This window comes from Peribacillus butanolivorans (genome assembly GCF_001273755.1).
Taxonomy (GTDB): Bacteria; Bacillota; Bacilli; order Bacillales; family DSM-1321; genus Peribacillus; species Peribacillus butanolivorans.
On record NZ_LGYA01000001.1, the window covers coordinates 2,814,772 to 2,872,442 of the forward strand.

Consider the following 57,671-nt stretch of genomic DNA (forward strand, 5'->3'; position numbering starts at 1 on the left):
AAACACCACTTTCAGCATTGTATTTAGGTCAACTAGCACTCGAAGCCGGGTTTCCTCCTGGTGTTCTTAATGTTATACCAGGATTTGGTGAAACAGCAGGCTCACCACTAGTAGACCATCCGGATGTGGATAAAATTGCTTTTACAGGTTCTACCTCAGTAGGTAAAATGATTATGCGCCAAGCTTCAGGTACAGTGAAAAAGATTTCACTAGAACTGGGTGGGAAATCACCAAATATCATTTTACCAGATGCTGATATGACTAAAGCGATTCCCGGTGCTTTATCGGGCATTATGTTTAATCAAGGACAAGTTTGCTGTGCTGGCTCTCGCCTTTATATTCAGAAGAAGTCCTATGATAATGTGGTAGCTGATTTAGTTTCCCACGCAAAAAACATTAAACAAGGGGCTGGCCTTGATCCATCTACACAGATAGGGCCATTGGTATCTAATGAGCAACTAGAACGTGTGGGTAGTTATATTGAACAAGGAAAATCAGAAGGTGCAGAAGTGGTTACAGGCGGTAGTTATGGACAAGGCGATGGCTATTTTGTAGCACCTACAATATTTGCTGGTGTCAATGATGAAATGACTATTGCTAAAGAAGAAATCTTCGGACCTGTTGTAGCTGCCATGCCGTTTGACGATTTAGACGATGTGATTCGCCGTGCAAATAACACCGAATATGGATTAGCAGCAGGTTTATGGACACAAGATGTGAAAAAAGCCCATTATGTGGCCAATGAATTAAAAGCAGGTACAGTTTGGGTAAACTGCTATAACGCTTTTGATGCCGCTTCTCCTTTTGGAGGGTACAAACAAAGTGGAATTGGTCGAGAAATGGGAAGCTATGCGTTAGATAACTATACTGAAGTTAAAAGTGTATGGATTAACTTAAACTAATAAAACTTTATAAACCACTTAAAACAGGGGCATCTTTGTCCCTGTTTGCTTATATATTTTATTTAATTTACACGCAAATAAACTTAATTTGTAATTTATCCCTTCTATATTATTAAGAGATAGGTAGGATTTGCAGAATCCCTAAAACCAACACTTAATACTAACAGATTTTATCTAAATGGAAGAATAAGGAGAGGTATTAAATGGAAAAGACAGCTTTAATTCTTGTTGACGTTCAGAATGATTATTTTCCAAATGGTCGGATGGAGCTATTTGAACCTAATAGAGCAGCAAATAACGCCCGAAAGTTGCTATATTTTTTCCGCAACCAAAACATGCCAATATTTCATATTCAGCATATATTCAATGATCACAACGCTCCATTTTTTGCTCCAGGAACAGAAGGAATCACGATTAACGAGGCTGTTGCACCACTTGAAGGAGAAACTATCATTCAGAAGAATTATCCGAATAGCTTCCGAGAGACTTCCCTCCTTAATCAACTTCGTCAAGCTGGCACCGAGCATGTTGTCATATGTGGCATGATGAGCCACATGTGTATCGACGCAACTGCCCGTGCCGCCGTAGACTATGGGTTCACGTGCACCGTCATTGAAGATGCCTGCACATCTCCTGACCTATCTTTTCGCGGACGCAACATACAAGCCACTGATGTCCATGACGTATTTATGGCAGCGCTTGGAAGCCTCTACGCTACAATTGAAACAGCAAATGCTTATTTAGAAAAAGCAAAAGTAAAGTAAAAATAAGAGTGATCTAGACTTGATTTAGGTTGGGCTATAAAAATGCCTTTCCAGTATGGTTTAAAGTTTGTTGATTTATCTGGCATTTTTCCAAATCAACAAACTTTCCATTTCTCTCTGACACATTCCTATTGTAATAGCCCGATAAAAGATTACGAAACCAGAATAAATCTTTCAATTTCCAGAATTTTCACTCCATCTTCATTCCAAATTGCCCTCCCTTTTTTTGTGTGATCATTCATCGGAAACAAAAGTCGTTTTCTTAGACTGAAGAAGGGAGTATCGCTGCATTATTACGATATCTCCCTTTTACTAACCGGGGCTATTCTTTATTCTTGGGTGGTACTTGCCCTCATTCGCTTGTCTAATTCTTCAAGCACAATCGGCCAAGCCTGTTCGTGCTGATTTCTCGACTCCTCATCTGGAAAGCCTGCATGAGTAAGACGCAAATGCGTACCGTTTGTGTAAGATTCTAGTTCAATCGTAACAACCGTTTCAGCTCCTTTTGTTCCCTCAGCCCCGGTAACCCACGTTAATTCGATGAGTCTATTGGGTTCAAGCCTAAGAAATCGGCCGTAATGAGGATGACGCTTCGCCTTTCTTTCCGTCTCGAATTCGTAGATTGTCTCAAAGAAGAAAACCGAGTTGACTTCTCCATTCATTAACACCGATCCTGGAGATGCAAACCAGAGGTCAAACTGTTTAGTCCACGCTAGGAATAGAGCATCAGGCAATGAATCAATTATACGGTCCACCGTTAGAGAAAAAGGTCTTGATGAAAGATCTGGTATTGAAATTGGCATTGCCATCAATTTGTCTTTGATACCAGAGCGTAAATTGATACCGAATTCAAGAAAAGCCTTCATACATAAGATCATATCAACCCAGCCTTGCGTCTGTTGTCCGTAACATTTTATTCCTTGTACATTTCCTTCCCAGCCATCCTCACTCACCTTTACCAAGGTTGAGGTTGCGTCTAACCACTCTAGCTTGAATTCTACATTAGTTTCCACTCCACTAGCCGACCACAGAAATGTTATATGGTGCTCTTCTTCGCCTACGTTCTTAACCGTAATAGGCAACTCTGCACCAACATCGTCCCATCTCCAAGTAATAGTTTTATTGCTTTCAATGCGACTAGTCCCGCTAGATATAAAGTATTGAGACATTATTTCAGGATCAACAATTGCTTCAAAAACCTTGTCAATTGACTTAGAGATTTTTCTTTCAACTTCAACTTTTAGTTTCATCTACTAATTCTCCTGTTATAATCATGTATTTGTATCCCATTGGTAATATACCTTAACGCAGTTTTTTTCTTCTTATATAAATATTTCTTTTTTTCTTATGATATCCCTTTAATTTTTTCCTTGTTTAGTTACGAGGCAACCACTATAGTTTGACTCCCGATTTGTTATTTTATAATGGGTTTTCTCCCCCTTCATTATTAAAGGGGGCTAGTTATTTTCCAACTAAGGACCATTATCCGTTAACATAAAAAAGTATACTAGTATAGTACATCAGCTGACGACACACTCCATAAAGGTTTCAAATTAAAACTCTGAAAGAATTAACTAGCACTGGCCCAATAGACAGAAAAAAGAGACCTTTCTTTTACGAAAAGTCTCTTTGGATTACCCTTTAACCATTCTGTTCGATTTGGATTTTATTTCTGATAGCTTTTTCTTTTTCTACTTTTTGTTGTCTAAGGTTACCCGCCACTAAAATCCCAATCACGACTATTGCTTCAAATCCGTATTTTACGAATGGATTAGCAAAGTAGTTGTGCATGAAAGGTTCAGCTACGATCATCTTAGCAGCTGTCCAGCCTAGTATCCCGGCTCCAATTACTATGATGAATGGGTAGCGTTCAATCAGTTTCAGGATCAAAGTGCTTCCATACATCACTACTGGAATCGACACAAGCAAACCAATCACTACTAATGTGAAATTTCCATGTGACGCGCCAGCAACAGCTAGAACATTATCCAATCCCATTAAAGCATCTGCAATAATAATAGTTTTAATAGCAGCCCACATTGAGTCAGCGGGTTTCACATCATGTTCTTCCTCATCAATAAGAAGCTTATAAGCAATCCATACCAGCAGTAATCCTCCAATTAAATGCAGGCCAGGCACCTTTAAGATAACAACAACCAACAGCGTTGCAATAATCCTGATAACAATTGCCCCGACTGCTCCCCAAATGATCACCTTTTTTTGCTGATCTTTTGGAAGCTTTCTTGCAGCCAATCCAATAAGGATCGCATTATCTCCAGCAAGAACCAAATCTATCATAATGATTGCTAAAAGACCTGAAATAAATTCACCTGTTAAAAAATCCAACACATCTTCCTCCTTTTAAACAAAAATAAAGAGACCTCTGCCATAAATGGCAAAGGTCTCGCTAAGCACTAATTGATTAGGCCAATAAAGCCGGTGGAGAAATTCCACGTAATGACGACTTTATTTCAGGTTACACCTGACGCTACTCCCCTTCACGGGATAAGTATTATGAAATTTTTCCCTAAAATCTAAGTATCTTGCATTATAGAAAACTTAAAGAAATCTTATTGCAACTCTATTATACCAAAAATATGAATAAAATAAAGTAAAAATTAATGAATAATTTTCTGGACTTTCCTAGGAAATAATTGTTTCTCTTGGTCTATCTTCTGGCTTGGTATATTCATCATATTTCCACTTAGTTTTTCTTTGTAAAGAGCTATTAAAAATTCTACATCATACAAATACGATAAGGAAACTATTAGAGAAAACTTGATATCTTGCAACTGAGCCTGGGTTACATAACCTTATTGTTCCTAAGCATCACTTCTAAGTGGTAGCATAATTCGTCAACAAGAGCAGTGAACTTGTTCAAATCCTTCCCCCATAAATGTTGATTACCTAGAAGGGTCTCAACCAATTGTTTAAGTGAAATTTCTTCTGCCTCATAACGAAGCCATTGTTCTTTAAAAAATTCAATTGTTTTTACATCATCTTTTACAACATACTCTTCACCACCAAAGCTTTCCCCTACATAATTCCCTTTTACTTTCTGTACCTTATAAAATCGGATCAGACCAGCAAATGCTCGTACAACGCAGACAGGCAGTCTATCTTTCTTCTCAAAATAATCTTCTAAAGTCGGCAGAAGACGAACCTTAAACTTCGATACACTATTCAATGATATGTCGGCCAGACGATGATGAACAAAAGGATTCATAAAACGCTCCATAACGCTTTCTCCATATATTATCATCTCATTACGATCAAATGGTAATGAAGGAATTATTTCCTCCTTGATTGCTTGACGCAGAAATCGATTAAAATCAGGGTGATCGATTACCTGTTTCACTTCTTCCAATCCAGATAATATACCCAGAGGAGCCATTAACGTATGTGAACCATTTAGAATACGTACCTTCCTCATTTGATAAGGAACTAAATCCTTTACCCAATGCACGTTTAAGCCTGATTGTTTCAAAGGAAGACGCTGGTCAAAAGAAGGGTCACCTTCTATAGCCCATAAATGATACGGCTCAGCTGTATTTAATAATGAATCCTCATATTCCCACGATGCAAACAATTCTTCCGCCTCTTTAGCAGGAAACCCTGTTACAATACGATCTACAAGGGAGTTAAGGAACAGATTATTTTGGTCTACCCAATCCATAAATGACTTCGGTAATTCCCAGTCCCTACTGTGCTGAAGGACACATTGCTTCAACATATCACCATTTCTCTCCAAAAGCTCACATGGTAGCATGATGAGACCTTTTTCTGTTTCTCCGTTAAAATATAAATATCGCTGATATAAAAATGCTGTTAGTCTCCCCGGAAAAGATTCAATCGGTACTCCCTCTTCCCAAGGAATCGGCTGGTATTTGAGCCCAGCCTCTGTCGTGTTAGAGACTACAAATTCCAATGTAGGGTTTTGGGACAACGCCAAAAACTCGTCCCATTCTTCATACGGATCAATTGCCTTTGAAAAAACGGAGATAATCTCTTTATTATCTACTTTCTCCCCATTCTGAAATCCCCGTATCATCAACGTATATAATCCATCTTGTTGCTTCAATTTCTCTATTTTTCCTTTTCCAGTGGGGCGAGGCTGGGTAACGACAATACTTCCTTGGAAATGCCCTTGTTTATTACATTCAGAAATCATCCAGTCAAAGAAGCCACGCAGAAAATTCCCCTCTCCAATTTGCAGCACTTTTACTGGGTAATCCTGCATCATATGTCCAATTTGAACAGCTCCTGTTTCTTTACTTAGGCTCTTCACATGACTTTGATTTTTATTCATGGTTACTAAACTCCCTTTCATAACAGAAAATTTCTCTCTACAGAAGATGAACAGAGCAACCACATCACGCGGTTGCTTTTATTAGACATGAAACCATCGTTTAAATTTCAACAATAGCCTTAATGACTTTAGCATCTGGAGTTAACCATCCTTCAAACTGTTGGATCATTTCATCCAAATGCGTACGGTGTGAAATATACAAACTTAAATCCACTCCACCATTTTTCACCGTATTCACAACATAATCAAAATCTTCTCGAGTAGCATTACGGCTTCCCATTAGGGTAAGTTCTTTACTATGGAAGTCAGGGTCATTAAAGGAAATTTCAGACTTCACTAAACCTACATAGATCAGTCTTCCTCCGTGAGCAGGGTATTTAAACGCCTCCATCATCGACTTCGCATTACCAGTTGCGTCAAATACAACGGTAGGCATTTCTCCATTTGTCAACTCGGCTAATTTCTCTAATGGTTGATCCAAAACGTTCAACGAATAATCTGCCTTTGCCCATTTACTAGCAAACGCAAGGCGCTCATTGTTTACATCCATTGCAATTACTTTCGCTCCTTGTTCTTTAGCAAATGCCATAACTCCTAATCCTATTGGACCTGCACCAATAACAAGTGCAAACTCCCCTTCTTGAATCGCAGCACGTCTAACCGCGTGAGCCCCTATACTTAAAGGCTCTATCATAGCTGATTGATCTAGGGTAAGCCCTTCAGTTTTCACTAAATGATCATAAGGAACCGTTATCCATTCACGCATTCCCCCTTCTATATGTACACCCAACACTTTCATACTCGTACAGCAGTTCGTTTTTCTGCTTTTACAAGCAATACATTTTCCACACTCCATATATGGAATGATCGAGACTTGATCACCAACTTTAAGTCCCGATGCATTCTCAGGGATGGATTCAATATGTCCAGATAGTTCATGACCAAGTATCCGTGGATAGCTAAAAAATGGTTGATTACCTCCGTAGGCATGAATGTCCGTTCCACATATTCCAATGCGCCTCACACGAATTAAAGCTTCTCCTGAGTTTGGAACAGGTTGTTCAGCCTCTATCATTTTAAATTGATAAGGTTGCTCACAGACTATACTTTTCACAAAATAACACTCCTTTTTTTATATTTTAAATCTACTAAAAAGATGAGAAAATTACCTATTTTAAAGAATGACTCCCTCTTTAAAAATGCTTATCTCCCTATAGCCGAATTGTTCATTATTGGTTTTCTTTTCACCAGATGCAAGCTCAAGAATGTAACGGAATAAATCATGCTTTAATTCATCTATGTTTTGACCTTCAATTAACTGTCCCGCATTATAATCAATCCAATGCTTTTTGCGTTTGGCTAAATCTGAGTTTGTCGCTATTTTCACAGTAGGCACCGGGCCGCCAAATGGTGTTCCTCTTCCTGTGGTAAATAGAACGATATGAGCCCCTGATGCTGCCAAAGCCGTAACCGATATCAAGTCATTACCAGGAGCATTGACCAAATTCAGTCCATGTTTTACTACTCGTTTGCCATATGGATTGACATCTACAACCGTAGCATGACCGCCTTTTTGCGTACATCCGAGTGATTTTTCCTCCAGTGTACTAATACCACCTTCTTTATTTCCAGGTGAAGGATTTTCATAAATTTCCTGGTCATGCCGAATAAAATATTGTTTAAAATCATTAATAAGATGAACGATTTTATTAAATGTTTCTTCATCCTTTGCCCGGTTCATTAATATAGTTTCCGCTCCAAACATCTCTGGAACCTCTGTCAAAATCGTTGTCCCACCATTTTCAACAATAAGATCGGATACCGCTCCAACTAGTGGATTGGCGGTAATACCTGAAAAACCATCAGACCCTCCACACTTTAATCCTATTTTCAACTTTGAAACCGGTATCGGCTGGCGTTCAAATTGTTCCGCATATCCCACTAATTCTTCCAATAAACGTAAGCCGCTCTCTAATTCGTCATTAACCTCTTGGGCTTTGAGAAATTTAATACGATTCGGGGGAAACTCGCCAATGACTTCTTTAAATACTTCAATTTGATTATTTTCACATCCTAATCCCACAACCAATACTCCGGCTGCATTCGGGTGTTGAGCCAAGGATGCCAATAGCTTCTGTGTATTAGTCAAGTCATCCCCTAATTGAGAACAACCGTAGGGATGAGGAAAGTGATGAATTCCATCAATTTGTCGCTCTTTAAACTGCTCATTACCCATTTTAGCAAGCACTTCACATGTTTTATTAATGCAACCAACCGTATTGATGATCCAGATTTCATTACGGATTCCCGCATCCCCGTTTTCACGTATATATCCTTGGAATGTATGTTTTGAGTCTTCGACTTCTGTATTTTGAATGCTTGGTTGATAGGAATATTCCAATATCCCCTGCAAACCGGATCCTAGGTTATGAGTATGAACCCACTCCCCAGCATACAGATCTTTTTTGGCTTTCCCAATCGAGTAGCCAAACTTAAGAACATCTGCCCCCTGCTTTACCGGGTTTACTAATATCTTATGTCCTTTCGGAATATCATCACGAGCCCATATATTGATAATTTCATTTTCTCCCGATTGAATTTGAAGGCTCTCCCCTTTTCGGATCTCATGTAAGGAAATAACCACATCATCTTTTGAATGCAATTGAACAATCTTATTCATTTTGTCCCCTCCTATTTTGAGTGTTGGCGTACAAACCTAAACGGTAATTACTATAAGAAAACCCTTTCATTTTCAAGCATGAATTTATTTCCTTATGAATCTATTATTATTTTAACATCAAGAATTGAAATATAAATTGCATTTTTTGATATATATATACTCATTTTTGTTGTAATATACAATCAGGTGATGAGCGAAATGAAAAAATATCAAAATGTGTCCAATCATGATTTACTGTTCCCTTTATCTTTTGTCTATCAAGATACTAAAAGTCCTCAGAATGAACTATCTGATCATATGCATGATTATTATGAAATTATTTATGTTTATAGCGGTAATGGGACCTTTTTTGTCGGTGATGTGTTTTATGATATGCAACAAGGAGATGTATTCCTAATCCCTAACAATACGATTCATAGAGCAATGCCGAATAAGGACGACCCTGTTACTTCTACGATTATCTTTTTCAGCCCCACATTAATATATAAGGACATTGTTGATGATTCTTTTTCATATTTAAATTTGTTTGACCTGACAAAAAAGAGTAAGAATTATAAAATATCCTTACCACCAAAGAAACAGATAAAAATGGAAGAACAGCTTCTACACATTTATCAAGAAACATCAGAAAATGCATTAGGCGCAAGGCATGCCACATTGCTGATTGTTCACCAGATTATGCTTGATTTATGCCGTATTCGAATAAATAACGAACAGGATATGTTGGAGTCAAATACCTATAGTTCAGTTTGGATTAAAGATATTTTGGCCTATATTAATGACCATTTAAGTGAACCATTAACCTTGACGATACTTGCGAATAAATCCTTGGTCAGTCCCTCTCATTTCAGTAGAGTCTTTAAAGAAACAACTGGAATCGGGTTAATCGTGTATCTGAATACGAAAAGAGTCATTAAAGCAAAGGAACTGTTATTGGAAACGAATCACACAGTTTCGCATATTGCTGAAATGTGTGGTTTTGAAAGTATGCCCCATTTTCATCGTATCTTCAAAAAATACAATGATAGGACTCCAGCTAATTTTCGAAAGGCACACCATAAATCTTAGATTCAGAAAAATTGAGTAGGTGCATGATGATTCATACACCTTCCTCGGACTCGTACAGATTACCGCATAATTCCTTATTTGGATAAAATATAAGCTAACTAAACTTTCGATATTGTGTAGTTGCAAAAATACGTATCCTATTAAAATAGAAGTGTCCCCCCATAGATAATTCCATTGGGGGGACACTTCTATTTTATTAATCTATTACGCGGGTTTAACTATCGGACGTACAAAGCGAATTACTGCAAGCGATGCGACAATAGCTAATCCACCTGCAAGCAAGAAAGCTACTGTGTATGTGCCTGATGTATCAACAATGTATCCTGTTAAAGTTGGTCCGATAATTCCTGCTGTATTTGCTAAGAAATGCATAAAACCACCAACTGATCCAACGTTATCTGGGTCTACGACATCATTAATAATCGCCCAGTATATTGCACCTGTTAAATATAGGAAGAACACAGAAAGTGCAACTAGAGTTACTGCACTTAATGTTGTCGATACAAGGCCGGCAAATCCGATACAAACAGCCGATAAGAACAAACAAGTAACTAGCACGAGCTTACGTGAGAATAAAACGCCTTTTTGTGCGAATTTTTTAAAGAAGAAATCCGACACGAAACCTCCCAAAGCAAGACCAATAAACCCAAAGATCCACGGAATCACTGTGATGATACTCATATTTTCTACGCTTAGTCCGCGTGCATTTACCAAATAGCTTGGGAACCATGTTAAGAAAAAGAACAAGATATAGTTGTACGAAAAAAATGCAAGTGCTGTAAATAATACAGTTTTTTGTTTTAAATAGAAGGTGAATTTCAATTTCCCTTCCGATGCTGCTGCTACATATTCTTTTCCCATATTTTCCTGTTCAGTTGACTCTTCTGGTTTTTCTTTAGCAAATTTCCACCAGCAAACAGCCCATATAAGTCCAATTACCATGATAGCAATAAATGAAACTCTCCAACCATAAGAGATTGCTATAAAACCAACAATCGGTCCTGCAATGGCTCCACCAAGTGGTGTCCCGCTATTCGTCAAACCAACAACCGATGCCCGTTGATTAGAAGGAAACCAGTTATTTACCATTTTATTGATTGTTGAGGAGAGTGGACCTTCACCCATCCCGAACAAAATACGAATGACAATCATACTGACAAACCCGGCAGCCAGTACAAGTGCACCACTGAATATAGACCAAACAATCATAGCAACGAAAAGTGTCAGCTTCGCACCATATTTATCGGATGCCATTCCTCCAAGAAAGTTAAATATCGCATATCCTACAGAAAAACTACTAAAAATAATCCCCATCTGTGTCGCTGTTAACGATAAATCATCTTGAATAAACGGCGCTGCTATGGACAATGCAGAACGGTCTAAATAATTTATTACTCCTGCTAAGAACAAGAAAAGAATGATCATTCCTCTACCTTTTGTAAACATAAAGAACCCCCTAGATGTTTCAATTTTGAAAACGTTTCCAATTTATAACCAAGAACCAAAACATATTAAATAAACCCCTAAAAAGCATCAAAAGTAAATCGGTTTAGTAGAATAGAATCTAGTAAAAAAGCGCTTTCTTTTTTACTTAAAATCTTGCGTCTAGCAAGAATTTCTTGACAGCAAATTCGGTTTCAAACGATGCACGCTTGTGTCTTTTTTTCCAGTTTTATTTATCTGACTAAGCAATAACTCTGCTGCCTGATTTGCCATTTCAATTGCTGGCTGATTAACCGTTGTTATAGTCGGTGTATAGAAGTTAGCGTACGGGACTTCATCAATTCCAATAACCGCAACATCCTCAGGAATATTCATATCGTGTTTTTTCATAAATCGCAAAATTTCATTAAGTACGATATCATTTCCTGCTAATATGGCTTGAGGCGGTTTTTTTAATTCGAAAAATTCTGAAAGCGCATTCGGAATTTCTTCTGCATTCACTGTTTTAATATAATCTGCATTGAATTGTATTCCATGTGACGCGAGTGTATCTTTGTACCCCTGGATACGTTCAATTCGAGGACTGATATTATGGATTATAGAAGTGGTTATGATTGCAATTTTTTCATAACCTTTTTCTACAAACCGATCAACCGCTAACTTTGACGCAAGATGATTATCAAGCATTACAGTCGCAATATTTAATTCTTCTATCGTCCGATCCATAAATACAATTGGAAACTGATCACTCTTCATACGTTTATATAAATCAAGATTGTCCCCTGTGGGGAAAATGATGATTCCATCAACTTGCTTTGCTCTTAGCATTTCAATATAATTCTTTTCCTTCTCAGGATTATCATCTGCATTACATACAATAATATGAAACCCTTGTTTATAAAAGTAGTTTTCTATTGCACGTATAATTTGTGTAGAAAACGTGTGAAGAATATTGGCAACCACTACCCCAACCGTAAAAGTCGATTTTTGTTTTAAACTGCGCGCTATAATATTAGGTTGATAGTTCAACTCTTCAATAGTCTCTTCAATTTTTTTTCTAGTTTTTTCACTCATGTACTCGTATCGCTTATTCAAGTATTGGGAAACAGTGCTTTTCGATACTTTCGCATGTTTGGCGACATCAGTAATTGTAATAGTTTTCATTTCATTCATTCCTGTCTCGTGGTTTCATTTCTGTGCTTATCACCATTTAACAAAATGGTTTATGATATATAAGAAATATTCTATTATATTAAGAACAGCTTTACAATCACCTTCTGTTATACCGAAAATACACATCCCAATACCATTCCATAATTAGTGAGCTATCATAAAAAGACCAGTCGACTGCATGGCTTCTTTATTTTTAAAAAAGAAATTTGTTCACACTCCTGAGTAGGCCATGAAACCGCCATCAACTGGCACCGTTATTCCTGTGACAAAACCCGAATAGGATTCATCAACAAGCCAAAGCAATGTACCAAGCAAATCTTCAGGTTGCCCAAAGCGTTTCATGGGTGTTGCTGTTATAATTTTATTGGACCTTGCCGTAAGACTACCATCTTCATTAAGCAAAAGGTCTCGATTTTGCTTCGTCAAAAAGAAACCTGGTGCAATAGCATTCACACGTAAGCCCTCTTCAGCAAAATGAACAGCCATCCACATTGTAAAGTTATTTATCGAAGCTTTGGCAGCACTATATGCTGGTACTTTAGTCATTGGAGCGTAAGAGCTCATGGAAGAAATATTTAATATAACTGGTGCTTCCACTTGTAATAACGCTTTTCCAAAAACCTGACTCGCCAAAAATGTACCTGTAAAATTACTGGCAAAAACTTGAGAAAAACCATTTTCATCTAAATCGAAAAATGACTTTCCATCTACATCTTCCCCATATTTCTCTGGAGCTGTAATGGCATCAGGGTGATTGCCTCCAGCACCATTTATTAATAGGTCCACTCGTCCGAACGTTTCCAGTATTTTCTCTCTTGCATTCTCTAATGAGATTCTATCCAAAACGTCTGTCGCGATGGATATTGCAGTTCCGCCTGTTTGGCCAATGATATCGACTATCTGTTGTCCTTTTTCAGCCGTTCTGTTCAATATAGCTATTTTGACACCATGACGGGCTAACTCTACAGCCATTTTGGAACACAATACACCACTGCCGCCGGTGATTACTGCCACCCTATTTGTTAAGTTTTCGTGGATAGGTATCATGATTGCTTACCAACTTTGGAGGCTTCATATGCATCCCACAATCCAAGTAAATACATAATACCTAAAGCCCTGTCGTATAATCCGTAACCTGGGCGACAAACCTCTCCCCAAATGTGACGGCCGTGGTCTGGTCTTACATAGCCAGTATAATTTTGCTTGTTCAATTCTTCTACAACACCCTGCACATTAATGGATCCATCCTGTGTATAATGCGATGTTTCCACAAAGTCACCGTTTTCATAAATTTTTACATTACGGATATGCGAGAAAGGAGCACGGTAAGCATACTTTTTAGCTACTTGTACCATATCATTTTCAGGGTTCGCACCCATCGAGCCTGTACACATCGTAAACGCATTCGATGTTGAATCCGAAATGGCGATTAGTTTTTCATAACTTGATTCTCCCGTGATGATTCGTGGCAAGCCAAAAATGGACCATGGTGGATCATCCGGATGTATAGCCATTTTAATACCGCATGCCTCGGCAACAGGTAATATTTCCTTAAGGAAAATTTCTAAATTCGCCCACAGCTGATCTTCATTTATACTTTTATATGCTTCGAATAATTCAGAAATCTGCTCCATCTTTTCTGGTTCCCAACCAGGCAATGTTAAATCTGAAGCTTCTGCTACCGTACGAATTAACTCTTGTGGATCTAACGTATCTACTTTTGCTTTTTCATAAAATAATGCAGTTGAACCATCTTCCAATGGATGGAACATTTCTGTTCGAGTCCAATCAAAAATTGGCATAAAATTATAACAAATGACTTTTACTCCAGCCTCTGAAAGGTTACGGATCGTCTCTTTGTATTTCTCGATATACATCATACGATCTTCATTTCCTAATTTAATCGATTCATGAACATTTACACTTTCAACAACATCTGTGTGAAAACCAAATGATTGGATATACTCAATTTCTTTTTTAATTTCTTCTTTTTCCCATACCTCACCAACAGGTTTTTGGTGTAATGCCCAGACAATCCCCTTAACTCCAGGGATTTGTTTAACCTGCTCCAATGAAACGGTATCATTGTCTTTCCCATACCATCTAAATGTAATATTCATCGTGCACCCCCATTATTCTGCAATTTTCTGCATGTATTTTCTACTTAATTCAACTACGGCTTCATAGCCACCGCTCTTATAGGCTTTGTTTAAGTCACTACCAATTCCTGCAGCTACTGCACCTGCATTCAGCCAGTCCTTCATATTGTCCAGATTAATTCCGCCGGTTGGCATAATCCTTACATTAGGTAGCGGACCATTAACGGACTTGATGAAAGAAGGTTCAAAGTGGTTTGCCGGAAATAGTTTCAGAACATCACAACCTGCTTCAAGAGCTGTAGCCATTTCTCGAATTGTCATACAACCAGGCATATATGGAATGCCATATCGATTACAAAGGATAGCAACTTCTTCAACAAAATAGGGACTCACAATAAAATTGGCACCAGCTAAAATGGCATGGCGTGCTGTTTCAGAATCCAATACTGAGCCTGCTCCTATAAGTGCATCTGAATTTTGCAGTTCCTTGAAAGCTTCTTCAATTCGTGGTGTTGTATAAGTCAATTCGATTGACCGTATACCACCTTCAACAGCTGCCTTAGACAGTTGTGCCGCTTCCTCTGCATCCTGTCCCCGGATAACAGCTACAACTTTCGTTTCCGTTATTTGGTGAATTATTGAATGTTTATCCATTACATCAACCCCCTTAATTAAATACGATGATCGCTTTTCGAACCTGTTCTGGATGGTTTTCAACAAAATTAAATGCCTCTTGGACATCATCAAGGGAAAATGTATGTGTAACTAAACCTTCATGTCGTAGATTACCTTCATTTAACAGTTTCACTACTTTTGGGAACTGGTTGGTTTGCAATCTAGAACCTTTCACCGAAACTTCCTTTTTAGTGATTGGAAGCTGGGAAACCGCTGCAGTTCGTTCATCAAAACCTAGCACGACTATCCGTCCTGCAGTAGAAACTACATCAAAGGACAATTCAAAAGTCATGGGCAAACATACGGCATCAATGACAACATTGGCACCTTCGCCATTCGTCCATTCCTGTACACGCTGTTGAACATCTTCACTGCCCGCATGAACGGTAATATCAGCACCACTTTCTTTAGCAAAAGCCAAGCGCTCATCACTTAAATCAGTGATCATTACTGATGCCCCTTGAAGCTTGGCCATCTTTAATATACAAATCCCAATAGGACCTGCTCCTTGAATAAGTACTGTGTCGCCTTTCTCTACTTCTCCTCTCCAAACCGCTTGTGCACCGATTGTATAAGGTTCAGCTAATACTATTTCTTCCCAAGCTAAAGCGGAATCCACAACATGTAGTTGTTTTTCGGGAAGAACACACCATTCCCTCATCCCACCATCTTCATGTACACCAAATACAGACAATGTTTCGCATACATTTTGGCGACCTTTACGGCAAGCATAACACTCTCCACAATAACTGATAGGCTCAATAACCACGTGGTCCCCTACTTTAATACCTGTGACATCTTGACCAATCTCCACAACTTCTCCCGCTACCTCATGTCCAACAACTCGGGGCAATGTAGCAAGAGGGTTTGTACCATGGTAGATATGCATATCAGATCCACAAATCCCGACTCTTTTAACTTTAACAAGGACATCTGTTGAGTTTGAAATCTCGGGTTTTTCTACTTCTTGAATAACAAGTTCATATGCTTTTCGTACTTGAACCGCTTTCATTTCCCCACCTACTTTGTAAGAAATTCATATACACTCGACGCTATAGTAATACCTTGTACTAGGTTTCTTTCTTCATGAAGCTGTTCTATTTCACCCGGTACATATACTCGGTCAAACCCTGGAGCTGGTTGAACCTGTTGAAGCTCTTCTATCATCCGATCCATCTGCTCCAAAAACAGGTCAGAATCAGTGAAGAAAGAAGGATTAATTACACAGAAATAGTGACCAAGCTTTCTTTTCTTTTCAAGATCGTCATACATTTTTCCAATGTGTGGACCAAATGCCGCACCTGCTAATAATCCAGAAAACACATCCACTATGACAGATAATCCATAGCCTTTTGGACCTCCAAAAGTGGAAAGGGAAACGACTTTGTTTGGATCTGTGACAGTAGCTCCATTTCCATCGACTCCCCAGCCTTCAGGGATTGCCTTTCCTTCTTCTCGTGCTTGAAGGATTTTACCCAATGCTACATTGGATGTCGCCATGTCTAGGATAAAGGGTTTCTTTGTCTTTGTAGGTACTCCATAAGCAATAGGGTTTGTTCCAAGAAACGATGTCTTACCTCCAAATGGAACCACGATTTTATCTGTATGTGACATCGCAATCCCGATTAGTTTTGCATCCGTAGCTTTTTGAACGAAATAGCTTAATGCTCCGCAATGGCTACTATTTACAACAGTCACCATACCCACACCATTGTTACGAGCCATTTCGATTGCATGATCCATAGCTACTTCCCCGATAACATGCCCAAATCCATCATCCCCATCAACTACTCCCGTTACAGGTCCGCTCGATTGAAAGGAAATCTGCGCATCAGGGTTAATTCCTCCTGCCTGTAAACGGTTTATATAATGCTCTGTCCGCAATACCCCATGGGAATTCACATTTCTAAGGTCAGCATGGACCAATACCTCTGCGATTTTCCCTGCATTCCCTTCACCTAAACCCGCTTCTGTTAGCTTCTTAATAACTAGTTGTTTAGCTTCCTCTGCTTGTATTGTGACTGTTGTCATTTTCTCCCCCCTACTCTACATTTGTATGTTTCGCTTTTAATGTATCGTTTGTTTGACCCTCTGATAAACTGTCTTTAATTGCATTGATTGACGGTAGATATGCTCCTTCTCCACCTTACCTTTCAATAACAGTTTCATTCTGTATGAAAGGCCATACCTCTTCCAAATAGGGTAACCCCTCATTATCTCCCGAAACAGTCGTTACAAGAGCTCCAACGCCATTTGCGAATTCCAATCGTTCTTCGATAGATAAACCATGAAGATATCCGTATATATAGCCGGCATCAAAGCCATCTCCCGCACCAACAGTGTCTATCGGGGTAACAGGGAATGCTTCTTTTTTATGCCAAACACTTTTTGTATATAGTTTTGAGCCATTTTCCCCGTCCTTGATGACAAGCTGATCTATATTATTTACATTTGCGAATTCCGCCAATGATTCTTCAGAGTCAATCCCGATAATCAATCGTATTTCGTCTAGACCTGTTAGCAAAATATCAACAGATGGAAAAACTTCTAAATAAACAGATCTCGCTTCTTCGATAGACCATAGCTTTAGGCGGATATTCGGATCAAATGAGACAGGGATATCTTTTTGTTTAGCGATTTCCATAACCCTCTTAGCAATATCTACATTTTTAGGATCTATAGCCAAAAAAACACCCGTGAGATGGACAAGGTCAATATCTTCAAACATCAGATCTGTGATATCTTCCGGTTTTAGAGTTAATATGGGTGACTGATAGCGATAATAAAAAGTCTTTCCTGAACCATCCTCTCGAATTTCTTTGAAATTTAGGGATGTTGGATAACCATTTACAAAGGCAACATCATTCATATCCACCCCTTCCCCACGTGCGAAATTATAAATAACACGACCAAACTCATCCTTGCCCAAACGGCTTAACCACTTTGCCCTCATACCAAGCCGAGCACAACCAATGGCAAAATTCAGTTCAGCCCCTCCTACTTTTCGCTCAAATCTGTTCACGAATCTTAAAGGCCCAGTTTCTTCTGGGTTTAACGTAATCATGGCGTCACCCAGTGTTAAAACACCAAATTTTGATGACAATACAGTACCTCCTTTTTTCGAACATTCACAAATAAAAGGTAATATATTTGATCATATCCAACTTTTCTTTTAAGGTAAATCGATTTAGTAATTTACTAAACCGGTTTGGTAAATCATAAGGAAATTGTAATTGAAAACCCTACCAAAAACAATAGAAAAATTTAATAATTTGTAATTTTATTTCTATTCGTGAATTTTCCACACCATTAGATCCTACACATTACCAAATATACCTATATATTCCCATAAAACTCTACATAAAAAGTTTAGTTCAATACTTTTCACTTAACTCTGCCAGAGGATCCATATGGATTTATTTTAGGAAAATCTGAACAGGACAACTTAAGTTAGTATTTCTTAACACACTATCATTTCCATAATCTATAATCTTTTAACCCTTCCCCCTTCATTCCATACATGTGCTACATAGGTTCTAATTGATTAGCAGTTTCGATTTTCCCCTTCCCCCTTTTAGTATTATCAAAATTTACTTTTTTGCTATTAATTTGGGGATAGTTGTATAATATATCAATTGTTAAATTTGTTTGAAAGGTTGTTTTGAATGAGCTATTTAAAAATCTACATCTTACTTATCGGAATCATGATTACTTGGGGGTTAAACGTTTCTGTTATTAAAATTTTAGTTGAACATACTCAACCTGTGACAATTACCTCTTTAAGAATTTTTGCGGCTTCTTTAATAGTTTGCCTTATCCTCTACTTTCTTGGTCTAATACGTCTCCCTAAAAAAAACGAACTTTTTTACGTTTTCGGAGGGGCCCTTTTAAGTGTCGTTTTTCATCATTATTTTTTAGCGGAAGGGTTAACAAAAACGTCAGCTACAAATGCTGGATTGATTTTGGGAATGGGGCCAATTTTAACAGTCATTTTATCAATGATATTTTTCCGTAAAAAGCCCACAATTATCCGATTTCTTGGTTTTATTTGTGGTGCTCTTGGTGTGAGTTTTACCGTTTTGGCAGGAAGCGGTGGTATTCATTCTATTAATCTGGGAGATGTGGATATCTTACTCTCCATTCTTTCACAAGCGTTAAGTTTTATTTTAATTAATCAAGCTTCAAAAACAATGGATCCACGCTTATTAACCGGCTATATGATGTTAATAGGATCTTTTATTCTTTTCGCCATCAGCTTATGGAAGGAACCAGATGGCTTAGCATTACTCGCTTCTGCTCCACCTTCCATATGGGTAGCTTTCATTTTCTCAGCAGTAATTGCCACAGCACTTGGGCATATGAGCTATAATTACGCCATTGGTAAGGTTGGTGCGGCCGAATCCTCTATATTTCTTAATTTAAACACCTTATTTTCTTTAGTCGGGGCAGCCATTTTTCTTAATGAAGCCATTGTTCCTGCACATTTCTTGGGTCTTATCTTCATTATTTCAGGAGTCTTGCTTGGATCGGGGGCATTAGAAATATGGATTCTTCAGAGAAAAAATAAAGGTATATCTGCATAGTTGCAATCAACTTAGATTGAAGATGTTGCTAGTCTATAATCCATTAACAGACTTCGAACTTATACAATAGGGGTCTGGGGGCTAACCTTATAAATTGAGAGACCATTAACCTTCCAAAATAGTACAATTAATAAAGTACATATATTGAAAGTTAATGGTCTCAAAATGTTTAATTCACCTTTACGTATTTTGTCCCCTCGACACTTAATATTTATTGCGGATTCACTCAGCAGGTAATTTCAATAATTTTTAATATGAGGAAAATATACTGATTTTTGAGCAATCCTTCATTTACAAACCTTCTGAAAATATAACTTCATTTCAATAATATCCCTCTTTTTTTGTTTTTGTAATTTAATTATAAGATCATAATTTTATTAGGATTCTAAAACGGGTTAAGCAAATACATAACTGTCTTTCTACGAAAATTTAAATTTCCGCCAGATATAACACATTTGAAGATTATCTGCCTAACCATCCACCATCAATAGATAATAAATGACCATGAACATAACCTGCTGCCTCTGAAGCTAAGAATACAACGGCCCCCTTAAAATCTTTCGAGTTTCCCCAGCGCCCCGCTGGAATTCGTTCAAGTATTTGCCTGTTTCTTGCAGCATCATTGATTAGAGCCTCATTCATATCTGTTGCTATATAACCTGGAACAATGGCATTTACATTGACATTGTATTGTGCCCATTCATTAGACAACGCTTTTGTTAGCTGTGCTACTCCACCTTTTGCTGCTGCATACGCTGGGACGGTTAATCCCCCTTGAAAAGAGAGCAGAGAGGCCATATTAATAATCTTCCCTTTTCTTTGTGGAACCATATAGCGACCTGCCATCTGACACAAAAGCCAAACGGTTTTTAAATTCACCTGGATCACATCATCCCAATCGGATTCTGGAAAATCGACTGAAGGTGAGCGGCGCTGAATACCAGCATTATTAACTAAAATATCAATCTTTCCAAAATGCGCGACGACACTAGGAATTGCTTCCTTTACTTGATTCAAATCTTCTAAATCACAGGGAATAATCAAGCATTTTCTTCCTAAGTTTTCAATTTCGTACTTTACATCCACTTGTTCAACCGAACGCTGAAGTAATGCAATGTTTGCACCCGCTTCTGCTAATGCTATAGCCATAGAACGTCCTATTCCTCTAGTAGCCCCTGTCACGGCTGCCACTTTTCCCTCTAATCCAAATAAATTAACTACCATATCTTCACCTCTTTCGTTTATTTGGGCGAAAAAATATCTTTAAAGATACATCCGGGATCTCCATTAAACCAAAATCCTTCAAAATTTCTTCAAGCGGCAATTTCTTTGAACTGAATGGCGCAACCACAATCATTCCTGTTGCATTAAGGGAATTGCATTTCAAAGTCCCCCCGACTGAAAGCATCTCGGCGTCGTTCTGAACTCATGGCACATAGCACGAGAGGCTTTTGCTATTGGGTGCTTTCCAAAATAAATCACCCTGTCTGTACCAGACCAAAAAAAATCTTTACATTGATGAGGGCTTCCCAGTAATGTTGTGTACTTATTGACAATCTTAATAAATAAATATAAAAAGAGACTGCCTGGACGTTACCGACAGTCTGTATTACCCAGCTTTCCTTTTTAAGGAGAAAACATGTTACTCATGCTCATGCTCATGCTCATGCTCATGATCGTGCCTGATATTCTGACGGTATGTAAAAAAACAGCTCGGTCCAAGTATTACTATCCTAATACAACGCTGAATTCCCGTGTCATACTAAACGACTCTGAAATTTCCTAATATATCAATAAGGAACCGAGTACAAGTATGGCCTCATCCCCAATACACGCCCGTAAGTGTGGACCGCAATATTTTTTTCTTATTGCCTGCTGTAGTTGCCACTGCAATAAGATTCTCCGGTACTAACGAATGTTTTTCCCTAATTAGAATCCAATGTAAGAATCGACACAAGACTCAATTTTCTTTCTCCTCCCCGAGACACTTCCATACTTCTTCATACACTTGTTTAAGTGGTATATTGTTCTCAACAGCAATTTTCCGACAGTCCTCAAATTCAGGTGCTTGTTGCATGAGCTGCCCGCTATATACCCCTTTCTTTACCGTTATCACGCCCCATAGTAAATGTACTTTGGAAAATGAGCGTTCAAGCCTGTGCACCGTAAGCGGATAGTAGCGGATACCAAGAGTCGTTGTTTCAGCAAATAATATCTTTTTCATTTCGGGAATCATCTGTTGTGAGCAGAGAAGCTGCAACAATACTCCCGGTCGATTTTTTTTCATAAAAATCGGCGTGTAAAAAACATCATTTGCCCCTGATTCAAACAGCAAATCCATTACATAGCCTAGCCATTCACCGGAAATATCATCTAGATTAACTTCCATTTTGATCATTTGGTCATCGATATGCTCGTGATTAGGTGGGTGGTTCATTGCATCTCTCCTATGATAATGCGAAGGACGTTCGGATGATTTTTAAATGTTTTTGTTCCCGCTCCATAGCCGATTGATTCGACAGTCATGGTCGGGAGCGGACAAAATGATTCTGCTAAAACAGCTGCGATTGCAGCCCCTGTGGGCGTAGCCAATTCCGATCGAATATCGCTTGCGGCAATCGGTACACCTTTTAATATTTCCAGTGTAGCAGGTGCAGGAACCGGGTATAAACCGTGATCAATATGAATATGTCCAGACCCCGTTGGAATGGCTGATGAAAGTACCGATTGAATACCGAGTTGATTGATTAAAATTGCTGCTCCAATTATATCTATAATCGAATCAACCGCTCCTACTTCGTGAAAGTGAACTTTCTCGAGGGGAAGCCCGTGGATGTAGCCTTCAGCTTCACCAATCTTCTTAAAAATAGCAAGTGACATGTTCTTAACCGATGCATTAAAGTTAGCCTCATTGATTATCTCGACAATTTGTTTGTACGTGCGGTGATCATGATGATGATGGTGTTCATGGCTATTACTGTTGGAGTGACTATGTTCATTGTGATCAAGAATATGACTTTGCTCGTGATCATGGCTATGGTCGTTGGAGTGACTATGTTCGTGATGGTGATGCTGTTCATCGCTATGGATGTGTTCATGAAGGTGCTCCGGTTTTCTGGAAAGAATGACATCAAATTTTGTACTGGTAATACCATTTTTGACAACTTTTTCCCAGGACAGAGTATATTCTTCTTCTATTTTTAGCTTTTTTAACTCTTCTTCCATTTGAAAAGGATCGGCACCAGCATCAATCAAAGCACCAATTACCATGTCACCGCTTATGCCAGAAAAACAGTCAAAATATAATGTCCTCATCATTGACCTCCTTTTTATGTACGAGTTTGTAAATGAGCGCTGCGTTGTATGCCGCACCAAATCCATTATCTATGTTAACAACGCTTACACCTGATGCACATGAATTGAGCATCGATAAAAGTGCCGATAATCCGTTGAAATTCGCACCATATCCAACACTTGTTGGCACAGCAATAATCGGATTCATGACAAGGCCTCCTAGCACGCTCGGAAGCGCTCCCTCCATTCCCGCGACGCATACCGAAACAGTCGCATTTCGTATTTCGTCTATATTATCAAGAAGTCGGTGCAACCCTGCGACACCCACATCGTAAATACGCCTGACTGGAATACCTAAAGTTTCGGCCGTGACGGCTGCTTCTTCCGCAACGGGCAAGTCCGATGTCCCAGCACACACAATCGCGATATATGAGCCATTAGTTTTCTTATTTTCTTTAACCCATGCGAGTGTCCGTGCAATCTCGTTGTACTCAAAATCCCCACATTCTTTTTGTACAAATAACGCTTTTTCTCGAGAAATACGTGTCACTAGTACAGAATCATTCCTTGCCCGTAACGATTGAACAATCGTTAAAATTTGTTCTGCTGTTTTCCCTTCTCCAAATACAATTTCGGGAAAGCCTTGTCTTTTTTTACGATGATGATCAATTTTTACGAACCCTAAATTTTCATAGGATGCAAGTTTTGTTTTTGCTTCCGCTGCTGTCAATGTACCATTTTGTACCTGCTCTAGAATATCGTCAATCATACCATTTCTTCCTTTTTAAGTGCTAAATTCATACTCCCGCTTGTATAGCCCGTGAGATCCAAAGAGACATATTTATAACCAAATTGCTTCAGACGTTTCGTAATTAAAACGTGATATTCAAGCACAAGTGGCATATCAGCAGGATCTACTTCTATACGGGCGGTATCCTCATGGGTCCGAACACGCACCTGGTGAATATCTAATGATTTTAAATAAGCCTCTGACTTATCTACTTTCGTCAATTTTTCTTTCGTAATGATTTCGCCGTAGGCTATACGTGATGATAGGCAGGCAAATGATGGTTTATCCCAAGTTGGCAAACCTACTTCTTTAGACAACACTCTTATTTCTTCTTTGAATAAATTCGCTTCTTGAAGAGGTCCCCGGATGCCTTTTTCTTTTGCTGCTTTCATGCCTGGACGAAATTCATTCGCATCATCGGCAATAACCCCATAAATAATATTATTAAATTCATAATCTTCAAGAATAGGAAGCAAGTGGTCAAATAAACTACTTTTACAAAAGTAACAGCGATTTTGGTTATTTTCTGTATATCCTGGAATGGCTAACTCTGATGTTTGAATGACACGATGGCTGGCACCGATCCATTTTGAGAGCATAATGGCTTCTTCCAGCTCGCTCGACGGATAAGTTTCCGAATCCGCTGTAATGGCTAACACGTTGTCATATCCCAAAGTATCAATTGCAACTTTAAGCAAAAATGTGCTGTCTACCCCTCCTGAAAATGCGACCACAACAGTCTCCATCTTTACAAGAATATCCTGAAGTTTTTTGTATTTTTCTTGTATCATGCCAAATTGTTCTCCTTTCTTGATAAAATAATACTAATTTTATCCTCCTGTACCGCTAACAGGAACACCTGTAAGGGCCACATAAAGATTGAACAGAAGCTCTACAGGGATTTTTTTAAGTTGCCAATGACAAAATGGGGAAGATGGAAATGGCTCCAGTTTTTTTATACGTTTCATTTCATCCCTATTTCCCTATAAAGCCCCGCGTATTAGCTTCGGCTTACTCTAATTATTTTGTACAATAGCAGAGAATTTTTTGGCCGTTTCTTCCAGTTCAGTGTAATCTTCCTCTGAAAGCAATTTCTTTGGGTTGATTAAAGAACCGCCAATTCCCGCTGCGACCGCACCTGCCTTTAAAAAGGAAGCAAGGTTATCCAAATTAACACCGCCAGTCGGCATTAGAGGGATGTGAGGCAGCGGACCTTTTAGATTTTTAAAGTAACCAACCCCAAGTGCATCTGCCGGAAATACTTTAATAACGTCGGCTCCATGCTCGTAAGCTGTCAAAATTTCCGTTGGTGTAAGCGCACCGGGGATGCTAATAATGCCATAGCGCTTTGCCATTTTAATCGTTTCAATATTGACGGTTGGCGAAAAGATAAATTCCGCTCCAGCCATGATGACCGAACGAGCCGTTTCTGGATCCAATACTGTACCGGCACCCACTATGATATCATCGCCGAACTCCTCTTTTACTTTATCAATTAACTCGCAAACTTTGGGTGTTTCTACTGTAATTTCGAGTGTTCGGATTCCACCTTCATTCAGGGCTCTAGCGATTGGTACAATTTGATCGGGACGTGCACCACGAATAACGGCGACTAGCTTCCCTTGTTTCAGCTCTACTAGTTTAGTCATTCTTTCCCACCTTTCTACCTAGTCACATCTTCTGCTCCGCCACTCATAAATAAATCGAGGTCGTCACGTATCGGCAAACCCTCTACATCTCCATTTACCATCGTTACCATTGCTCCCATGGCATTTCCGCGCCGTGCAGCTTCTTCTAGCCCCAGTCCATCAAGAAGGCCGGAGAGTACACCAGATGCAAAAGCGTCCCCAGCACCGATTGGGTCTACGACACGATCTACAAAAAATCCTGGTACGTGTGTTTTCGGTACAGACGGGGATGAAATTAGAGAACCTTCTTTGCCCAATTTCAGCAAAACTGTTTCGACACCGAGTTCATGAAAATGATCGATAAACTGCTCCGGTGTGTAGGAACCGAATAAAAATTCAGCTTCGGCCACACCCGGCATGACGATATCACTTTCCGATGCGTATTTTGTAATGAAGTGACGTGCTTCATTTTCATCCGCCCATATTTTCAACCGAATATTCGGATCGAAGACGATTTTTGTTCCGGTTTCCTTGGCAATGCGGATCGCTTTGTCTATGAGCAACTGGCACGACTCACCAAGTGCAGGAGTAATACCGGTAATGTGTAAGTAAACGGCGTCTTGAATCGCATGTTCCGGCAGTAATTCTGCTGTCATTTTGCTAGCCGCCGAATCTTTACGGTAGTAATAGACTCGCGTATCATTTAGCCGCCTGAATTCTTTGAAAAAGACTCCGGTCGGCGCATTAGCATCTCGTGTTACATATGAGACATCTACACCTTCACCGCGAATAAATGAGTGCATCGCATCGCCAAATTCATCCTCACCGAGACGGCTTATCCAGCGTGACCTGTGACCGAGACGGCTTAACCCGATCGCGACATTGGATTCCGCACCGCCGAACTTCATTGAAAAAGAGCGGGCGTGGCGAAGGGGTCCTTCTTCATTCGGGGTAAATACTGTCATCGTTTCTCCGATTGTTACAACATCCATTTCATCATCTTCTTTCTCTCATGTTAGGCTTTAACGTGATTAGAAAGCGTACCGATCCTTTCAATACTGACGTTCATCCGGTCACCGTTTTTCAACCAGACTTTCGGATTACGTCCCATTCCAACGCCAGGTGGTGTACCAGTTGCAATCAAATCACCTGGCTTTAGCGTCATGGACTGTGATAAAAATGAGATGATTTGCGGAACGGTAAAAATTAAGTTACTTGTATTGGAATCCTGCATCATTTCTCCGTTTAATTCAAGGGAAATCGCCAGCTCATGGGGATCACCCACTTCATCATGTGTAACGACAACAGGACCTATTGGCGCAAATGTATCCGCCGTTTTGCCGCGTGACCACTGGCCGTCCTGAAATTGCAAATCCCGGGCGCTAATGTCATTCATAATTGTATAGCCAAAGACGTAGTCATTCGCCTCTTCTTCTGACACATTTTTCGCTTTTTTTCCAATGACAATCGCAAGCTCTGCTTCAAAATCGACTTCTTTTGAATTAATTGGGATTTCAATAACATCATTATGACCGACAATCGCATTCGCATATTTTGAAAAAATGACCGGTGAAGCCGGCGGCTCCATCCCAGTTTCCTTGCAATGATCTATATAGTTCAGCCCGACGCAAATGATTTTTTCCGGCTGTGCGATCGGTGGGAGGAATTTTACTTCTGATAGTGAGAATTTTGCATCGTCATTACCCCGTTGCTCGATTAACTGTTCAGCACGTTTACGCAACTCGCTTCCTCGTTCTATAAACGTTTTCATACAAGCAGGAAAATCATCTGGATCGAGTGCCGTTAAACTTATGATTTGACCATCTTGTACGATGCCGATATGATGGTCGGATTTTACCGAAAAAGATGCTATTTTCATATTTTTTATCCTCTCTTACGTCAACGCGTATGGTGTTTTTTCGCCGCTTAAGACCTGAACGATATTTTTCGCTGCTTTTTGACGAAGTTCAATCATCGCTTCCTCAGAATACCAGGCGCTGTGCGGTGTGATGATGACATTGTCCATTTTGAGAAGCGGGCTATCGATGCTGACCGGCTCATCTTCTGTAACATCAAGTGCGGCACCTGCAATAATCCCTTTTTCAAGTGCTTCAGCGAGTGCTTTTTCATCGATTATCGGCCCACGAGCTGTGTTAATGATGACCGCGTTTCTCTTCATTTGTTTTAAGCGCTCGTCATTGATCAGATGAAACGTATCATCAATTAGCGGTACATGTACGGACAAATAATCAGCTTCACTAATAATTTCTTCGAGATTCATTTTTTGAACGCCGACGGCTGCCATATCTTCTGCCGATACGAATGGGTCGTATGCAGCCGTTTTAAATCCGAGCGGTTTCACCTTTTCCACGAAACGACGCGGAATACGGCCAAAACCAAGAACCCCAACCGTTTGCTCGTTAAAACGATGAATCGGCACACAAGCTTTAAAGTCCCAGTTACCTTTTTTTACCTCATTGTTTAACAGCGTCACTTTGCGCGCCCATGAAAGCAAAAGCGCCAATGCATGATTCGAAACTTCTTCCATGCCATAATCAGGTACATTGGCAACAGTAATCCCCTTTTCTTTCGCCGCATCGAGATCAATTGTATTGACGCCGACACCGTAGCGGGATATGATTTTCGTGTTTTCAAGTGATCCAATGACACGGCGTGAGACAGGAGCATATTGATTTAAAATCGCATCCACTTCTTTTGCCAACTCAATAACTTCTTCTTCTGTTTTGCATTGCGCTTTTATAAAATCAATATCCAATCCGCTTTCTTTAAAAACGTCTTCTTCATATTGCAAATGCTCAAATTCATAATCCGTTAATAATATTTTAAAGGCCATTTAGACTCCACTCCCACATATGGTAATAAACCCCTTTAGGTCAGGGGGATTCCTCCCGTTTCAGGTGAAAATCATTTATTTCGCAGCTGCTTTTTCGACTTTCGCAATTCCGAGTCCTTCCGCACCAAGTTTCGATGTTTTCGCTTCTGGATAATATCGTTCAATCATTTGAATTCCAATTGCGGCACGACGTACACGTTCATGTGCAAGTGAGATGTTCGTACTCTCCCATTGTTTCCCAGATGGATATACATCAGGGTGATTACGAAGACCAAATTTGATGTAAACTGGCGCCAATACACGGATAATTTCCGGTATTTCAAAATAGCGCAAAAAGCCGCCAAATGTATCCGGTACCTCGACATACAAATCAATTGGAATGTCTATTGCTTGACGAATCGCTGCAAGTTTAGAAAGCGTCAATGCAGGTGGCACGTTGTACGTATCCGCTCCGATGTCCTCCATTAATTTAACGGATACTGGATTGGCTGACCCCATTTGGACCGAAACTTTTACAACAAAATCTTCCGGCAACTGTCGGTACTTTTTCATTTCTTTCGTCATAAGAAGAAGTCCTTCATCTGCAACTAACGCACCCCGTAGACCAAGAGCTGCTCCTCTTTTCAAATCTTCCATTGCATAGACAAGTTGGTCAGCACCTTCATGGCGTATCCCCTGTGATTTGCCCCCAGGTGTAAGCGGTCCCGCACTGACATCCCATGAACCTCGGGGGCCGACAAACAAACTAAGCTCCATGCCACGTTCTGCTGTCATTTCACACATTTCTTTAATTTCTTCATCCGTTTGTAGCATGATGCCGCTTCCCTGAGATATTCTGTGAATCGTTAATCCTAAGCGGTCAATTTCTTTCAATGTTTCTTTTAGTGCAACTGGACCTTCTACACTTGGAAGTTCAATGCGGTATTGCGCCCCGTCTGGAAATGTTTTTGTTGATGTCGGAAGTTCTTTAAGATCAGTTGATGGGTAGCCTAATTGCTCGAGCAAGTCGCGTGATTCTTTCATTATTGGACACCTTCTTTCATATCAATATTTTTTATAAGAGCCGCTACTTTGTCACGCAAATCTGCCGGGAATACATCACACGGAGCACGGTGTCCAGCAGATACGTCAAACCAGCGCTGATGAACGGCTTCTTTCATGGCTGTAAAAAATGTCGGTCCGTACGTGTAGATATCCATCAGCTGTGAAATCATTTGATGATTTTTCTGTGCTTTTTCCAGATCACCTTTTTGAAAGGAATTATATAAATCAACGGATATTTCAGGTGCAAAAACAGCGCTTCCGTTAATGCTACCCGCTGCACCAATCATTTGAGCTGGAAGCAAATGCTCATCAAATGCAGAAAAGACGCGGAAATCACTGCGAACTTTTTTCACTTCGGTCAGGACTTGCCGCAGGTGCCCGAAATCACTGACAGTTTCTTTAATACCGGCAATATTTGAATGATCTACTACTAATCTTTTAATCAATTCTACCGATATATTTTGTCCTGTTAAAAGTGGAATGTTATATATGAACACTTGTAGATTTGTGTGATCAGCTACGCTGGAATAATAACGGTATAATTGTTCGTCAGACAGTTTCCAGTAATATGGGTTGACTACAAGAACCCCATCAGCTCCATGCTCTTCTGCATAAGAAGTTAATTCATGTACCTCTTTTAATGCGGTATGCCCAACGCCAACCATAACCGGCACTCGACCGTTAATGTGCTTAATCATTTCGCGTACGTATAGCTTTCGTTCTTCTGTTGTAAGTGATGAGAACTCACCTGAGCTTCCCATCAATAAAATACCGTCAATATTCCGTGAAATTAATTGATCCATATAGCTTCTGTTCAGCTCTATATCTAAATTTCCCGCTTCGTCAAAAAGAGTGACTACCGGCGGAATGATGCCATGAAAATTCATTGTTTCGGCCTCCTTTTTTTACCATTCAGCGATACTTCCGTCTTCATGACGCCAAATTGGGTTTTTCCAATCATGTCCTATTTCTGCTGCCTGCTTCACTTTTTCTTCGTCAATTTCTAACCCAAGACCCGGTTTATCCGGAATGTTCACATAACCATTTTCATAGTCGAATATTTCAGAATTTTTAACATAATCGAGAATATCCATCCCTTTGTTGTAATGAATACCAAGGCTTTGCTCCTGAATAATGAAATTCGGCGTCGTAGCATCCAGATGAATCGATGAAGCGAGTGTCATTGGACCGAGCGGACAGTGCGGCGCAATGGCTACATCATACGCTTCTGCCATCGCGGCAATTTTTTTTCCTTCTAAAATACCACCTGTGTGAGACAGATCCGGCTGAATAATATCGACATAGCCATCTTGAAGAAGCTGCTTAAAACCCCAGCGAGTATACATCCTTTCACCCGTCGCAATCGGGCACGTCGTGTGCCAGGCAATCTCACGAAGTGCTTCATTATTTTCTGGCAGCACCGGCTCTTCAATGAACATTGGGCGGTATGGTTCGAGTTCTTTCACGATCGTTTTTGACATCGTTTTATGAATCCTCCCGTGAAAATCTACACCAATGCCAAAGTCTTTCCCTACCGCTTCCCGAATTGACGCTACGCGTTCAATGACCGCTTCTACTTTCGAAAAGCTGTCTATGTAGTTCATCTCTTCTGAAGCGTTCATTTTGACAGCGAGAAAGCCCTCGTTCTGTTTTTCTTTTGCGGCAGCAACAACATCCACTGGACGATCGCCGCCGACCCACGAGTACACTTTAATTTTTTCACGTGCTTTGCCCCCGAGCATTTGGTATACAGGAATGTTAAAGTATTTTCCTTTAATGTCCCATAATGCCTGCTCAATGCCAGAAATGGCACTCATTAAAATAGGGCCTCCCCGGTAAAATCCCCCTCTATAAAGCGTTTGCCAAATGTCCTCAATGTCGTTCGGATTTCTCCCGATTAAATAATCGGTCAGTTCGTTAACTGCTGCTTTTACCGTTTCAGCACGGCCTTCAACGACAGGCTCCCCCCAGCCAGAAATGCCTTCATCGGTATCGATTTTTAAAAATAGCCAGCGGGGTGGAACTTTGAATAGAGAAATTTTTGTGATTTTCATTAGGCACCTCGCAATGTTTTTTTGGAAGATGAGAGATCTTCAAATATGAAAACCTCTCTTTCTTTTGTTAAGAACCTTTAATAAAAACCGTTTTTAATGCTGTATAAAATTCTTTCGCCGCTTCACCTTGCTCTCGAGAACCTGTACTTGATGCCTTCATGCCGCCGAATGGTGCTTGCAACTCAACGCCTGCGCTTTCTGCGTTAATGCGGACAAGCCCTACTTCGATTTCATCGATGAATTCTAAAATTGAGCTAATATTTGAAGTAAAGATCGATGCACTCAATCCGTATTTCGTATTATTTGCCATGTCAATTGCTTCGACAAGATCGGTTGCTTTTATAAGTGCAATAACTGGTCCAAAAATTTCTTCCTGTGCAATCACCATATCCGTCGTGACGTCTTCAAAAATCGCTGGAGTAATGAAAAAGCCCCTATCGTAGTCCCCACCAGTTAATATCTCCCCGCCATGTATGAGTTTTGCGCCTTCCTGCTTGCCTTTTTCAATGTATTCTTTCACCGTATTAAACTGGCTTTCGCTTGCACATGGCCCCATCCAAATACCCTCTTGTAGACCATTGCCGACGGTAATTTTTGCAGCTGCGTCTACAAGTTTTTGTTTAAATTCATCATAGACTTTTGATTCAACGACCACACGACTTGAAGCTGTACATTTTTGGCCAGAAGAACGAAATCCACCGCTGATGACTGCTTCGACTGCTTGATCGATGTTCGCATCTTTCGTCACGATAACTGGATTCTTGCCACCCATTTCAAGCTGATATTTAATGCCACGAGCGGAAGCTGACTTCGCTACAACTTGCCCGACACTTTCAGAACCGGTAAATGTGATTGCATTTAACAGCGGATGATCGATGAGTCCTTGGCCGATGATAGATCCTGTACCGGTAATGAAGTTCACAACACCCTCTGGGAAGCCGGCTTTTGTGAAGCATTCCATCACTTTCGCTGCTGTAACAGCTCCCTCCGTAGCAGGTTTCCACACGATTGAATTGCCATATACAAGGGCCGGAGCCATTTTCCATATGGGAATCGCAACTGGGAAGTTCCATGGCGTGATAACGCCGACAACACCAAGTGGTGTACGTTTTGTAAACATAAGGGCATCTTTATCAGATGATGGAATAACATCGCCATCTTTGCGCATTCCTTCCCCTGCATAGTAACGTAAGATCGCAACACCTCGTGCCGTTTCTCCTTTTGCTTCGGGTAATGTTTTACCCATTTCGCGGGTCATTGTTTCAGCAATTTCATCGAGGTTTTCTTCTAAGATATTGGCCGTTTTGAAAAGAAGTTGGCCACGTGCAGACTGCCCAAGCTTGCGCCAAGCTTTCTTCGCCTTATCCGCAGATACTACCGCTTTGTTCAAGTCATTTTCCGTTGAGCTCTGAACGTATCCAACCGGTTCTTTATCCGCCGGATTAATGCTTTTAATCGTCTCCATAGAAGATGCGTTTACCCACTCATTGTTAATAAAATTTTTATATGTTTTCGTTGCAAATGAAGTTGACATCATTGTTTTTGGCTCCTTTTTATATTAAAATGTTGGTCCAATTCTCCAAATCCCAAAGTCATGCTGCTTTAATATTTCCGCTTTTGTGAGTTTTCCGTTTGAAACGTGTTGAATTTCATCCATAATGCGACGGCCCACTTCATCAACGGTTTCTGTACCATCGACAATCGTACCTGCATTTAAATCCATATTTTCATTCATCCGCTCAAACATTGGCGTATTCGTTGAAATTTTAATAACAGGTGCAATCGGAGAACCAGTTGGCGTGCCTCGTCCACTTGTAAAGAGAACAATTTGGGCACCGCCTGCGACCATGCCCGTCAATTGCTCAATGTCGTGGCCAGGCGTATCCATCCATACGAGCCCTTTTTTCGTCGGTACCTGTGCATAATCAATGACTTCTTCCAGCCGGGTTGTACCTGATTTTGTCGCAGCCCCTAGTGATTTTTCTTCGAGTGAGCTGAGACCTCCCTCAATGTTGCCCGGACTTGGATTTCCGGTGCGGATGTCTACGCCCATTTGAATCGAGCGGTTTTCCATCATTTTAATAACCGCATAAGCTTTTTTAGCTACCTGGTCGTTTGCTGCCCGGTTAGCTATCAAATGCTCTGCTCCGATGAGTTCAGTCGTTTCTGCTAAAATAGCCGTTCCCCCCTGTTGGACAACCAAATCGCTCGTACGCCCGACTGCCGGGTTCGCCGATAATCCAGAGCATGCATCCGACCCACCGCATTCTGTGCCGACAATCAGCTCGCTAAAATCACATAATTCTCGTTGTATCATCGAGGCATCCTGTACCATTTTGACTGCAATTTTAGCTACTTCTGCAATGGTTTGAAGTGTGCCGCCATGATCCTGAATCGACACCGTTTCGACTGGTTTGCCGCATTTGGCAATCTCATCCCCAATTCGATGCGCCTGATGTGTTTCACAGCCAAGGCCAAGTACAATGACACCGTATACATTTGGATTCATACCCATTCCCGCATAAGTTCTGGCCGTTTGATCATAATCAGTGCCTACTTGCGCACAGCCATGCTGGTGAATAAATGTGACTGTTCCGCTTACCAGCTCTGTTACGCGCTGAGCTGTTTGCGTTGCGCAAGTAATCGTAGGTAAAATCAGAACATGATTCCGGACACCTACGCGTCCATCCTGACGGCGGTAGCCCCAAAACTGCATTTTTTCATTCAGCAATCTTGTCACCCCTTCCTCTTTTGCCTTCTAAATTGTGTACATGAACGTGTGCTCCAGCAGGAATAAAAGCGGAGGCAGCACCGATGACTTCACCGTATTTAATGATGTCTGCTCCATGTTCGATCGCTTTAACTGCGAACTTATGGCCAAAGCGAATCGGTTCAAGAATGGTTACGGTTACAGCGAGGTCATCTTGACCTACTTTCACAACCACTGATGTCTTTTCAGGAATTTCAGATAAGGCAACAGCTACACTATCTTCCTTACTTAAATACAGGGTTTTATATTCGCTCATTTTGTCACTCCTTAAATTGTTTGTACGGCATTACTTTGGATGACGGGGTTATTCAAAATTCCAATGCCTGGAATTTCAATTTCAATCCGATCGTTGTCATACAATGTAAATTCATTCGGCGGAACTACACATGTACCTGTGAGCAGAACTGTTCCGTCAAAAATAATGTTATCTAACACTAAAAACTCCACAAGCTCTTCCAGTGTACGTTTCAGTTGGTTTACTTTTGCTTCTCCGTCAAATACCTTTTCTTCATTTCGATAGATACGGCACATTATTTTAAGGTCATATGGATCCGAAACAGCCTCTTTTAATAAGATGGCCGGTCCGATAGAGCAAGAATTTTTCCATACTTTTGCCTGTGGAAGATAAAGTGGATTCTCACCTTCAATGTCCCTGCAGCTCATATCATTACCTGCGATGTATCCGAGTATCGTCCCTTCTTTGTCGATGACAAGACCTAGTTCTGGCTCCGGGATTTGCCAGTGTGAATCTGAACGTAAGTAAACTGGATCATTCGGTCCTACGGTTCTTGCTGCAGTCGATTTAAAGAAAATCTCGGGACGCACTGCATCATAAACTTTGTCATAGAACGTTTGGCGGTCAAGCTTTCCTTGCGTTGCTTCGTAATTACGTGCTTCCTTGCTTTTTTTATACGTTACACCAGATGCCCATACTTCTGGTGCGTCGATGGGCGTTGTTAATTTAAGACCTTCTAATGGCTGTTTTTCTTCTTCGGCAACTATTTGTTTTACAATATCAAACGCAGTTTTGTTTTTCTGACGTGCCGTTTCAATCAACGACATAAAATCTATAAACGGAAGATCCACCACCTTGTTTTCGTTTGTCACGGCAGCAAGTTGTTTCTCGTTTTCTTTTACATAGCGAATAATTTTCATTTGCTAGTCCCTCCTAAATGGCAGTCACGTTTTATATTTTTTGATATTCATATCCAAGCTCCTGCGAAATTTTACTGCTGCATTCCTTTAAGATACGTACATAATACTCGTGTGTTTCTTCATTTACTTTCGATGAAGGCATCGATACGCTCATAGCGGCTATTACTTTGCCTGAATAATCTTTTATTGGCACAGCCAGACAGAAAATTCCTGGTTCGTTTTCTTCATTATCCATTGAATACCCAGCAATACGTGCTTTTTCGATTTCAACTAAGAACTGTTCTTTTGACCTTATTGATCTTTCAGTTGGTCCTGTATATACATAGCCGTCCAAGAGCAAATCTAGTTCACTATCGGTTTTAGTTGCCACAAGTGATTTACCTACCGCACTTGTATGTATCGGGACACGGCGGCCAATACGGGAATACAAAACCGTAACCCCTCTGCCTTCTACTTTATCGATATATACACCTTCCTGCCCGTCTAATATGACGAGGTGGAGCGTTAAGTTTGTGGTCTCGGAAAGCCATTCAAGATGTTTTCTTGCGACATTACGCAAATCGAGATGGGTCACCACCACGCTCCCCCTCTCTAATAGTTTTAAACCTAGAGAGTATTTGCCATTTTCTTCACCTTGTGAAATATACTGATGCAACTGTAAGGTTTTTAAAAGCGAATGAACCGTGCTTTTATGCAAATTCATTCGTTTGCTTATTTCTGTGATAGTTAAATCCCTGTCACGCTCGTCAAATAAATCCAATATTTTCAATGCGCGCTCCACTGATTGGATGATAGGCATTGTTCCTCACTCCTTCATTTTCTGTCTCTCTTTATTTTATCGGATTTATGACGAGCGTTCCTTACTTTATTACTATGTTTTTTTCCAGAAGCAAAATATCCTGTTCATAATCAAGTACAGCATCTTCTACGACGGCGATTGGTACAACCCCATTTGCCGCATCTGTATGTCCATACATCCGGTTGCTGGCCGCAACCATTTTTTGACGATTTTTCATTCGTTGCTTACGTTCCGTGACCAATGATTGTCTTTCTTCCTTTATATAATCCTCAAACTCATGCACAACTTTTCCGGTAAGAAGTTGAGCGGCATCGACAAAATCAATGCGGCCCTCGCGAAGCTGAAGGTGAACAACATCACCCGTTTGGAGGAAACCAATGCCTCCATCTTCATATGCTTCTGGTGTCATATGACCAATAGCGGCGCCGTAAGTGACACCCGAATAGCGGCCGTCGCTAATGATTGTTGCGAGTTTTTTCATAACACGGTTAGCATTAATATGTTGCATCGGTGTAAACATTTCTGGCATACCGAAAGCAATGGGACCTTGCCCTGCGATAATGACGGCAATTTTCAAAGTACCTTGATCAGCCATCTCGTCAAATAATTCCTCGTAAGGTGCATCTTTTATTCGTGACCATTCAGGCTCATTATTGTATTTAAGTGACGCAAGAAGATGATCATGCTCGAACAGCTTTTGCTCTTTTATTTTCGAGAGCAGGCTTGAATCAAGCAGGCTTCTATTGGCATCATCCTCATTTTCGTAGTAAAGAACAAATGCTAGCTTATCATCGAACTGATTAAGCTGCGGTGTCGGCATCCCGCTAATTTTCACAACAGCACTTTCAAAAAAGTTTCCTTTTAATACATCTACACCGCTGAATCCACGGCGTGGAGTGGATAAAATAACTTGATTATTCTTTACATTTACTGCCTGAAGGCTGCGTGTAATCGCAAGACGTTCTTTCCACGTTTTTGCGGCGACTGTTGGCGCATCCTGATCCATTGGTACACCATTTTCAATAAGTTCGTAAACAAGCGTTTCCATACCACGGCTTGTGCCACTGCAACACTGCATTGCAAGTGAATAAATGTCACGTCCTTCAGTCAAGCTGTAATCAAATAAATCAGGAATCGGATGTAAATGGTGAATGCGGTCAAGATCCCATAAGCTGAATTTGTATCCTGCATATAGCATGGCAGCTACGATATGCATCATTAAGTTCGTAGAACCACCCGAAGCGCTGTGAATGCGTATTGCATTTTTTATATTCGTCGCGACAATGTTGGCCACTCCGTATCGCTCGTCGTTAATCATTACAGAAAAGCTATCAAGCACGGCGTTAATCTGGCGCTGTGATGGTGGATCTGTTAATAGCTCAACTGCTGGATGAACGAGTCCCATGCCTGCAACTAGATGACGTGAACTATTGCCCGTTCCGTTAAAGGCACACACGCCTCCCTGACCATCACAAGTAGCTACAGCAAGCCTCATTTCAAAATATTTATGCTGTTCTTTCGTCAAGATGCCACGTTCGTATGCACGTTCGAATACACCCTGAAATGCAGTATTCAATGAACATTGCAAGATATACGCCATCGTATCACGTAAATCAACGGCTACATCAGCTACACCTTCACTTTCCGCTTTTTTCGCCAATGCTTCCAATTCTTCTATCACGTCGGCAGGAATCGAACCACCTTCTAATACGTGAGCAGGTGCGAATGTCGCGAAAAAGGGCGCTTCACCTCGGTTGCGACGCACACGGTCGACATGCGCAAGCGCGCTTACAACACCAAGAGGCTGTTTATCACACCCTTGAATAACGAATGCACCATGATAACTGTGAGCTTCAAGCTGATTGACAACCATTTGTGCAACCGCATTTCTGCTTTGCAGTGAGTAACTCATCCCTTGATTGCTTTGTGCAGTTCCATCACACATTACCGGTGTCGAGAAGTGAAACGGCACACCGCCATTTTGCCAGATGCGGATTGCTGCCCGTGCGGACGTTTGGTAATCCATAATGTGCGCCGGGTGATCGGACGAACCGCCGATAATCGCAATACGCGGCGCATTTCTTTCAAGCCGCATATAAATTTCTTCCAGCGTCCAGTCCGGCTTGCCACCTTCATAGGTAGAACCAAGTGTCAATTTGGAGCGGTCTAGCAGACCCGCGACCGTAATCGGTTCATTTGCTTTTCCCTGTACGTTATCTCGGTAAGGGTTAACTTCGTTATCAATGAGGGGATATAGGTGAGTCATTTAAAGCACTCCTTTTCACTATTTTCAAATGAAATCTATTAAAAGAAATAAAGAAGGGTATCTAATAGTCTAAAACCAAGTCTTCTAATTCTGACAAGATTTCTAACTTGCTATTTCTTTCAGCCTCTTCCATCATGCTTTCAGAAATCCAAATTTCACCGATTTCAAGTGTATTTTTTATTCTTACGACTCTTACTTGATTTAAATCGAAGGCATTGCACGTTTTGATTGCAGCTTTTACAGCCAATTCCTGAGTATCTAAAAACATAGGGAGCTTTACAACATCTGTCACGGTGCTGGTGAGTGCATTGGCATACCCTTTTTCCCATTCGATTTCATTCATGACCGCTTTCGTCGTCATATCAGCCATACCGATGCCGTTTGCATTCCCATGAGTTTTCTCGGTAAGTCCAAGGACAACGGTCCGTTTAACTTCTGGACCGCCAGAAGCATAAGGAGTGGCGAAGTTGCCCGTTATGTTTGGATCCATTCCATCCCCGGAAATGTCTTTTCCTAGTTCATTTACAATAAGTACATCCATCTTATCGAAATGAATCTTTGGCATTAACGATTTCGCTTCTATCAACAGTCCAGTCTCAACCTTTTCTAAATCCTCCGCCGGTACAGCTACGATTTTCGCAGGTTTATCGTAGGCATTTTCAATAGTCGCAATGCCGAATATAATCGGAGCTTTCGATAAGGAAATTTTCGCCATCTCAGGTACATGCTCAGCCATATACTTAAAACTATATGCATGAGCTGCTTCGGCTCCTTTTTGTTTACCTAAACCAATTGTGATCATTTTCATTAAACCACTTTCAACCGGCCCACGAAATGCAGTGTGTGGTTTTATCCGATTAATGACTATAATTTTGTCCGCTTCATAGGCAAATTTATCGATATATACAGGGAGCCCATTAGGCAACTCATCCAGTTTCACCACTTCCATTGAAGACCTTATTGGCGCTCCAACCACTTCTTCTGTCACACCCAGCTGATGCAACACGTCAATTTGCCCTTCCGCTGTTGCTCCGCCATGACTCCCCATTGCAGGTACAATAAATGGATTGCCTCCTGCATTCTTAACTGCAGCTGCTGTTTCTCTTACCAGTATAGGGAGATCTGCTAGCCCCCTGCTTCCTACAGCAATAGCCACATTGTCATTTTCAATTATTCTTGATAAAACCCCAGCTTCTTTTATCGCCTTTTGCACCTCACCCGCTACATCAGCGAGTTGAGGTGCATGAAATACCTGCCGCACTTTGACCATTTTCGGTAATTGAATTTCTCGTAAAAGCTCAGAGATAATATTCATTATCATTCCTCCATACTGCAGTGCTGTTTAATTACCGCGCACTTTTTCAACTTCGGTCATCATTTCTTCAACAAGATCCGGGCCGAACTTTTGGGCAAACTTGTCCGTCACTGGTTGAATAACTTCCTTCATTTTTGCCATTTCTTCCGGCTTTACTTCGTTGATTTTCATTCCTTCTTCTTTTAGATATTTAAGTGCTTTCTCATTTTCCTTTCGATTAAGTGCCCGTTGGTACTCTCCAGCTTCTTGTGCAGCCTCACTCATGATTTTTTGTTCTTCTTCCGATAAGTCATCCCAGAACTTTTTGCTGACAAGGAATACAAATGGTGTATAAACATGCTTTGTAAGGCTTAAGTAGTCTTGTACTTCATTATATTTTTGCGTTTGAATTGTCGCGAGAGGATTCTCTTGACCATCAACAGTGCCTGTTTCTAATGCGGTGAATACTTCAGAGAAAGCCATGGGAGATGGATTAGCCCCTAACTTTGAAAATGCATCTAAGTGCACTTCATTTTGCATGGTACGTATCTTAAGGCCCTTGAAATCATCAGCTGTTACAACTGGGTGTTTGCTGTTTGTTAAGTTTCGGAAGCCGTTTTCCCAGTACCCCAGACCTACTAAATCATGTTCCGGTAATTTATCCAAAAGCTTTTTACCTATTGCACCATCAAGTACTGAATAGGCTTCTTCTTCATTATTAAAGACAAATGGAAAGTCATAGATTCCAAATTCCTTTATCATCCCCACAAGTGGAGAAGTTGAAGGAACTGTTACTTCCTGTAAGCCTCCTTGAAGAGCTTCTGTCATTTTTTGATCATCTCCAAGGGTGGCATCAAAGAAGTTTTGGACTTTCATTTTCCCTCCACTTTTTTCTTCAAGCAGTTCTTTAAATTTGACCATCCCCTGCCCTTGTGGGTGCATTTTACTATTTCCGATACCTGCTTTGATTGTTCTTTCCTGGATACCGTCTGTTGTAGCGCTTTCATTTTGTGCACTTCCACAAGCACTTAATAGTAATATTCCCGGCAAAATCACACCAGCTGCCAATCGCTTAAGCCAATTATTCATCATATTTCCTCCTATAATGTTATAACTCTGAGCATACAAATCCACTTACTGGTTCATTCCATTAGGATGTAAACCATCCTAGAGGGACTAATACTAAGGAAGGGAACAAGATTAACAAAATCAAAACAATTACTTCAACAAGCAAGAAAGGCCATATCCCTTTCATGATGTCTTCCATACTGATTTTACTTATCCCACACATGACATTTAAAACGGTTCCAACCGGTGGTGTAAGCAAACCAATGGCATTATTCAGGATAAACAGGACACCAAAGTATACTGGGTCAATTCCTGCTGCTTCAACTAGCGGCATCAAAACAGGTGTGAGAATTAGGATCGTCGGCGTCATATCCATCGCTGTTCCAACTACAATAACTAGCAAGTTAATCATTATTAATAGAAGGAGCGGATGATCCAAAAATGGTTCCAGCAAGCCAATTACCTGACCAGGTAAATCAGCTACAGTAATCAGCCAAGATGACACGAGTGCTGCTGCGACCAGAAACATGACCACACTTGTCATTTTTCCGGCATGAACAAAGACATCGTACAAATCTGTCACTTTCATTTCACGATAGATTACTAGACCGACAAATATTGCGTACACTGCAGCCACGACTGCAGCTTCAGTCGGTGTAAATAATCCGAATTTCAATCCCCCAATGATAATGACGGGTAGGAATAGAGCCCATATCCCTTGACGAAGTGAAATAAGTATTTCTTTAATTGAGGCACGAGGTTTAACGGCTACATTATCTTTGCGTGCTATAATGGCCCAGGTAATAGTAAGTCCGATCGCAAGTAAAACCCCTGGAACGATCCCTGCCATAAATAGCTTTGTAATGGACACACCACTGGCTACACCGAAAATAATAAAACCAATACTCGGTGGGATGATTGGGGCAATAATTCCACCAGATGCTATCAACCCGCTTGAACGGCTCACATTATAGCCAGCTTTTGTCATCATTGGTATTAAGATAGCCCCAAGAGCTGCTGTATCAGCAACGGCTGAACCTGATAAACTTGCAAATAATACACTCGCAATTATTGCAACATAACCAAGTCCTCCTTTGATATGCCCAACCATAGACATTGCCATCTCAACGATACGCCGTGACAATCCACCCCGATTCATTGCCTCCCCCGCCAACATAAAGAACGGAATCGCCATGAGTGGGAAATTATCAGCACCGCTGATTAAGTTTTGCGCGATGATTTGACTGTCAAAAATACCAAGAGCGTACATTAACACTACGCTACTTACAAGTAAGGCAAAAGCAATAGGCATTCCTAAAGACATTGCTCCTAGTAAAGATCCGACAAATACACCTATCATCCTTGTTTCTCCTCCTTCCCTTCTATAATTCCTTCTGTTATAAATTCATCACCATGGAGAGAGATTAGCTCTTCAGACTCACTAATACTGACTAATTCTTCGTCCTTAATCTTATTGAAAAAGATCCTATATAAATTGTTAATGATCAATAAACCCATGGAAATACTAACAAGGATACCTGTCCCATATACAAATGCTAATGGCATACCAGTAGCAGGCGCTGTACTATCAATGTTAATCAAAGTCATTTTCCAGCTACCATCCAGGACAAGGAGAAGGACAAACAATATCATCAAATCACTAATAACGAGCACCACTTTTTTCATCTTGTTTGGAAGCCTTTTAATGACCATGTCAACACCCAAGTGTTCTTTGTTTTTATAAGCACCAATGGCACCGAGGAACGTCAGCCAGATAAAAAGGTACCTTGACATTTCTTCTGACCAAGTGATACCTGAGTTAAAGAAATATCGAAGAACTACATTACCAAAGACGAGAACAACCATGATCACTAATGCAGCAGCCATAACAATGTTCAAAGTATTTTCTAATAGTCTGGATATTTTACTCATCTTTATATCTCCCCCTTCCTATGACCTTGCTTTATTCTGCTTTAATTTTTCCAACTAGCTCTTTTGCCCAAGCATTTTCTGCAAAGACTTCATCATATACAGGTTGAGACGCCTTTACCATTTCTTGGGTAAATCTTTCGTCAGGCGTAGTAAATTTGATTCCATTATCCTGGAGGAATTTTTTATCATCTTCATAGCTTTGTTCCAGTAATTCAAACTCATATGCTGCTGCTTCTTTTGCTGCTGTTTCAATAATCTTTTGTTGTTCCTTAGTCAAGCCGTTAAAGAATTTGCTATTAATAATGTAAATATTAGGGCTAAACATATGCTTTGATTCTAGTACATCACTTTGAACTTCATTCCATCCTGAGGATCTAAGCGTGGCGATAGGGTTATCTTGAGCATCTACTACCTTTTGTTCAAGAGCAGTAAACACTTCAGAAATAGGCAGTGGACTAACGTTTGCTCCGAGCGATTCACCTAATTTTATGTAGTTTGGTATGTTAGGCATTCTAAGTCGAAGGCCATCAAAGTCATCCATACTTTCTATCGTACGATTGCTCGAAAACATTCTAAATCCATTTGCACTCCAAGCCAGTGGCGTTACTCCATGTTTTGGATTTAGGTCTTCGGTCAATTCTTCACCAATCGGACCATTCAGTACCGATTTTACATGTTCGAAATCTCTAAATAGGAATGGCCATTCAGGAACCCCCATTTTAGGAATGTCAGCCTGCATTATTAGACCTGGGATACCCATTTCGATTGTTCCGTTTCTGACACCATCATAAAATTCTTTTTCCGCTCCTAATGTACTGTTAGCATAAATTTGGACCTCTAATTCTCCATTGCTTTCCTTTTCAACCTGTGTTTTGAATTTTTCTTTTAATGCAATATTTTGAGGATGATCTTCAGCAAAATAATGTGCAACTTTAATGGTTTTCTTTTCAATCCCAGATCCGCTAGTCTTTTCTCCCTCACTTCCACATCCTGAAAGAAGTAATACCCCAGCAAGAGTTACGCTTGTGGCAAATCCATAAAACTTTCTTTTTTTCATTTAAAACACCCCCTAAAGTTTTTGTAAGCGTTATCATTATAGACTGATATTAAGAACTTCCCATTACTATTTCTTGTTAGTATCGCAGAATTTTGTTTTATAATATAAAACTCCGTTTTGTTTTAACCGGAGCAAGGAAGACATTTTACCAATAAATACCTGTTTATCCCATTATTATTTCTGCAATTTTTAGACCTAAGTTTTTCTTCAGTAATAAATGTGTTCTATAATGTAAAACTCAGTTTTCAAAATTAGAACTTACGTTGATTATAAGCTTCTGTTTTTATCCTTGTCAAACCATTTTTTGAATTTTTTAACAACTTAACAAAATACAATAGATACTCTTCTTTCCAGTCTATATTTAAACATCTCCTCCCGATATCCTCAAGGAAATACAAACAGAATTCTGTTGCCCTATCTGTCATTTTCGGTTCGGTGGAGGAAGTTATTTCAACTGAGCCCAAGCACAAAGATTTTTACTCACAAGGGGAATAACAACATTCTGGAAATTTCACTAAATTAATTAAACAATAAATATTTAAACCATTTGAAGAATGAATGAATAGAAGTTTCATTTTTTCTATATTAGGATATTTTTAAGATTTCTTAAGACATTGATTAGTCGACATTAAAGTCGCTCTTTCCTACTCTCTTTAACAGAAACCTTCTTGACGTTATTTTTGTTGTCCATAGCATCTATCAATTCTCTAGCTGAATCACATGTTTCTAAAAAGATGATGTTTTGGTACATTTAGAATGTAGGCTGGGTAACATCAAGAACACACGTTTCGACAATCGTTTAAACCTCTTTCGACCTAAGCGTCTTGGAGAGGTAATGGGTTACAATATGGTATGTCTGGTAATTATTCTCGCATTCGGACCTCCCCCGAGTTAATTTTGACGGTGACTGACATTATGATAATTTTTCATAATATATAGGGAGCTATCGGGGATTATCGGCATCCTCCTAGCCTTATCGATTCTATAAAAAAGTATTCCTATACCTGTTAGCAAGTTACAATTTATCGATCCATTCTTTTATTTTTCATTACGGTGACATTCGGAGGTACTTAACTTCACCTTCCTTCGCACTATTCCAATGAATCTGACATGGACGGAGTTTTCTTGAACTTTTTATATTTTACGATAGCTCTCATGCTTAATCGCCGGATTTTTGATGGAGCCATTTTAATTGTTAATCTTGCCTTCTGATTTCAGGGTTCCGGTTACTTAACGCATGCTACGTTCCCTTTTAAGCACTAATATCGAAAAGTCAGTTTCTATTTTAGGTATGCAACAATGCTCAGCAACTTGATGAGTTTCCGCCACTTTCGATATGGCCTTAATCTTAGGCCTATAATGCAAATCAAAAGCATCAGTAACCCCTTTTATTCAAAGAGATTACTGATGCTTTTTTTACTTGCAGGAGATTCTTCTTTAAATAAATCTTGATATTTGCGCAAGCTATCCTTCCAATTGTTTCTGCACATGATTCTTCCATTTTTCAATTTCGATTTGCTCTTGCATAAAAAGTGAGTCCTTAAGGGTGTACAAAGTTGTTTGGAACCTTTTTGAGATATCCTCCTGAAATTGTACTTTATCAAACTCTTTATCAATTGGCCCCCATTTTCCCTCCATTTCATTCATGAAATCTTCCATTCTTTTAATGATATCCGTAACCAATTAACGCACCCCTACATGTTTATATAGTAAAAATTTATATTTCCCTTGCAAAGAAAGGAATAAAGAAACCGTTACTTTTATACCATAACGAACGTTTAACAGCTCCTTAAACCATTCTTTATTACCTATATAATAACGGATTAAGTGATAATTTTCATGAGTTTTAAATAAAACAGAACTTTTTTTCCGCAACTTTGTTATCATTAATTGGAATTAATTCAATAACTGAGGAATAATTCAAATAAATTAATAAAAGCTACATATCCTCAATGAAAGGACATGTAGCTTTAGATCACTATTATTTTTGAAATTGTAATTTATGCAGATTAGCAAAGATACCACCTTGCTTAAGTAAGTCTTCATGGCGGCCCTCTTCAGCAATTCCTTCTTCTGTAACAACAATAATTTTGTCGGCGTTTCGAATCGTTGCTAATCGGTGGGCGATAATAAGTGTAGTTCTATTTTCAGCAAGTTCGGTAAGTGCCTGCTGGATGATTCTTTCGGTTTCAGTATCAAGCGCAGATGTTGCCTCATCGAGAATTAATATCGGCGGATTTTTTAAGAACATCCTGGCGATTGCAATTCTTTGTTTCTGTCCTCCCGATAACTTTAAACCTCGCTCACCTATTTGAGTTTCATATCCTTCTGGTAATCCTTCAATGAAAGCCTCTAGATGGGCTTTTCTTGCTGCTTCTTGAATTTGTTCATGCGTTGCATTAAGCAATCCGTATGAGATATTCTCTTTTAATGTTCCTGTAAAAAGAAACACATCTTGCTGGACTATGCCTATTTGTGACCGTAGTGATTTTTTTGTCATCTCTCGAATATCAATTCCATCAATAGAAATTGAACCGGAAATAACATCATAGAATCTAGGGATTAACGAACAGATAGTCGTTTTTCCAGCTCCGGATGGACCTACAAAAGCAATGGTTTCACCAGCTTTGATATTCAAATCAATGCCTTTTAAAACAGTTTTTTTGTCTTCATAATTAAAAGTGACATCATTAAAAGAAATATCACCTAAAAGAGCATTAACGGCAAATGCATTCTTTTTATCCTCGACATCTGGCTCTATATCCAGAAGTTCTGTAAAACGCTTAAATCCAGCCATCCCTTTCGGATATAGTTCCATCAACGCACTGATTTTATCGATTGGCTTAAATAAAACGTTCACATATAAGACAAACGCGACTAGTTCCCCATATGAGAGCTGTCCATGAAAAGTAAGCCAAGCACCCATTACTAACACTGCGAGTGTCATAAACCTGGTCATCATGTAAATCCCTGATAAGCTGAAGGACATTACCTTATATCCAAGTAACTTCGCCTTACGGAATCTGCGATTATTCGTCGAAAATCGTTCCATTTCATATGTTTCATTAGTAAAAGACTGAACGACCCTAACACCTGAGACGCTGTCTTCCACACGTGCATTAACATCTGCAACTTCTTTGTACATTTGCTTCCATGCTTTATTCATCTTTAAATTACTTATAACAATTAGCAAAACAAGGAATGGCAATATACAAACGGATATGAGCGCCAGCTTCACATTGATCGTCAACATAATCCAAAAAGCTCCAATAAAGGTCATAATAGCAATGAATAAATCTTCGGGACCATGGTGTGCTAGTTCTCCGATATCAAACAAATCATTCGTGATTCGGCTCATAATATGGCCAGTTTTTGTGTTATCGAAAAATCTAAAAGACTGTTTTTGAACATGCTCAAATAGCTCTTCGCGCATATCAGTTTCGATATTAATCCCCAGTTTATGCCCCCAATAACCTACGATAAACTGCAAGAATGTACTAATTATATAGAGAAGTAATAAGCCCGCACTCACAGAAACAATTGCCGACCAATCGTCACCCGGCAACAGTGTATCTATAAACCATTGAACAGCTAGCGGAAAAGCAAGTTCAAGCACAGCAACAACCACTGCACTGAAGAAATCAATAATGAATAACCGCTTATGTGGCAGGTAATATGAAGCAAAACGTCGAATCATCAAATTATTCTCCTTTTAAACATATATATAGGAGTATAATTCCATATTCATTAATCTTCAAGTATTTCGGATTACGAAGCTAATATTATGGTAAAATTATCTATATTAAACAGCCACTAACCCGGCTCATAAACCTATTAATTTTAAGGAGTGAATCCAGTGTAATTTTAAAAATCCATTCTAATACCATATAACATTATTCATTCAAAAGGATGGTAATCATGAAGAACAAATCGTTTCGCCACCTTTGGATTGGTCAGGCGTTTGCTAATCTTGGAGATATATTTTATGTAGTCGGGTTGATTTCACTTATATATGCCTTAACAGGATCGGCTCTTTATTTGAGCTTGCTTCCGTTCACTACAACGATTTTTCGGTTTTTCAGTAGTTTACTTGCACCTCTCATTATTGACAGATTTACTTTAAAACGAATCCTTGTACTATCTCAATTGTGGAAAACTATCTTACTCATTATACTAGGAATCTATATAACTAATTTTAATCAAGCTTTTGCTGTGGTAGCTCTAATCTTTATCGCCATGATTTCATTATTAGATGGAGTAGCTGCCCCGGTATGTGCAGCTTTGACGCCTCAATTAGTTCCAAAAGAAGAATTGATAAGGGCAAATGGTTTTTTGAATGTAATCACCCAGACAATCTTTGTCTCAGGGTGGCCACTTGGTTCTGTTTTATTAATATCCACCAGCAGTAGCTTTATTATTTGGATGACAGTTATACTTTATGCCGTTTCAACAATCTGTACCATAAAAATTGAAATCACTGAACAAACAGCAGAAACCATTCATTCATCAAGTCGGGATTCGATTAAATCCGGATGGGTTGCGATTCGAAAAAAACCAACTATTCGTACACTCATCTCCCTTGATTTTATAACAACTTTAGCATCTAGCGTCTGGGTCGCTGCTGTTATATATGTATATGTCGAACAGAACTTAAAACTAGGAGAGCAATGGTGGGGGTATATTAACACAAGCTACTTTATCGGCATGATTGTTAGTGGATTGCTTGTCATCCGTTTTGCAAAGTTACTAGAAAAATATATCTGCTTTTTCATTATTTTCGGACTATTTCTCAGTGCCCTACTGACAATGCTATTCGGTGCGAACACTAATCCAGCAATTGCTTTGCTGCTAGCATGTCTGTACGGCCTCCCAGAACAAATTCGGGATGTATTTTACACCAAGCTTATCCAAGATCAAGCATCGGAAAAAACATTAGCGAAAATATATGCGGTTTGGGGAGCTGTTATCAATCTTACGTTTGCTTGTTCCGTTCTGCTTCTAGGCTATATAACGGAAACATACGGTGTCAAAATAACTTTCCAATTCTCTTCAATTTTAATATTCATTGCCTTTCTTTATGCGATTTGGAAAAGGAAGGACTTTCAAGGGAAAGAAATATAAAATCATCACTGCAAGCCTTCTTGTACCTCCATTTGTTTCTGTATTTGAAAGGAGCTTTCATTTCGTAGCTCCTTTCCCTTTTTAGTGACACCCAAGGCTGTGTTGATCATGATTGGCTGTCCTCATATTTTTCCTGGGTAGGAACTTGCTTGGACCCGTTACAGCAAACCAACAGAACCATCCAAAATTGCATGGTTGATCGAAATTCTCTTTTTAATGCTCATTACTTACACCAAAACATTCTATTTTATAATTATAATATTCTGTTCCATATACGCCCAATTCTGTGGAAATTCCAAACCAATCTGCCAATAAGTGGCACCTATCAGTTCATAGGCATCAATCACTTCATATTTTGCGCTTATCGAACGAATATCTTCAAACCAAACGACATGATCCAAGTTTTCTTTTCTATAAGAATAGGTAGGTGATGCCGCTGACGTGTCGAAAGAGATTTCCGAGCCAGTCGCAATAGCAAGATTTTGTGCATTTTGCGCTGATAATGCCTTCGTATCATTGCTTGGTACAATCCAATCGTATCCATACATAGGAAATGCCGACTGCAATTTATACGCAGGGATATTCGTTAAAGCGTAACGAATAACCTCGACCATCCACCAAAGTGGAGAAATTGGTTCGGGTGGGCCAGTTGGATACCCAAAATCAATTGTCATCACGGCAACAAGGTCGGCTACCTCTCCAATTCCCCGATAATCATGACCGCCTACAATTCGATTGTCAGGATTATCTGATGTTTTTGCATGTACGTTAACATGAAGAATTAGTTCGTTCAACCCCTCTTTTAATTCTTTTAAAAAAAGCACATAATCAGACCGTCTTGCAGGCGGGATGAATTCGATGTCCATACTGACCCCCCCATAGCCTTTCTCCCTTACAAAATTCAGCATACTTTTAATCAAATTCCCTCTGTAAATCGAACTAGCGAGAACTTCACCCGCCAAGTCAGCATCAAAATCACCGTCTTGAAAATTCCGGATCATCAATAGTGGCGTCACCCCGGTCTGTTCGCATTTCGCGATAAGAGGGAGATCATCACCATCAACGACTGCATAGCCTTCCTTGGTAAAGGAATAAGCTACAATTGCTAAATAGGATAACTTATCACCATTCTCCTCAAGCGTTTTAAACACTACTCCACCTGAAGTTGGGAAGGCAAACCCAAGCGTGATCAATTGATTTTTGTAAGGAGACGGAATCAAAATTTCCGTGTCGACCTTAAGTGAGCTTGCAACAAGCCCTGGATTTGCTTTCATGATGGTCGCTATACTTGTTCCAAAACGTCGGGCAATTTTAGAGAGCGTATCACCATTTTTTATAAGATACGTTCGATTCACCACTTTGTCATCCGGGATATACAACGCCAAACCGGGAACCAGTGCTGTTGATTCCAATCCGTTAACTTCGACTATCCTCGATGGGTCAACCTTATTCATTTTAGCAATTTCCCATAGGCTATCACCTTTTTTCACAATAACGATCGTCATTCAAAACCCTCCCACTCCCTCGAAAAAGTGTATGTTATTCGGGTATTTATATAGAACGAATTATCAAATTTTCATCGTGTTGAATATTCTGAATATATTGACACTCAGAGTCCGCCATGTTATTAATCTATACTGATTGATTTGTAAATAAAACTTACAATATTCCAGTCTCCCCGTACTTTTATACATGACGCAAAAAAACAGTCATAGGAGGCTAATTTAAAGGAATTATCAAATTTTCAACAAAACCATTTCTATTGGTCTGGCTGCAAACTACATACACTCTTTATGAAATGTACTTCGAAAAGCATATGAAGCAAAGAAAATTGGTTTACATGGATAGAACCTTGTCAAAATGGTGAGAAGTGTACAAAGAGAAAAATATATTATCATCACTGCTTTAAAATGAAAAGAGGCTGTCCAAAAGGACAACCTCTTACTTTTAATACTATTTGCTAAGTTTCCATCCCAGCTTTTCTTCTATACCTCAAAGTAAACTTTTAATATCGTAAAACTTTCCATTTTCCAACTCATCTACTTCGAGTAGCTCCAATAGTTTTTCCGCAACGAATTCTGGGCTTCTTAGAGTGCCTTTTTCTTTATAGTCATGAAATTTTTCCCTGTCGGAAAAGTCCTGTTCATCAGCTGAACGAATTGTTTCTTGCATCCCTGTGTCCATTACACCTGGTGAAAAAGATATGAGAGTCATAGGGAAAGGCGCCTTATCCTGTTCCAATCCTGCAACACGGGTGAACATTTCAAGTCCCGCCTTTGTACTACAGTAGGCAGCCCAGCCATGATAGGGATTTTTCGCTGCTCCTGAAGAAATGTTGACCATAACCTTCTTTCGGTCCCAATTCTTTGTTCGTTTTACGAATGCATCTGCTAATACTACTGGTGCCATAAAATTTACTCGCAAGCTGGTTTCCAAACTTTCCTGTCCCAGATTTCCTACCGGCTTGATTGGTTCAATTACACCAGCATTATTAACAAAGTAAATCTCGCTTTTTTCATCGACCTCTTCAAGAATCTTCTTGACTAACGAAGTAAGCTGCTCAATTTCATTTAAATCAACGGAAATAAAAGTAAGTTTTGTTCCGAATTGAGCAGCTATTTCCACCATTTCAGGATGAGCTGTACGGGATAATAAAATACAATGGTCACTCTTCTTCAAGCATTGCTTAGCAATAGCTGCACCTAATCCTCTCGAAGCTCCTGTGATTATAAAAGTCTTCACCACAAATCCTCCCTTTCATTGATTATTATTTATTGTACCAAAAGAAGCAGCCCGTATAGTGTTTGGCTGCTCCGTATAAAAATTATAAAATGGGTGATAACAGCCTTGCTATGGACTCTTTAAAACGAATCCACTTTGAACGTTTTTCAAACTCTTCAATTGTTAGTTGTCTACAAACTTCTACATCATTATAAAAGTTTTTCGTCAGCGTTTCGGCCATTCCTTCATCATAAATAAAGGCATTGACTTCAAAATTCAATTTAAAACTCCGGACATCAATGTTAGCAGTACCGACCGAAGAGACCTCTTCGTCCACAACAATCATTTTCGCATGTATAAAACCGTTATCATAGATGTATACCTTAGCTCCCGCTCTTAATAACTGCCCTGCATTAAAGGTTGTTGCCCAATAAACGAAAAGATGATCAGGCTTATTAGGAATCATGATTTTCACATCCAGCCCTGACAAGCTGGCAATCCGGAGTGCATCCAATAAACTAGCATCCGGTATAAAGTAAGGTGTTTGAATCAGAATCGATTTCTTTGCTGAAGAAATTAATTTAATATAGCCATTTTTTATTTGTTCCCATTCAGAATCAGGACCACTTGTCACAATTTGCAAATCAATATTACCCTGAGGCTTCAAATTAGGAAAATAATGTGGCTGATAAATAATATCATGATTTTTTGATGCCTGATTCCAATCAAGAATAAAACGAGTTTGAATGGCTTTGACCGCAGATCCCTTTATTCTAAGGTGTGTATCACGCCAATAACCGAACTTTGGATTAAGCCCCAAATATTCATCTCCGACATTAAAGCCGCCAACATACCCTACTTTTCCATCTATGATGACGAGCTTTCGATGATTACGGAAATTCAAACGTAAATTAATAAATTTTAACTTGGATGGAAAAAATGCTTCCACTCTGCCGCCTGCCTGCCTAAAGTCCTTGAAAAAACTTTTTGTCATTCCCCTTGACCCTAATTCATCATAAAGCAGGCGGACTTTGACACCTTCATTTGCTTTTTTCGTCAAAGCCTCAATGAACCGTTTTCCGAGACCGTCTCTTTGAATAATATAATATTGTATATGTATATGGTTTTCTGCCTCTTCGATATCTTTAAAAAGCTGTTCAAACTTCTTTCTTCCATCCGAAAAAATATCGACATGATTATCTTCCGTCAGAACTGCATCATTATTTCGAAGGTGCATATAAATCAAATCACGGTAATTGCTCGAAGAGGTATTTCGAAAAGGAAAGTGATCCGTAGAAAGCTCTTCCATCTGTTTATCAAGGATTTCTTCAATCCCAATTTTTTTCTTATCCTCCCATTGGAATAAGTGAGCGTGCCTCAAACTTGTTCCAAAAAGAAGATATAAAATAAAACCGACTACAGGTAAAAAATATAACACCAATAACCAAGCCCAGGTCGTGCTCGCTTCTCTTCTTTCAAAAAATATAACAATCGTTGCAAATAGAATATTAAGAATAATAACGAGGCCTAACAAAACCGTTGTAACATGCGTGAATTCCATAGCATACCCTCACTCAATTTTTATCCCTTTAAGGATAACATGCAAATTCTTTATATCAAAGGATTTGCCTATTAGAAAAAAGAAAACAAAAATTCGCAAAAAATAGGCCCCTCCCTGTAGAGGCCTATCTATATAAGTATTTTCGAACCAACCCTTAAATATCCATAACTGCCAGGGTGACTTTTAATCTTCTTATACAAACTTTCATTGCAAAAAAATATACAGGATACACTGAATTTAACTCATTTATTTTATCGGCTTTTCACTAATAAATTAACTGCCTCTTTAACAAGTTCTTCAGGGTTCTTTTCACCTGTCTCATTAGCTTCCCGGACACATTCTACAAGATTGGAGCTCACAATTACACCAATTGTACGGTCTATTGCAGATCGAGTGGCAGATAACTGTGTTACGACATCTCTACAGTCTTTATTTTCTTCCATCATTTTCAAAATCCCTCGAAGCTGTCCTTCAATTCGTTTAACTCTATTTTTCATTTGCTTTTCATATTCCATGTGTGAGGTTGACCTCCTATCCCTTGTAACTTATTATTCTTATCAGGCATACCATCCACGTTTAGTCCCATATGGAATGAATGTAAAAAAATAATCTTATCGCCTTACAATTCATAATACATACCTCTCAGGTATACTTGTCAAGTATTTATCTCAACTAACCCTTATTCGATAGGTAAATACTCTATTTTTGTACAAGGAGATTTTGTGCAATAGCCTCTGAAAATTCAACAGTCATTTGGGGAACGTAGGATTTTAACAAAGCATTTACAATCGGTGCTTTAGCTCCTTTAGCCATTATCGCAAGACAACCAGTCATCTTAGTCTGTCCTTTCCCGATCTGTTCAGCAAAAAAGTAACCATATCCATCAAATTTTTCATTTAATCCCCGAAGGTTAAATGTTACCTTATTAGGTTCGTTCCATTCTAATATATCAACTTCTAGTTTAATTTTCTTTTTCATTAAACCCAAATCGCTTTTAAACTCCCATACGAGTGTCTCATCATTTATTATCTCATGACTAATATATCCTGGGACCAGAGGCGCCCATAGATCAATGACACTGACAAACCCCCATACATTTTCAATTGAAACGGGTAAGATGATACTATGTAATCCTTCTGACAACTGAGTTCCCCCTTAATCATTTTACTTACATCTTTTTAATGTATTCATTGCAGCATTTAGGTTAGACCTGATATTAGAAAAGAGTCCGAAACAAATTTCTCAATATCGCATATGCAATGACAGATGATACTTCAAAAGATACATGGAACCTAAAATGAAAATGTTGATTTAACAGGGTTACTTGCTATTCCAAAGGCTAGGTTAATCTTTATTGTTGTTTTACAAAGAGATAAAAGACCTTCAATTGAGAAGGTCTTTCTTTAAAAAAGTAGTTAATAAATGTAATCAATTACTTTTTGATAACCAAAGGGTAAAACGGAAGCAACTATTAAACCTATTACAATCGAAGAAGTTGTAAAAATGATGAATTTCCGAAGTGATATTTCATTCCTCTTATAGGCAATAAGGCATACCTTCATCATTGAATAAACAGTTATAACTATTATTATTGCTGAAAAGACACTTGCTAAATTACTTCCATTGTGAACCTCCTTTCCCAACAATCTTCTGACTAAATTTTACCATCTAATTAATAGAGTAGATATTTTTCATCACTTTGTTAGTTGAATTTTATCTTTCTTATGCTTTTATTAGTATGAAAAGTTGTAAATCATCCCCTCAAGTTTTAATACTCCTATATTCAAACAGACTGTAGGNAAAACTGTAGACAAACTCGATTTTCATCGAGTTTGTCTACAGTCTGCAATGGCGACATCTAAAAAAGATGTCGCCATTTGTTTTATCCAAATGTGATTTTTAAGGACGTTCAAGATCAAATAACTCGCCTAGTTTAGTATACGTATGACCAGCTAACCGGGCTACCGGTTTGAGTCCATTCTGATCAATTCGACCATTGTGATAGATGTCTTGCTTGATATGGTAGCACACTACTTTCCCTATCAACAAATCACAACCTGGTTTATCTGATGAACCTGCTAATGGTATAGCCCGTTCAAGTTTGCATTCAAGGCGTACCTTCGCTTCTCGCAACCCAGGAACCGCAACCTTATCACTCGCCGTCGTCGTGAAATTAGTTAGCCTTAATTCACTTTCCTCAGCTGGGAGTTCTGCTGCCGTTTGATTTGCATCTACAACATTGTCTTCATCAGTGATGTGAACAACAAATTCACCGGTTTCAATCGCATTTCGTGCAGTATCTTTTGACACTCCTTTTTTCCTTTGAACGGATACTGAAATCATTGGAGGATTAGAACTGACTATATTAAAAAAACTAAACGGCGCTATATTGAATACTCCAGTTTCAGATTGTGTGGTAACAAGGGCTACGGGTCTCGGAATAATACTTCCAGTCAAAAATTTATAATTTTCCCGTTCACTTAGACCTTCAGGATTTACTGAAATCATCTTCTCTCCCTCTTTCAATCTTTCAATAAATGTTTTTGAAACCATGAACTAGCTGCTTCGACCTCTGATCGTGTTAACTGATGTCCGTGATTTTCCCAGTGAATGTCGACTGTCGCACCTGCTTGCTGTAAGAGTTGTGAAAGTTCACCCGTTTCTTGAGCCGGGCAAATTGGATCGTTTTTCCCAGCGGCAATAAAGATAGGTACATCGGAAAGTGACGGCAAAGTCATCCCTCGCCTAGGAACCATTGGATGGTGAAGAATCGCCCCTTTTAATGCCCCTTCAAAATGAAACATCAAACTTGCAGCGATATTCGCACCATTAGAATAACCTAATGCTACCACATTCTCACGGTCAAAATCATACTTTCCGGCTGCTATATCCAAGAAGTCATTAAGCTCTTTTGTACGAAAAATTAAATCCTCTTCATCAAAAATACCCTCAGCCAACCTTCGAAAAAAACGGGGCATACCGTTTTCAAGAACATTTCCGCGCACACTCAATACGGATGAACCTGGTGAAACCATTTCTACTAATGGTAAAAGGTCTGTTTCCGTTCCCCCTGTACCATGCAAAAGCAAAAGTAACGGAGCTCCTGGATTACTTCCTTTTTCAAAAATATGTTTCATTAACATTATATATCCTCCTTTAGAACCCTTGGTACAGCCGGAAGTAACGTTTTTTCCATAATTTCTCGCTTTTCTTCCAACCATGGTGGCAGCATTAATTTACTTCCCATTGTTTCCTTCGATTCATCGTGAGCAAATCCCGGTGGATCTGTGGCAACTTCAAAAAGAATGCCGCCTTCTTCACGGAAATAAATGGCATCGAAATATTGACGGTCCGTAAAAGGTGTCACTCCATAGCCAAAGCTTCCGATATGCTCTCTCCAATCCTTATGATCATCAAAATCATTCGCACGCCATGCGAGATGATGTACTGTCCCTACTCCCATTTTCCCAATTGGCATAATAGTTTTTTTGATATCAATCAAATTCCCGATGTCTGAATTGGATTTGAAGCGAATAAAATCCCCTTCTTCTGCAATTTTCTTCAAGCCCATCACTTCTTCTAATAGTTTCATCGTTTTGTCCGGTTTTGCCGTCAATAATACCGCGCCACCGAACCCTTTGACCGCCTTATCAGCAGGCACACCTCCAAATGACCACTCGCTATTTTTACCCTCTTTACGAGCGACAAGTTCAAGGTGCAAACCATGAGGATCGTTAAATTCGAGATATTCCTCTCCGAAACGGTTGGCTTTCTCGAATTCAATATTAAATTTGGATAAACGTAGTTCCCAGAATTCAATAGATCCTTCTGGAACGACATATGTCGTAATCCCTACTTGTCCAGAACCAATTCTTCCTTGGTATGCATCAGGCCACGGAAAGAAAGTGATGATGGAGCCAGGTGAACCTGATTCATCTCCGAAATATAAATGATAGGTACCTGGATCATCAAAATTCACAGTTTTTTTCACCATTCGCATTCCCAATACCCCTGCATAGAAATCCACATTCTCTTGCGGATTACCTACTATGGCGGTTATATGATGAATTCCTTTTGTCTGCTTTCGCATGGTGTTAACCACCTTTCAATTCAATTAAAATGTAGATTTTGTATTTAGTGGTTTTAAATTCGCCTCTATATCCGCTCTTTTTGATTCTAAAAAGGGTGGCAAGGCCAAAGACTCTCCTAGGTGTTGCACTTCTTCATCCGTTGCAAAACCAGGTCCGTCTGTTGCTAGTTCAAACAATATACCATTTGGTTCCCTAAAATAGAGGGAACGAAAGTAAAAACGGTCAATAAACCCAGAGTTTATTAAACTTGATTCATTTAATTTTTCTATCCATTTTCTCAGTTCTTCTTCGTTATCGACACGAAAGGCAACATGGTGAACGCCTCCCCTTCCTAGTCGTTCACGCGGCAAGTCATTCCGCTCTTCAATATGAATTTCTGCACCAGTTCCACCTTTGCCTGTCTCATAAACGATAATCTTGCTTTGACCCCTTATAGATGATGAATATGCGCCTGATTTCCTGAACCCCAACACCTC

General features: G+C 39.6%; 53 protein-coding genes (2 of these 53 only partly in view). 5 read left to right on the forward strand and 48 right to left on the reverse strand.

Annotation, left to right across the window (positions count from 1 at the left end; all coding sequences use genetic code 11):
* Both AKG34_RS12800 and AKG34_RS12805 read left to right on the forward strand, forming a co-directional pair.
* A protein-coding gene (locus AKG34_RS12800; protein ID WP_053346416.1) for an aldehyde dehydrogenase family protein crosses the window boundary here: on the forward strand, positions 1-902 show its 3' portion. It extends 580 nt beyond the left edge of the window; only the last 902 of its 1,482 coding nucleotides appear in the window; its start codon lies off the left edge, out of view; its stop codon occupies positions 900-902.
* A 203-nt stretch (positions 903-1,105) separates the two neighbouring features.
* Positions 1,106-1,666 (forward strand): cysteine hydrolase family protein, encoded by a 561-nt coding sequence (locus AKG34_RS12805; protein WP_053346417.1) that lies wholly within the window; start codon positions 1,106-1,108, stop codon positions 1,664-1,666.
* A 329-nt stretch (positions 1,667-1,995) separates the two neighbouring features.
* Here AKG34_RS12805 and AKG34_RS29470 read toward each other — a convergent pair whose 3' ends face one another.
* From AKG34_RS29470 to AKG34_RS12830, 5 genes are all read right to left on the reverse strand, one after another.
* On the reverse strand, positions 1,996-2,916 hold the full coding sequence (locus AKG34_RS29470) for an SRPBCC family protein (RefSeq protein WP_152952285.1): 921 nt from the start codon (positions 2,914-2,916) through the stop codon (positions 1,996-1,998).
* Positions 2,917-3,307: 391 nt separating this feature from the next.
* Positions 3,308-4,012, reverse strand: coding sequence for a TerC family protein (locus AKG34_RS12815; RefSeq protein WP_053346418.1), 705 nt, complete (start codon positions 4,010-4,012; stop codon positions 3,308-3,310).
* A gap of 457 nt (positions 4,013-4,469) precedes the next feature.
* Positions 4,470-5,975 carry a tagaturonate reductase gene (locus AKG34_RS12820; RefSeq protein WP_053346419.1) on the reverse strand — a complete coding sequence of 502 codons (1,506 nt, stop codon included), beginning with the start codon at positions 5,973-5,975 and terminating at the stop codon, positions 4,470-4,472.
* 100 nt (positions 5,976-6,075) lie between these two features.
* Positions 6,076-7,089, reverse strand: coding sequence for a zinc-binding alcohol dehydrogenase family protein (locus tag AKG34_RS12825; RefSeq protein WP_053346420.1), 1,014 nt, complete (start codon positions 7,087-7,089; stop codon positions 6,076-6,078).
* 60 nt (positions 7,090-7,149) lie between these two features.
* Positions 7,150-8,655 carry a UxaA family hydrolase gene (locus AKG34_RS12830; RefSeq protein WP_053346421.1) on the reverse strand — a complete coding sequence of 502 codons (1,506 nt, stop codon included), beginning with the start codon at positions 8,653-8,655 and terminating at the stop codon, positions 7,150-7,152.
* Positions 8,656-8,853: 198 nt separating this feature from the next.
* Between AKG34_RS12830 and AKG34_RS12835 the strand changes: the two genes are divergently transcribed.
* Complete coding sequence (locus AKG34_RS12835) at positions 8,854-9,723, forward strand: AraC family transcriptional regulator (protein ID WP_053346422.1); 870 nt, start codon at positions 8,854-8,856, stop codon at positions 9,721-9,723.
* 204 nt (positions 9,724-9,927) lie between these two features.
* On the opposite strand, the gene AKG34_RS12840 is transcribed toward AKG34_RS12835, so the two are convergent.
* The 8 genes from AKG34_RS12840 to AKG34_RS12875 all read right to left on the reverse strand — a co-directional run bounded on the left by AKG34_RS12840 (position 9,928) and on the right by AKG34_RS12875 (position 18,216).
* On the reverse strand, positions 9,928-11,169 hold the full coding sequence (locus tag AKG34_RS12840; RefSeq protein WP_053346423.1) for an MFS transporter: 1,242 nt from the start codon (positions 11,167-11,169) through the stop codon (positions 9,928-9,930).
* A 159-nt stretch (positions 11,170-11,328) separates the two neighbouring features.
* Positions 11,329-12,330, reverse strand: coding sequence for a LacI family DNA-binding transcriptional regulator (locus AKG34_RS12845; RefSeq protein ID WP_053346424.1), 1,002 nt, complete (start codon positions 12,328-12,330; stop codon positions 11,329-11,331).
* 219 nt (positions 12,331-12,549) lie between these two features.
* Positions 12,550-13,386 carry an SDR family oxidoreductase gene (locus AKG34_RS12850; protein ID WP_053346425.1) on the reverse strand — a complete coding sequence of 279 codons (837 nt, stop codon included), beginning with the start codon at positions 13,384-13,386 and terminating at the stop codon, positions 12,550-12,552.
* Complete coding sequence (uxuA, locus tag AKG34_RS27590) at positions 13,383-14,459, reverse strand: mannonate dehydratase (protein WP_053346426.1); 1,077 nt, start codon at positions 14,457-14,459, stop codon at positions 13,383-13,385. The genes AKG34_RS12850 and uxuA overlap by 4 nt, the downstream gene beginning before the upstream one ends.
* Before the next feature lie 12 nt (positions 14,460-14,471).
* The gene (locus AKG34_RS27595) at positions 14,472-15,092 is read right to left on the reverse strand and encodes a bifunctional 2-keto-4-hydroxyglutarate aldolase/2-keto-3-deoxy-6-phosphogluconate aldolase (protein ID WP_053346427.1); all 621 of its coding nucleotides are present in this window, start codon (positions 15,090-15,092) and stop codon (positions 14,472-14,474) included.
* Between the two features lie 13 nt (positions 15,093-15,105).
* Positions 15,106-16,125, reverse strand: coding sequence for a zinc-binding alcohol dehydrogenase family protein (locus tag AKG34_RS12865; RefSeq protein WP_053346428.1), 1,020 nt, complete (start codon positions 16,123-16,125; stop codon positions 15,106-15,108).
* 8 nt (positions 16,126-16,133) lie between these two features.
* On the reverse strand, positions 16,134-17,144 hold the full coding sequence (allD, locus tag AKG34_RS12870) for an ureidoglycolate dehydrogenase (protein ID WP_053346429.1): 1,011 nt from the start codon (positions 17,142-17,144) through the stop codon (positions 16,134-16,136).
* Between the two features lie 115 nt (positions 17,145-17,259).
* Complete coding sequence (locus AKG34_RS12875) at positions 17,260-18,216, reverse strand: sugar kinase (RefSeq protein ID WP_053346430.1); 957 nt, start codon at positions 18,214-18,216, stop codon at positions 17,260-17,262.
* Positions 18,217-18,778: 562 nt separating this feature from the next.
* On the opposite strand from AKG34_RS12875, the gene AKG34_RS12880 reads away from it, so the two are divergent.
* Positions 18,779-19,696: a DMT family transporter gene (locus tag AKG34_RS12880; RefSeq protein WP_053346431.1), complete on the forward strand. Its 918-nt coding sequence runs from the start codon at positions 18,779-18,781 to the stop codon at positions 19,694-19,696.
* 462 nt (positions 19,697-20,158) lie between these two features.
* Here the strand turns inward: AKG34_RS12880 and AKG34_RS12885 are convergent, their stop codons facing one another.
* The 26 genes from AKG34_RS12885 to AKG34_RS13005 all read right to left on the reverse strand — a co-directional run bounded on the left by AKG34_RS12885 (position 20,159) and on the right by AKG34_RS13005 (position 47,398).
* Positions 20,159-20,920 (reverse strand): SDR family NAD(P)-dependent oxidoreductase, encoded by a 762-nt coding sequence (locus AKG34_RS12885; protein WP_053346432.1) that lies wholly within the window; start codon positions 20,918-20,920, stop codon positions 20,159-20,161.
* A gap of 4 nt (positions 20,921-20,924) precedes the next feature.
* Complete coding sequence (locus AKG34_RS27985; protein ID WP_161804933.1) at positions 20,925-21,083, reverse strand: hypothetical protein; 159 nt, start codon at positions 21,081-21,083, stop codon at positions 20,925-20,927.
* A 573-nt stretch (positions 21,084-21,656) separates the two neighbouring features.
* On the reverse strand, positions 21,657-22,133 hold the full coding sequence (larC2, locus tag AKG34_RS29315; protein WP_053346433.1) for a nickel pincer cofactor biosynthesis protein LarC2: 477 nt from the start codon (positions 22,131-22,133) through the stop codon (positions 21,657-21,659).
* Entirely contained in the window at positions 22,130-23,011 is an 882-nt protein-coding gene (gene larC / locus AKG34_RS29320; RefSeq protein ID WP_053346434.1) for a nickel pincer cofactor biosynthesis protein LarC, read from the reverse strand. The genes larC2 and larC overlap by 4 nt, the downstream gene beginning before the upstream one ends.
* Positions 22,992-23,759 carry a nickel pincer cofactor biosynthesis protein LarB gene (larB, locus tag AKG34_RS12900; RefSeq protein ID WP_053346435.1) on the reverse strand — a complete coding sequence of 256 codons (768 nt, stop codon included), beginning with the start codon at positions 23,757-23,759 and terminating at the stop codon, positions 22,992-22,994. Before larB ends, larC begins: the two co-directional genes overlap by 20 nt.
* Positions 23,756-24,571: an ATP-dependent sacrificial sulfur transferase LarE gene (gene larE / locus AKG34_RS12905; protein WP_053346436.1), complete on the reverse strand. Its 816-nt coding sequence runs from the start codon at positions 24,569-24,571 to the stop codon at positions 23,756-23,758. The genes larB and larE overlap by 4 nt, the downstream gene beginning before the upstream one ends.
* A gap of 225 nt (positions 24,572-24,796) precedes the next feature.
* Positions 24,797-25,429: a bifunctional 4-hydroxy-2-oxoglutarate aldolase/2-dehydro-3-deoxy-phosphogluconate aldolase gene (locus AKG34_RS12910; RefSeq protein WP_053346437.1), complete on the reverse strand. Its 633-nt coding sequence runs from the start codon at positions 25,427-25,429 to the stop codon at positions 24,797-24,799.
* Positions 25,430-25,443: 14 nt separating this feature from the next.
* The gene (locus AKG34_RS12915; protein WP_053346438.1) at positions 25,444-26,400 is read right to left on the reverse strand and encodes a sugar kinase; all 957 of its coding nucleotides are present in this window, start codon (positions 26,398-26,400) and stop codon (positions 25,444-25,446) included.
* A 23-nt stretch (positions 26,401-26,423) separates the two neighbouring features.
* Entirely contained in the window at positions 26,424-27,287 is an 864-nt protein-coding gene (locus AKG34_RS12920; RefSeq protein WP_053346439.1) for a fumarylacetoacetate hydrolase family protein, read from the reverse strand.
* Positions 27,288-27,302: 15 nt separating this feature from the next.
* Positions 27,303-28,262 (reverse strand): C-terminal binding protein, encoded by a 960-nt coding sequence (locus AKG34_RS12925; RefSeq protein ID WP_053346440.1) that lies wholly within the window; start codon positions 28,260-28,262, stop codon positions 27,303-27,305.
* 75 nt (positions 28,263-28,337) lie between these two features.
* Positions 28,338-29,285, reverse strand: a complete 948-nt coding sequence (locus tag AKG34_RS12930; protein ID WP_053346441.1) for a U32 family peptidase — start codon at positions 29,283-29,285, stop codon at positions 28,338-28,340.
* A complete protein-coding gene (locus AKG34_RS12935; RefSeq protein ID WP_053346442.1) occupies positions 29,285-30,193 on the reverse strand; it encodes a dihydrodipicolinate synthase family protein in 909 nt (302 codons plus the stop codon). The genes AKG34_RS12930 and AKG34_RS12935 overlap by 1 nt, the downstream gene beginning before the upstream one ends.
* 18 nt (positions 30,194-30,211) lie before the next feature.
* Positions 30,212-31,360 (reverse strand): galactonate dehydratase, encoded by a 1,149-nt coding sequence (dgoD, locus tag AKG34_RS12940; protein ID WP_053346443.1) that lies wholly within the window; start codon positions 31,358-31,360, stop codon positions 30,212-30,214.
* A gap of 67 nt (positions 31,361-31,427) precedes the next feature.
* The gene (gene gucD / locus AKG34_RS12945) at positions 31,428-32,894 is read right to left on the reverse strand and encodes an alpha-ketoglutaric semialdehyde dehydrogenase GucD (RefSeq protein ID WP_053348100.1); all 1,467 of its coding nucleotides are present in this window, start codon (positions 32,892-32,894) and stop codon (positions 31,428-31,430) included.
* A gap of 24 nt (positions 32,895-32,918) precedes the next feature.
* On the reverse strand, positions 32,919-34,076 hold the full coding sequence (locus tag AKG34_RS12950; protein ID WP_053348101.1) for a UxaA family hydrolase: 1,158 nt from the start codon (positions 34,074-34,076) through the stop codon (positions 32,919-32,921).
* A gap of 4 nt (positions 34,077-34,080) precedes the next feature.
* Complete coding sequence (locus AKG34_RS12955) at positions 34,081-34,386, reverse strand: UxaA family hydrolase (RefSeq protein WP_053346444.1); 306 nt, start codon at positions 34,384-34,386, stop codon at positions 34,081-34,083.
* An 11-nt stretch (positions 34,387-34,397) separates the two neighbouring features.
* Complete coding sequence (locus tag AKG34_RS12960) at positions 34,398-35,285, reverse strand: fumarylacetoacetate hydrolase family protein (protein WP_053346445.1); 888 nt, start codon at positions 35,283-35,285, stop codon at positions 34,398-34,400.
* A 31-nt stretch (positions 35,286-35,316) separates the two neighbouring features.
* Positions 35,317-36,084 (reverse strand): IclR family transcriptional regulator, encoded by a 768-nt coding sequence (locus AKG34_RS12965; protein ID WP_053346446.1) that lies wholly within the window; start codon positions 36,082-36,084, stop codon positions 35,317-35,319.
* A gap of 61 nt (positions 36,085-36,145) precedes the next feature.
* Positions 36,146-38,350: a dihydroxy-acid dehydratase domain-containing protein gene (locus AKG34_RS12970; RefSeq protein ID WP_053346447.1), complete on the reverse strand. Its 2,205-nt coding sequence runs from the start codon at positions 38,348-38,350 to the stop codon at positions 36,146-36,148.
* Between the two features lie 61 nt (positions 38,351-38,411).
* Entirely contained in the window at positions 38,412-39,665 is a 1,254-nt protein-coding gene (locus tag AKG34_RS12975) for a nickel pincer cofactor-dependent isomerase, group 22 (RefSeq protein ID WP_053346448.1), read from the reverse strand.
* A gap of 27 nt (positions 39,666-39,692) precedes the next feature.
* Positions 39,693-40,733, reverse strand: a complete 1,041-nt coding sequence (locus AKG34_RS12980) for a TRAP transporter substrate-binding protein (RefSeq protein WP_236694942.1) — start codon at positions 40,731-40,733, stop codon at positions 39,693-39,695.
* A 61-nt stretch (positions 40,734-40,794) separates the two neighbouring features.
* Positions 40,795-42,072, reverse strand: coding sequence for a TRAP transporter large permease subunit (locus AKG34_RS12985; protein WP_053346450.1), 1,278 nt, complete (start codon positions 42,070-42,072; stop codon positions 40,795-40,797).
* Positions 42,069-42,644, reverse strand: coding sequence for a TRAP transporter small permease (locus AKG34_RS12990; RefSeq protein WP_053346451.1), 576 nt, complete (start codon positions 42,642-42,644; stop codon positions 42,069-42,071). Before AKG34_RS12990 ends, AKG34_RS12985 begins: the two co-directional genes overlap by 4 nt.
* 31 nt (positions 42,645-42,675) lie before the next feature.
* A complete protein-coding gene (locus tag AKG34_RS12995; RefSeq protein WP_053346452.1) occupies positions 42,676-43,701 on the reverse strand; it encodes a TRAP transporter substrate-binding protein in 1,026 nt (341 codons plus the stop codon).
* Between the two features lie 1,464 nt (positions 43,702-45,165).
* Positions 45,166-45,384: a hypothetical protein gene (locus tag AKG34_RS13000; protein WP_053346453.1), complete on the reverse strand. Its 219-nt coding sequence runs from the start codon at positions 45,382-45,384 to the stop codon at positions 45,166-45,168.
* Positions 45,385-45,682: 298 nt separating this feature from the next.
* On the reverse strand, positions 45,683-47,398 hold the full coding sequence (locus AKG34_RS13005) for an ABC transporter ATP-binding protein (protein ID WP_053346454.1): 1,716 nt from the start codon (positions 47,396-47,398) through the stop codon (positions 45,683-45,685).
* Between the two features lie 221 nt (positions 47,399-47,619).
* Here AKG34_RS13005 and AKG34_RS13010 point away from each other — a divergent pair, with 221 nt between their 5' ends.
* A complete protein-coding gene (locus AKG34_RS13010; RefSeq protein ID WP_053346455.1) occupies positions 47,620-48,822 on the forward strand; it encodes an MFS transporter in 1,203 nt (400 codons plus the stop codon).
* A 242-nt stretch (positions 48,823-49,064) separates the two neighbouring features.
* Here AKG34_RS13010 and AKG34_RS13015 read toward each other — a convergent pair whose 3' ends face one another.
* From AKG34_RS13015 to AKG34_RS13055, 9 genes are all read right to left on the reverse strand, one after another.
* Positions 49,065-50,327 carry a LysM peptidoglycan-binding domain-containing protein gene (locus AKG34_RS13015; RefSeq protein WP_053346456.1) on the reverse strand — a complete coding sequence of 421 codons (1,263 nt, stop codon included), beginning with the start codon at positions 50,325-50,327 and terminating at the stop codon, positions 49,065-49,067.
* A 487-nt stretch (positions 50,328-50,814) separates the two neighbouring features.
* Positions 50,815-51,564, reverse strand: coding sequence for a (S)-benzoin forming benzil reductase (locus tag AKG34_RS13020; protein ID WP_053346457.1), 750 nt, complete (start codon positions 51,562-51,564; stop codon positions 50,815-50,817).
* 82 nt (positions 51,565-51,646) lie between these two features.
* A complete protein-coding gene (gene cls, locus AKG34_RS13025; protein ID WP_053346458.1) occupies positions 51,647-53,104 on the reverse strand; it encodes a cardiolipin synthase in 1,458 nt (485 codons plus the stop codon).
* A gap of 251 nt (positions 53,105-53,355) precedes the next feature.
* Positions 53,356-53,619 carry a metal-sensitive transcriptional regulator gene (locus tag AKG34_RS13030; RefSeq protein WP_053346459.1) on the reverse strand — a complete coding sequence of 88 codons (264 nt, stop codon included), beginning with the start codon at positions 53,617-53,619 and terminating at the stop codon, positions 53,356-53,358.
* A 184-nt stretch (positions 53,620-53,803) separates the two neighbouring features.
* The gene (locus AKG34_RS13035) at positions 53,804-54,247 is read right to left on the reverse strand and encodes an SRPBCC family protein (protein WP_053346460.1); all 444 of its coding nucleotides are present in this window, start codon (positions 54,245-54,247) and stop codon (positions 53,804-53,806) included.
* A gap of 756 nt (positions 54,248-55,003) precedes the next feature.
* The gene (locus AKG34_RS13040) at positions 55,004-55,612 is read right to left on the reverse strand and encodes a flavin reductase family protein (RefSeq protein WP_053348102.1); all 609 of its coding nucleotides are present in this window, start codon (positions 55,610-55,612) and stop codon (positions 55,004-55,006) included.
* Between the two features lie 14 nt (positions 55,613-55,626).
* Positions 55,627-56,241 carry an alpha/beta hydrolase gene (locus tag AKG34_RS13045; RefSeq protein WP_180320475.1) on the reverse strand — a complete coding sequence of 205 codons (615 nt, stop codon included), beginning with the start codon at positions 56,239-56,241 and terminating at the stop codon, positions 55,627-55,629.
* Between the two features lie 5 nt (positions 56,242-56,246).
* Positions 56,247-57,194 (reverse strand): ring-cleaving dioxygenase, encoded by a 948-nt coding sequence (locus AKG34_RS13050; protein WP_053346462.1) that lies wholly within the window; start codon positions 57,192-57,194, stop codon positions 56,247-56,249.
* Positions 57,195-57,218: 24 nt separating this feature from the next.
* Positions 57,219-57,671, reverse strand: the 3' portion of a protein-coding gene (locus tag AKG34_RS13055) for a ring-cleaving dioxygenase (RefSeq protein ID WP_053346463.1). 525 nt of this gene lie beyond the right edge of the window; only the last 453 of its 978 coding nucleotides appear in the window; its start codon lies beyond the right edge, outside the window — the gene reads right to left on this strand; it ends in the stop codon at positions 57,219-57,221.

Excerpts from the sequence above, each read along its gene's own strand:
- cls (WP_053346458.1), bottom strand. The coding sequence starts at position 53,104 with ATGGAATTCACGCATGTTACAACGGTTTTGTTAGGCCTCGTTATTATT.
- AKG34_RS12960 (WP_053346445.1), bottom strand. The coding sequence starts at position 35,285 with ATGAAAATTATTCGCTATGTAAAAGAAAACGAGAAACAACTTGCTGCC.
- AKG34_RS13045 (WP_180320475.1), bottom strand. The coding sequence starts at position 56,241 with ATGAAACATATTTTTGAAAAAGGAAGTAATCCAGGAGCTCCGTTACTT.
- AKG34_RS12925 (WP_053346440.1), bottom strand. The coding sequence starts at position 28,262 with ATGGCCTTTAAAATATTATTAACGGATTATGAATTTGAGCATTTGCAA.
- AKG34_RS27595 (WP_053346427.1), bottom strand. The coding sequence starts at position 15,092 with ATGGATAAACATTCAATAATTCACCAAATAACGGAAACGAAAGTTGTA.
- AKG34_RS12910 (WP_053346437.1), bottom strand. The coding sequence starts at position 25,429 with ATGACTAAACTAGTAGAGCTGAAACAAGGGAAGCTAGTCGCCGTTATT.
- AKG34_RS12850 (WP_053346425.1), bottom strand. The coding sequence starts at position 13,386 with ATGATACCTATCCACGAAAACTTAACAAATAGGGTGGCAGTAATCACC.
- AKG34_RS12840 (WP_053346423.1), bottom strand. The coding sequence starts at position 11,169 with ATGTTTACAAAAGGTAGAGGAATGATCATTCTTTTCTTGTTCTTAGCA.
- AKG34_RS13030 (WP_053346459.1), bottom strand. The coding sequence starts at position 53,619 with ATGGAATATGAAAAGCAAATGAAAAATAGAGTTAAACGAATTGAAGGA.
- allD (WP_053346429.1), bottom strand. The coding sequence starts at position 17,144 with ATGACAACAGTCACAATACAAGCAGAGGAAGCTAAACAACTAGTTATT.
- AKG34_RS12990 (WP_053346451.1), bottom strand. The coding sequence starts at position 42,644 with ATGAGTAAAATATCCAGACTATTAGAAAATACTTTGAACATTGTTATG.
- AKG34_RS13005 (WP_053346454.1), bottom strand. The coding sequence starts at position 47,398 with ATGATTCGACGTTTTGCTTCATATTACCTGCCACATAAGCGGTTATTC.
- AKG34_RS12845 (WP_053346424.1), bottom strand. The coding sequence starts at position 12,330 with ATGAAAACTATTACAATTACTGATGTCGCCAAACATGCGAAAGTATCG.
- larC2 (WP_053346433.1), bottom strand. The coding sequence starts at position 22,133 with ATGAACCACCCACCTAATCACGAGCATATCGATGACCAAATGATCAAA.
- AKG34_RS12805 (WP_053346417.1), top strand. The coding sequence starts at position 1,106 with ATGGAAAAGACAGCTTTAATTCTTGTTGACGTTCAGAATGATTATTTT.
- uxuA (WP_053346426.1), bottom strand. The coding sequence starts at position 14,459 with ATGAATATTACATTTAGATGGTATGGGAAAGACAATGATACCGTTTCA.
- AKG34_RS12955 (WP_053346444.1), bottom strand. The coding sequence starts at position 34,386 with ATGAGCGAATATAAAACCCTGTATTTAAGTAAGGAAGATAGTGTAGCT.
- AKG34_RS12965 (WP_053346446.1), bottom strand. The coding sequence starts at position 36,084 with ATGCCTATCATCCAATCAGTGGAGCGCGCATTGAAAATATTGGATTTA.
- larC (WP_053346434.1), bottom strand. The coding sequence starts at position 23,011 with ATGAGGACATTATATTTTGACTGTTTTTCTGGCATAAGCGGTGACATG.
- AKG34_RS12935 (WP_053346442.1), bottom strand. The coding sequence starts at position 30,193 with ATGAATTTTCATGGCATCATTCCGCCGGTAGTCACTCTTTTTGACGAA.
- AKG34_RS12915 (WP_053346438.1), bottom strand. The coding sequence starts at position 26,400 with ATGGATGTTGTAACAATCGGAGAAACGATGACAGTATTTACCCCGAAT.
- dgoD (WP_053346443.1), bottom strand. The coding sequence starts at position 31,360 with ATGAAAATCACAAAAATTTCTCTATTCAAAGTTCCACCCCGCTGGCTA.
- AKG34_RS12865 (WP_053346428.1), bottom strand. The coding sequence starts at position 16,125 with ATGAAAGCGGTTCAAGTACGAAAAGCATATGAACTTGTTATTCAAGAA.
- AKG34_RS12975 (WP_053346448.1), bottom strand. The coding sequence starts at position 39,665 with ATGAATATTATCTCTGAGCTTTTACGAGAAATTCAATTACCGAAAATG.
- AKG34_RS12950 (WP_053348101.1), bottom strand. The coding sequence starts at position 34,076 with ATGCAGTTTTGGGGCTACCGCCGTCAGGATGGACGCGTAGGTGTCCGG.
- AKG34_RS12930 (WP_053346441.1), bottom strand. The coding sequence starts at position 29,285 with ATGAAAGAATCACGCGACTTGCTCGAGCAATTAGGCTACCCATCAACT.
- larE (WP_053346436.1), bottom strand. The coding sequence starts at position 24,571 with ATGATACAAGAAAAATACAAAAAACTTCAGGATATTCTTGTAAAGATG.
- AKG34_RS13010 (WP_053346455.1), top strand. The coding sequence starts at position 47,620 with ATGAAGAACAAATCGTTTCGCCACCTTTGGATTGGTCAGGCGTTTGCT.
- AKG34_RS12830 (WP_053346421.1), bottom strand. The coding sequence starts at position 8,655 with ATGAATAAGATTGTTCAATTGCATTCAAAAGATGATGTGGTTATTTCC.
- AKG34_RS29470 (WP_152952285.1), bottom strand. The coding sequence starts at position 2,916 with ATGAAACTAAAAGTTGAAGTTGAAAGAAAAATCTCTAAGTCAATTGAC.
- AKG34_RS12880 (WP_053346431.1), top strand. The coding sequence starts at position 18,779 with ATGAGCTATTTAAAAATCTACATCTTACTTATCGGAATCATGATTACT.
- AKG34_RS12820 (WP_053346419.1), bottom strand. The coding sequence starts at position 5,975 with ATGAATAAAAATCAAAGTCATGTGAAGAGCCTAAGTAAAGAAACAGGA.
- AKG34_RS13015 (WP_053346456.1), bottom strand. The coding sequence starts at position 50,327 with ATGACGATCGTTATTGTGAAAAAAGGTGATAGCCTATGGGAAATTGCT.
- AKG34_RS13040 (WP_053348102.1), bottom strand. The coding sequence starts at position 55,612 with ATGATTTCAGTAAATCCTGAAGGTCTAAGTGAACGGGAAAATTATAAA.
- AKG34_RS13050 (WP_053346462.1), bottom strand. The coding sequence starts at position 57,194 with ATGCGAAAGCAGACAAAAGGAATTCATCATATAACCGCCATAGTAGGT.
- AKG34_RS12995 (WP_053346452.1), bottom strand. The coding sequence starts at position 43,701 with ATGAAAAAAAGAAAGTTTTATGGATTTGCCACAAGCGTAACTCTTGCT.
- AKG34_RS12885 (WP_053346432.1), bottom strand. The coding sequence starts at position 20,920 with ATGGTAGTTAATTTATTTGGATTAGAGGGAAAAGTGGCAGCCGTGACA.
- AKG34_RS12980 (WP_236694942.1), bottom strand. The coding sequence starts at position 40,733 with ATGAATAATTGGCTTAAGCGATTGGCAGCTGGTGTGATTTTGCCGGGA.
- AKG34_RS12985 (WP_053346450.1), bottom strand. The coding sequence starts at position 42,072 with ATGATAGGTGTATTTGTCGGATCTTTACTAGGAGCAATGTCTTTAGGA.
- AKG34_RS12970 (WP_053346447.1), bottom strand. The coding sequence starts at position 38,350 with ATGACTCACCTATATCCCCTCATTGATAACGAAGTTAACCCTTACCGA.
- gucD (WP_053348100.1), bottom strand. The coding sequence starts at position 32,894 with ATGTCAACTTCATTTGCAACGAAAACATATAAAAATTTTATTAACAAT.
- AKG34_RS12835 (WP_053346422.1), top strand. The coding sequence starts at position 8,854 with ATGAAAAAATATCAAAATGTGTCCAATCATGATTTACTGTTCCCTTTA.
- AKG34_RS12920 (WP_053346439.1), bottom strand. The coding sequence starts at position 27,287 with ATGAAAATAGCATCTTTTTCGGTAAAATCCGACCATCATATCGGCATC.
- larB (WP_053346435.1), bottom strand. The coding sequence starts at position 23,759 with ATGATTGACGATATTCTAGAGCAGGTACAAAATGGTACATTGACAGCA.